Consider the following 57,671-nt stretch of genomic DNA (forward strand, 5'->3'; position numbering starts at 1 on the left):
TTCCAACGGGAAGAATGAGAAGCGGCTTCGTGCCGAGCGGGAAGTTGATGACGTAGTCGATCAGCCCTTGCGAGAATCCCGCTCCGAGCTTCACGCCCATCGCCGTCATGATAAATCCGCTGAGACCGGTCAGAAGGGCATGAATCACGAACAAAAACGGAGCGGCAAACATAAAGGCAAATTCAATGGGCTCCGTAATCCCCGTCAAAAAGGATACGACCGCCGCGCCTCCGAAGACGGAAGCGATGTCTTTCCTCCGCTCCGGCTTGGCCGTGTGAATGATCGCGAGCGCGGCACCCGGAAGCGCGAACATCATAATCGGGAAGAATCCGGTTATGAACATGCCCGCCGTCTTATCCCCTGCAAAGAAACGCGTCAGATCGCCATGAACGACATTGCCCGCCGCGTCCGTATACGAGCCGATTTGAAACCAGGCGATGGAGTTGAGGATATGGTGCAGGCCGAATGGAATGAGAAGACGGTTCGAAGCCATGTAGATCAAGGAGCCAATGCCGCCCAGATCGACCACCCACCTGCCGAAGACGTCCAACCCTTGCTGAATCGGCACCCAGATGACGCCCAAGACGAGACCGACGATAACCATGGCGAACGAAGTCACGATAGGCACGAATCGTTTGCCGCTAAAAAATCCGAGCCAATCGGGCAGCTTGATTTTGTGGTACTTGGCGTATAGGGAAGAGGCAACAAGCCCTGCGATAATGCCGCCGATCACCCCCATATTTATTTTGGCGTCCTCTCCTACGAACGCAAAGGCGACGGGCACGGCCTCCAGTACGTTCGCAAGCACTTGATAGGCAATGACGGCCGCAAGCGCGGCGACAGCGTCTCCCGCAAGCCCGATCGCAACGCCGATGGCGAAGATCAGCGGGAGGTTACCGAATATCGCCGAACCGCCGGCATTGAGGAAGGGCGCCAAGTAATGGTTCAACCATCCCCCGACATGACTGCCCAGACCAAGATCTTTTACGTAGTCGATATTTCCGAATCGCAGCAAGAGCGAAGCGGCAGGCAATGAAGCGATGGGAAGCATAAGGGCCTTTCCGATTTTCTGCAAAAAAACCAGCATATCTTTCATCCCCTTTACCGGTCGTCTTTCGTTTTCACTATCTCGTCTCTTTGTAATCGCCAACTCCATGACGGTGCCGTTATCGGCGTCCCCTCTCTCATCAAGCCCCCATGGCGGCCGTGCATCCGTTTGCAAGCAGGAAACAAAAAAAGCCAAAGATCCAAATTCCCCGAAGGGAGTTCGATCTTTGGCTCATGCCCGTAAACGGTAACACGCCGATGCATTTTTAATTGTTTTTAATATAGCCTAACTCATTAACGAAGTCAATAATTATTTGACTCTCATTTGTCAACACTCCACCTATTTTCCAAGGCTGAAATTCGTGACTTGCAGCGAATTTGTGCCCTGGTAAGCATTAAAGTTCCAGAACCTCACAACATTGCTCTTTACGGTGATGCCCGCAAAATAACCGTCGGACGCGGCAGGAGCCTTAAATGAAGTTTTTGAAAGCACTTTGAAATTTTCGTCTATGGCTTGGATGGAAAAAGGATCGCTGGATTCATAAGCATAAAATTTTCCGCTATCATAGAATGAAAGCCCCCGATAGATCCAATCGTACCCGCGCGCATCGTACTGCATGTCTTTCTTATAGATATTGAAGACGGTTGTAACGGCGCCCCTGAAAATAAGACGGTCTCGTTTCGAGGTCAAGACGATTTCCGAACCGATGTTGCCCTTTATCCTATTTTTCGGATCGTCGATTTTCAAAGGCTTCGAAAGCTCGCCCTCGAAAACAATCTCGTACTTCCCCTTTTCAGTTTCATAGATTACGCCTGAACGGTCATTCGTATCAATCGGGAAAAACTTCCTCGCCGTTGAATAGGCATCCGCCGGTTTGTCCCAGACATGCAGCGTTTTTTGACTTGCGAGCCGACCGTCTTCCAAATCGACCGTTGCGACTTGAAGGCTCTTTTTATCTCCGAAAAAAACATAGTTGTTCACGAAAACGATGGATTTCGATGAGCCGTCGCCGGTTTCATTAAAGGTAAGCACTTCTTTGCCGCGAAAGAGCCACTTATTCTTTTTCGCCACGCTCATATAAATGTGCTGACCATCGGGCGAGTATATAGGCGACCAGGTAACGATGGTATAGTCGCCTTTTTCCTGCACTTTTAAGTCACTGTTATACGCTACGAACGTCCGCTCTGGATCAAAAGGTGCCGCACCGAACTGACGACTGATCGATGATGACTTCACAGCCGTGGATTGAGCTGCGTGCACAGGGGAGCTGGCCGCATAGGAAAGTAAGAAACAGATTAATAGCAGTATCCTGGTTCCTTGGCGGATCAACATGAGTCTTTTCTCCTTCAGTCACTCTGTTTCTTTAGGGTTCGTTCCATAGTAGCCATGGGTAACAGATCAGCGTATCATGGGTATCAGCCGTTCATGGATACCCTCCTCGAGATTTTCTAAGGACCAGCGATACGATGATAATCAAAGAACCAACCGTTCCGAATGGATCGTACCCTAACGTTAACGCCGAACATACAAAAAGCCCGATCCATCCCCAGTTCTGCCGAAGCGCCAATCCTAACAGGCATGCCAGCCACGCGGTCCCCAGCACGATGAAGGCACGCTTTAATCGTGAAGCTGTCTTTTTTATCGTCGTACGTATAGGAGACGGGCGCGAAGGCGTTGTTGCTCGCGATCTTGCCCGGCGGCGCGGTCATCGCGCCTTGCGTCCCTTCGATTCGATTCGTTCAAATTAAGCTAATGGACTGCGTCCCGTCGCTCGACGATCCGCTTGACCAGCACGGCGGCTTGCGCGCGGGTGGCAATGCCGGACGCGTCGAACCGATTGGCGTTCGCACCGCGCAGCAGACCGGACTTGATGGCCGAAGCGGCCTCGGCGCGAGCCCAAGGACTGATCTCGTCTCTGTCCGCGAACGGCTGCAGCAGCGCCGCGATCTCTGTATCCGACGCCGCCGCCGCATCGGGCAAGAGCTTCGTATAAGCTCTCCAGGCCATCACGGACATTTGCTCGCGGGTAATCCGTTCGTTCGGCAGAAACTTGCCTGAACCGTCGCCGTTAATCAAGCCAAGGGCAGCTGCCTTCCGCACCGAGTCGTAATACCAGTCGCCCGGCTTCACGTCGTCAAACGCGATGCCCTCCGTATCCGGTGCCTTCTCGCCGAAGATGCGCGCGAGCAGCGCCGCGAATTCCGCGCGGGTCACGCTTCGATTCGGCTGGTAGGCATCTTCTGACACGCCTTTCACGTACAATCGAGCGGCTAGCCAGTCGATGTCCGCCTTTGCCCAATGCTTCTCCATATCCGCAAATGGACTCGTATATACCGCACCGCCGTAGTAAGCCGAGCCGTCCGCTTCGTTGCCAAGGGCAAGCGCCGCAGCTCCCTGCGCTTCGGAGACGAACCTCCAGCTCTGGCCGGCCGGATCGTAGCGGTACAGTCCGTTCGCGCCGGCGTTCGCGGTACCGGCCCATTGAACGACGAGCGCATCCGGCTGACTGGCGGCCAGCGGGATCGGATTCGAATCCTCTTCCGCCGTCAGAGCCAACCGGTACAGTCCGGTTCGCGCCTCCATTCCGTTCGAGCCGGCTAGCAGGCGTTCTAGCCAAGCCGATTCGTCGCTGACCGCAGCCCGGTTGACGATCAGGTGAACGAGCCTCGTCTTGTCGCCGACGCCCTGCCAGCCATCCGTGCGTACGGTGACGGTGAGCGATTCGGCCTTGAGCAGCACTTTCGCTTTGGCCCCGGCAAGCGCGCGATACGCTTCGGCTGGGATGACGATGTCATAGGAATCGTGCCCGGCAGGCGCCCTAAGGTACAGCGCCGTTCTGTCCTGCCCTGCTTTCAGCGCAGCCAGCACCCTGGCGGCCTTCAGCTTGACGACCGCTTGCTTGCGTCCGTCCGCCTCCTTGCCCGTCACTTCGGCATCTCGGCCGATGTCGGCGGGATCTCCGTCATTCGGCCCGCCGTTGCCGCTGCCCGTACCTGGATCGGGACCCGGTCCAGGTCCCGGCCCCGGTTCGGAGACGCGCACGATTTTTAGCGTGTAGACCTCATGAATGTCCGGGTAATTCGCGGCCTCGGTCTCGATCGGAATCAGACCGTCGCTCGGAATGCCGACCGTACGGAACTCGCCGTCCGCGAGCGGCACGTCCCGTACGGATAGCTTGCCACCCGTTTGCGCCAGAGTCGCTTTCACCTTAACCGTCGCGGCGTCCGCTCCGACTTGCACCGTGTATTCGGTATGGTCGGGGGAGAACGCTTCGGTCAGCTTGCCGCCCTCGAACTCCAGCCCGCTCAGCCTGGCGTTCGGGCCGGACAGCCGAAGCGTCGATTCGGCGCTCGGATTGCCGAGGGCATCGGCTGCCGCGCCGGCCGCAAGATGAATCTCGACGCCGTTCGATTCGGAGATCGGTCCGCTGAGCGTCAGAATCGCAGCCTGCGTCTGTCCGCCCTTGGCAGGCATTTGTACGACGGCGGATTGAACCGTGCGGTCCGTGCCGCTCAAGGTGAACGCTTCTGGCGCAAGGAGCGCCCCCTGCGACAATGGTTCATTGAACAGGATCCGGATCGCGGCGTTGCCTCCCGTCGCCTCCGCCGTTGTCGGCATCGGCCCCGTCGCGTCACGGACGACGGCCTTGACCGTCTGAGTCGTACCGACCGGCATCTTCACGTCCGCGTAGCTGACGAACGGCGCAGGCAGGATGTCGACGCCGTATTCGGCTCCCTCCGCCAATACGCCATCGTTCGGCGTGAACCGAACCTTGCGTGCCAGCTTCGCGCCGCCTGCATCTTGCGCCTCGATATATGCAGCGGTTCCTGCTACGGCTCCTTCCGGACCGGTCACGACGATCGTCCCTTCGGCGATCGCCGCGTCCGCCTTCAGATACTTGCTGAACGTCACATCGACATAGCCTTTGGCTTCGCCGCTGCCGGCGATCGCCTCGATCCCGACGACGGTCGGCGGCGCCTTCGAGACAAGCCCCGCATTGACGTCGAAGTGCGGAGGCGGCACCTTCAGTTCCACGCTGTACGTCGTCTCATAACCCGGCTTTTCCCAGGCAACCTTCCAGACGCCCTCCGGGACGTCCCAGCCGTATCGGCCTTGGGCGTCGGTGTATTGCGGATTGATCTGCCCGTAATCCGGCGCGTCGTTCCACACCTTCCACATGCCCGAGCCCGATTCCTTGAAGAGCACGGTCGCCTTCACCTGCTCCAGTCGGTTGGCGGGCACCGCTTCGTACACGTAGCCGCTCGGATCGTAGATCCATTTGATGCGGGCCTTCTTCTTCAGTTTTTTCTTGTAAATATTCTCTTCTTCCGGATCTTCGAGGTCTTCGTCGTCGTCGTGACAGCTCGAAGGATCCGTCGGCCCCGCCGATCCGACAAGTCCGATCTGCTCGTCGACATAGCTGTCAATCTTGTTGGTGACGTATTTGCTCGCGTAGCCGCCCAGGAACCCGATCGGTCCCTCGAGCATCATCGCGCCCGTCCAGGCGCCGAGCGCGGTTTTCGCGATCTCGCCGCCGACCGTCGCCAGCAGCGCCTTGCCCGCCTGTTCGCCGGTCGCCTCCATATTTTCCGGGCAGACCGTCGAGGATTCGATGTTCTCCATGATTTTCATCACTTTGCCGGCATAGCCCTTGTAGCCCTCGTATTGATCCTTAATCGAGAAGAGCGGATCGGAAGCTTCCGTGGAGATCATCTTGTAGTCGCTGGATACCTGGATCATTCCCTGTTGGTAGGGCGTCGTCTCGATGCCCATCTCCTCCAGAACCTCCAGCGGGTCCAATCCATCTCCGTCGAACGCGGCCAGCGCGCGCACGCCCGATCGCACCTTGTCCGCGGGGAACAGGTACCCCTTTGGCATATAACCCTTCATGCTCACCTCGATGCCGTTCTCCGTCTCCATTGTCTCGAAGGTGACGTTGTACATCGGGATGCCCTCCGCCTCCGCCTGAACGATCTCTTCCACGGTCGGGAAGTAAGAGGTCGGCGTCAGATCGATGCGCTCGCTCGCTTCGAGCCGTATATCCTCCTCCTCGGGGAATTCGAACACGGCGCGTCCGGCGTAAACGTCGTCTTTTAACGCAAACGGCGTTTTTTCGGCGATTTTGAAATTCCGGAATGCAGGAGGCAGTAGCGCGTTCGTCTCTGCCTCGGTCGGGATCTCCTTGGTGATCACGGCCTTCGGCTTCACGGTGTCGTAGGCGACGTACAAGCTGCCGAGCGAATTGGGCGTTGACGGCACCGTCGCCCAGAATTCGCCGTCGGCACGCTTCTCGGCCGTCACCGGCTGGCCGATTTGGCCGCCCAGGTACACCTTCACGTTTTTCACGCGGTCCGGCTTGTCGAACTTCAGGACGAAGGCGAACGGGTTGCCCGGCACGACCGTGTACGGCAGCTGCACCAACCCTTTTGCGACTTCCAGCCGTACCCACTTGCCATCCGGATACTGGACCATATCGATCGTTTGGAGCGTCGGCGCCGCCTCGTCGTAGCTCACCAACTTTTGCTGCGTGCGAATCGTTCGATCGCCCGTCACCGCCTCGGCCCATAGCAGGTGCACATCCGAGCTGCCCGACGGGCTCAGCTGGATATCGCTCTGCCAGGTTCCGGCCGATGTCGCATTTACCGTGGCGAGCAGCATGTGCTCGTCATAAATGTTGACCCGGCTCGACGCCGGCGCGAGCCCGCCGACCTTGACGACAGACGAGGAGACCGTCTCCGGCGCCTCGATCGTGACCGTCGGCGCTTCCAGCACGGCGGTGCCTATCGCTTCGTCCACTGCTTTACCCTCGGATGTGCCCGCGATCCGGGCCGGCAGCTTCGCGCGGCCTTGGCTATAGTCCGGAGCCAGCTTGGCCTGGAAAATAACCGTCCCCTTCTCGTACGCGGCAATGTCGCCAAGCTGGACTTCCAACGCTCCGTCCTTCACGACGGCCCTTCCGGCCTCGCCGTTCACGCGAACGAGAACCTCGCCGTTCTCGGACACAGGCGTTATGCCGTTCGGCAGCTCCACGCGAAGCACGGCGCCGCCGATCGCGTATTTCGCGCCGTTCTGATAGTACGCCCGCAAGTTCGCCACGGCTCCCGGCGACACCTCGCTCGGCTCCGCCATAAAGCCGTTGTATCTCGAGCTGGTGAAGTAGCTGGCCGGCGTTAACGTCAGCTTGCCGACGTTAACGGTTTCCCGCTCTCGAACGGTCACTTGGGCCGTTGCCGCGGACAGCGCGTTCGTATCCGGGTCTCTGCGCGTGACCTCCAGCTTGTAGGTTCCCGGCGTCGGTGCGTGTACGAGGAAGCTCCCCCCGCGGTAGCTTTGGGAATCGACATAAGCCTGGCCCTTGCCGGTGACTTCGTACAGCGACACATTCGTCCATACGTCGACATTGGCGTCGAAGCCGCCGCTAACGAACCCGCCCTTCTCTTCGACCCACAATTCCGCCGTCGCATTGGCGTTGGCATCCAGTACGACATGCGTGCACTGCATAAACGATCGCGTCATCGCGCCATTTACGCATACCTCGACGTTATCGCCGGGCAAGCCCTGAAGCATGACGATATTGTGGAAAAAGCTGACGCGGTTGCTCGTTTTTCCCTTCAGCGTGGCGCTGAACCGGAGCGCCTCCATATCGATCGGTCCCACCCAATCGCCGCCGATCGGCTTGAGGTGGACATTTAACGTGACCTGCCCCGTCGGGAAAGTCCACAGCGGAATATCCAGCGACTTCGTCTCGCCTTTGACGACGTCGGCCTTCAGGCCTTCTTCGGAAAAATAGTTAAACGAAGATTTCCCCGCCTGGATCGCGGCTTCTCCGGCGAACAGCGTTAATTCGTAGGCGCCGGACGGCCCCGTGTATGCTTTGCGGACGACCGGCTTGCCCTTATGCATCTGCGTGGCGGATACGAGCGCATTCGCGACCGGCTGGCCTTTGGGATCAAGCACCCTGCCCTTCAGCTTTCCCTCGGGCGTGCGCTCCAAGATCAGCTTGATCACCTGATCGCCGCCGACGACCTCGAACGTCATCGGCGTCATTTCGTCGTACGCCGTATTTTCCAGAACGGCCTTCACGGTATACTTGGGCGCAGCGTCCTCGAGCTCGATCGGGTCCGTGCGGCCATCTTCGTCCGTCACGGCCGACGTCACATAGTTCTCCTGCGCTTCGTCCCACAGCTCCGCGTATATGCCGGGCACCGGTTTGCCGTCCGTGTCGCGAACCTCGAACGTCAGCCGGACCGGCTGCTTGACGGTCAAGGTCAACGTGGAGGTCCATCCTGCCGACACCTCGACGTCGGATTGCACGCCGAGCGTTTTACCGTCCCGCGACATGAGCGAGACCGTATAATCCTCGGCGGGCTTTAATCCCTCGAGCTTGACAGACTCGGCGTCCGCGAGCCTCACCGACGCGCCCTCTCCGTCCGGATTGGATACCGTTACATAGGCGTCTTCCAGTTCGATTTGACTCGGATTGTCGAACGCAACCTGCAGATTGCCCGGAATGACAACCGGCAAGCCTGCTGCCGTCTTCTCCACAGGTCCGCCCGAAGCCCCCTGCATAACGGCCGTCACCGACATAATGCCGGAAATGCCCTCCTTCACCGGGAACGTCGCCTTGTATTCGCCCGATCCCGAGTTCGTCTCGACCAGATCGACCGACGACTCGGTCGTGCGAGGCGCAGGCAGACGGTCGTCCGACGCGTCCAGCCAGGTCTCGTAGGCGATCTTGGCGGCGATCGCGCGGCCGGCGATCGCTTTTGCCCGGATCGTCATCGTACTGCCCAGCTTCGGCAGCCGATCCGGCGTCGTCTTGTCGAACGCCAAGCTGAGCTCGAGCGTCCGGTCGTCGGCCGGCGTCTCTACGCGGACGGCGGGGCCGTCGGTCGTCGCGACGTCATTCCCGTTTACGGCCTCGACGCGGAAAATATAAACCGTAGCCGGCTTGAGCGCCTCGGCCGTATACGTCAATGTGCCGCCGTCAACGTCGGCAAGCTGCTCGTCGTTCGCGAATACGCGATACGCCTTGACTCCGCCTACAGCCGTTGCCGGCGTCCAGGTCAGCGTCGCCCGGTCGGGCCGGACGTCGCTCGCTTCCAGCTTGCTGCCTTCCGGCCACGCGGGCGCGCCGTCGTCGGGCTTCTCTATGGAAGCGACGAACAACCCCACTCGCATCGTCCCGTCGTCCGGGTCGCCTTCGCCATAACCTGCGCTGAATACGGCGACCTCCGCGCCGTCGCTGATCAAGAGGTCCGCAATCGGCAGCTTCAGTTTGGGGTCGTCGACGTTCACGGTCGCTTCCTTCGTGATGCCCAGATCCAGCATCGCGATCAACGACTGCGAGATATCCGACGAATCGAGCGTCGTATCGAAAACGACGTATTGACCGTCCGCGCTGATCCGCGGCTCAACGCTATCATAGGCCAGCTCCGAGCCGTCCGGCGCGACGGATACGCGCTCGATGGCATTCCCGCCGGCATTGCTGGACGTACGATAGACGTAGATGTCCTTGAGCCCGTTATCATTATCGTCGTGCGTCAGGACGCTTTCCGACTCGAATGCGACGACGTTGCCGTCCGCGCTGATCTTCGCGTTGCGGCTCTCTTCCCCGTCTAGTTCACTTGAGACCGGCATGCTGATCAGATGGTTCGTCCCCGTCGTGGTGTCGTGGATAAAGACATCTCTGTAAGAGTCGTCGTCCCTTGCGTCGAGAGACTGGGAATCGGATTCGAAAGCGACGTAGCGCCCGTCCGCGCTGATCGAAGGCCGTTCGCTGTCGTCCCCTTCGAGATCGGCGGCCGCGCTGATCATGGCGTTCGTGCCGCTGTCGCGGTCGTATACGAACACGTCGCGAGTGTCCGTATCGCCCGGGACGAGATCCGCGGCGCTGGAATCGTAAGCCACATAGCGGCCGTCCGCGCTGATCGAAGGGTTATCGGTCTTCCCTGTCGCAGGCGCGGTACCGCCCGTTTGCTTGGTGATCAGGGTCATTTCCTTCGTCGTGCGGTCGAACAGATAGAGGTTTTGCTGGGCAAAAACGCTCTCCCCGCCGATGATAGCGAACCAACGGGCGTCCGGCGTCATCTCGAACTTGGAGACCTCAAAGCCCGACATGTCTTGCAAGATCGGCTCCTGCGTACCGTTGTTGCGGTCGAACAGCCGGAGCGTCGAATGCTGCCCAAAGTCCGTGTATTGGAGGTACGCGACATAACGTCCGTCGGGCGTAATCCTCACATTTTCCACCGAATCGAATTCTGTATAGTCGAATAATTTTTGTAGATGATTCCATGCCGGCAACGCTGCCGCCGTAAGCAATTCGGTCCTCAGCATGTCGGACAGCTGCTCCGGCACGCCTTCCTCGGCCTGCGTCCGCGTCCATCCAGCGAACAAGCTGCCGCTCAGCATCGATACGATCATCAGGCAAGCGATCCATCGCATGCCGATCTTTTTAAAGCTAGGCGAATTCACACAATCTCTCTCCTTTCCATGTTTTAGGTACAGTATCGAGCAGCACGGAAAATCGCCGTTCGCCACCGCTTCCTTTTTATCGATCGCGAGCTCGGGCTTGTTGGCCCCCATGCCGCATTTCCATTTAATCGCAGATGCCAGGCAGAGTCGACGGACTATGAGTATCAAAGTAACTCTTTTATCCGAAATATGCCGCAAATTCCCCAAGCTTTCACAACCATACAAAGAAAGGCCATCCAACGTCGGATGGCCTTTTCTACGTCAAATTTTCATTGCGCGATCGGCAAGACTTTAATAATCGCATGCGCGCTCTCGCGCAACGCGGCGGATGAAGAACCCCGCGACCAAACTGATCAATGCGATGATCGTCGTCCCTGCGCGCGGAAACAATCATGGCCGAGTCACCCCTTTGCGTTCCTGCCTCTGTCTTCGAGGGAGGCGTGCTTTCAGTCAAGCCGGTAGCTTACAAGGCTGGGTTTGATCGCTCCTCACGCTTATAATAGAACGATAGGATTACGGATCGCGTATCGGAGAATACTAGGAAGTAAAGATAGATTCGAAAGGAAGGGAAATATGAACTTGGAACCCTCCGGGGCATCGCTGGCGAGAAGGCGAGCTTCCCCCGCCCGCCGGCGCAGTCGCCTGCTGCTGGCCGCATGCGCCGCAGCCGCTCTGATCGTCGCCGCGAACCTGCCTGCCGTTAAATTATTGCTGCCCGCCGAGCTGTGGAGCGAAGTGCCTCCGGTCGTCGCTCTGCACCCGATCGTCGCCGAGAAGATGAAGACGTTGAAGGCCGAGGCCGAAGCGCAGGGCATCCGGATCGCGATCACGGACGGTTTTCGCAGCGAGACGGAGCAGGACGCGCTCTATCGCAAGGGACGGAGCGCGCCGGGCGCCATCGTGACGAATGCCAAAGGCGGCCAGTCGTACCATAATTACGGCTTGGCCATCGACTTCGCGATTCGCGCGAAGAACGGCGACGCGCTCTGGGACATGGAATACGACGGCAACCGCAATGGGCAATCGGACTGGATGGAGGTCGTCGCGATCGCCAAGCGGCTGGGCTTCGCTTGGGGCGGCGACTGGGAGAGCTTCCCCGACTATCCGCATCTGCAGATGGACTTCGGGCTTTCCATCGCCGAGCTGCAGCGCGGGCATCGGCCGCCCGAGGATCTCCGGCTCGCGGAGGAATGGGTGCGGAACGCAAGCGGCAAGGCCCAAAAAGAAAAGCTGTCCGCGCCATGAATGGCCGGACAGCTTTTCTGCGGAACGGGCTTCAAATAGAGGCGCCCCGGCCGCGCTCGGCGCAAGCCCGGCAGACGCAGACGCGGCCTCGCAGCGGCGGAGGAACGCGCTCCAGCACGCGCTCGCCGATCGCCCTGCGCATGCACCAGCAGGACTCCGCCTGCTGCCCCGCCTCGATCGCGCAGCCGTTCGGTCCGCCGCAGAGCGGACAGGCGGCCGCTTCTTTTTTCTCCGATGCCATGCGCCCCCCGCCCTCCTCAGCCGTTAAAAATCCAGGACTTGAACCAACGAAGCGTATGGGCGACATAAGACTTATCCACCGTCATACCGGACAGGATCGGATAGAACAGGACGAACAGCAGCAGCGAAGCGCCGAGATAGCCGTAAACATGGCCGCGCGCGAGCAGTCCGCGATCCCTGCCTTCCTTCAATGCGTACACGATCAGAAGGATCACAAAAGGGACGCTCGCAAAGAAATGGTAGATAAACGTCAATCGCGTCACGCCGACCCACGGCAGGAACTGGGCGGCCAGGCCGATCAGCAGGAAGACGAGCCGCGGATCGCGCGCCCGGCCCTTGAAGAGCAGGAAGATCGCGGCCGCGACGGCGGCGATGCCGGTCCACCATACGGCGGGATTGCCCATCGCCACGATGCTCGACACTTGACCCGCCGCGACGGAGCCGCCGTAATACCAGATCGGCTTCACCATCAGCGGCCACTCCCACCAGCTCGAAGCGAACGGATGGGTCGCCACGAGATGCGCGTGGTAGTTGTACATGAACTTCTGAAAAGTCAGCATATCGTGGAACCCGTGGCCAGGACCCGGCACGAGGAAAAACGGGATATAACTCGCCGTGTAGATCAGCGCGGGCACGACCAGGAAAAACGGCACGCACCACAGCACCGTCCGCAGCAGGAACGAACGCTCCGACCGGCGCCGCCACAGCGTGATCGCGAACACGACCGCAAGTCCGCCTCCCGCATAAATATCGATCCACTTGCTCGCGGCGCCGAGACCGAAGAACAGACCCGCCAGCGCGAGCGGCACGGCGACCCGGCGGAAGCTTTCTCCCGCCAAAGCCCGCTCGTAATACTTGTACATGTACAGATACATCAGCAGGATAAAGAAAACGCCGTAAACGTCGACCGTCGCGATGCGCGTCTGCGTGAAGTGCATGAAGTCGAACGTCAGCAGGAACGCCGCCGCGAAGGCGAGCTCGGTGCGGCCGAACATGCGCTTGGCGAGCAGGTACATGAGCGGGATCATCGCGATGCCGAGCAGCGTGCCCATGATCCGCCAGCCGAACGGGTTCATGCCGAACAGGGAGACGCCGAGCGCCATTAGGCCCTTGCCGAGCGGCGGATGCGTCGTCTCGTACGGCTCGATATGGTGCAGGAACTCGTAGGCCGTGCGGCCGTGGTAGATCTCGTCGAAATACATGCTGTTGAGATAGGACGGCTTCTTGGGCACGTCGCCCTGCTCGTCCAGCAGCGCGTCGCCTCCCTCGCTCGTCTTGGCCGGCGTCAGTCGCCCGCCCTGCGCATCGCGGAAGGCCAGCTCGTACAGCGTCCAGCCCGCAGTCGACGACGAGACCCGCACGTACCGCTGGTTGATGGCGACCGGCTGCTCCTTCCATTGGAAGACGGAGCCGCCGTTCAGCTTAAACGAGAGCGCGCTGGTCCAGTTCGTGCCGTCCGCCGATTGCGACAGCTCGATCGTGCTGTCCTCCGCGCGCCCCTCGTCCCGCGTACCGCCGAACCAGATGACGGAGGCGACGGCCTGCGGCTCGCCGAAGTCGTACACGATGGCGCTGGCCGGCGCGGCGGGTGTCCAGCCGGACTCGGGCGCGCGCATGGAGCCGAGGTTCACGAGCGCGATGATGGCATAAGCCAGCGTCAGTCCGCCTACGAGCAACCGGTCGAGCCGGGAAAACCTGGCGTCGGACGCCGGTACGGCGGTCTCGAAGGCGGGCCGGGCCGGCGCGGACTTGGACGGGAAGCTGCCTTTGCCGCCTTTGCCGGTGCTATGGCCTCGGCCCCCGGCCGCCGCGGCGGGCGCAACCGGCGCTGCCGCGAGCGCCTTGCCCTTGTTCAGCGTCCAACCGACGTAAACGGCATAAGCCGCGATCGCCAGGTTACAGAGCGAAAGGAAGCGGAAGAAGCCGTCCGCGTTCTGCAGGTAATAGTTCTTATCCAATCCGAAATAGAGAACGTAAGCCGCGTCGGCAAAATGCGTGAACGTAAGGCCGAGGAACATCCACAGCATGCGCCGGTCCTTGAGCAGGATAAACGCGAGCAGCGCGAGCGCGACGGCCGGATAGCCGTAACGCTCGTGCATGCTGGTCTTGAGGATGAACACGAGCAGGAACGTCAAGTACGCGAGGTACGTCCATCGCGGCGCGGCCTCGAGCTTGCGATGGCGCCAGGCGAGCCAGACGACGAAGGCGACGATCAGCACGACGGACAGATTGCTCCAGAAGGCCATCGCGGCCGTCACCTTGACGCCGTTAAGTCCGAGCAGGCCGTACAGGTTGGCCGCGTTGAGCGTAGCGTACGGGTAGCTGTCGAACATCGCGCGGTAACGCTCCGCGATCCAGCCCGGATGCTGCTTCAGGGAGAACGGCAGCACGAGCAGGAGGAAGACGGCGGCGCCGTACAGCATGGATTCGCCCCACGCCCTGCGGCTGCGGCGAACGGCGAGCGCGAGCAGCAGCACCGGTATGGCGACGATCGCCTGCGGCTTGATCAGTACGGCGGCGACGACGGCGGCGGCGGCATAAGGAAGCTTGCCCGCGACGATCGCCCACACGGCGAGCAGGATGAACAGCGCCAGGAACGAATCGATCTGTCCCCACACGACCGAGTTGTGGAAAACCATCGGGTTGAACAAATATAAGGAAGCGGTCGCGGCCGCCGCCGCGGCCCCGAAGCGCGGACGCGCGATGCGCAGCAGAATGTACGACGACGCGAGATCGGCGGCGATCGAGGGCAGCTTGAGCAGCAGCGCCGAGCCGGCGGAGGGGTACCCGATATCCATCAGCTTCTGCAGCATGCCGACGACGTATAGGACGTAAATGTAACCAGGCGGATAGTCCACGAAGATATCGGCCGTGTAGAACCCGTGCAGCCCTGCCTCGAACGCATGATTCGCCCAAAAGTAAAAATCGAGCGCGTCGATGGGATGTCCCTGCATCATCGGCGCGCAGGCGACCCGGACGAGCAGCGCGCCCGCGAACAGCAGCAGCGCGGTCCCGGTCCCTGCGCCCTTGCCGCTCTCATGCAGGCTCGCGGCGACGGTGCCGGCGCGGCGCAGATACGCGACGATCGCCCAGGCGAGCCCGGCGTAAGCCGCGGCCAGGAGGAACATCATCGCGGTGTAAGTACCATGACCGCCCCCTGCCTGATCACCGCCGTTCGCGGCCCCGCCGTAGGCTTCGGGCCACAGCGGGATGACGACCGCTCCGGCCGGAGCTTCCGCCAGCTTTTCCATGGCGATGTCGTCGAAGTCCGCGCGGCCGCTGTTCAGGCTGCCGTAGCTGCCCAGCCGCGCCGCGATCGTGACGCTTGTCTGCGCCGGACCCGTCCGGCCGTACCACTCGACGGGACGCCATTCGCCGTGCGTATCGCCGATCGCCGGGAACGGGGCGGCGATGCCCAGTACGGACAGGTTGCCGCCGGCGCGATCCGCGAGTCCGCCCGCGACCCGGATCCAGCCGGACAGCTTGTAGACGGTGTCGGCCTCAGCCGCTACCGTCTGTATCCAGCGCGCGTCGTTCTCCGCGTTGCTCGAGACGCTTAGATAACCTTGGCCGCTATGACCGCCGTCCCGTCCGACCGTCAACGCGCTGACCGCAGCGCCGTTCGCATCCGACGCGTACACCTCCTGCGTCCAGCCTTCGGGCTGTCCGCTCCCATCCAAGGGACTCTCCGCGCCGCCGTTACGCACCAAGGCTGCAGCCTCTTCCGCATATACGGCGGAGGTGCCTCCTGCGTACAGCATGAAGATCAGCGCCGCCAACAAACATACCCCTATCGTTCTTCTCATGCTTCCCCCCGGCGATCCCTTAGATCTCGCGACAGCGGCGCGGCGCCCGGACGGCCATGGCGCCGCGAGGGCGCTAGCGGCCGTTAACCGGCAAGAAATGCGCATCCCCGCATCGGAGCGAAGACGCGCATTCCGTATTCGATCATTTTGATGATGAGTCAGCTGCGTTGGACAAACCGGCCGCCTGCAGCGTGCGGCTCAGCATCGCGGCGGCCTCCGCACGGGTGGCCGTCGCGCGAGGCGCGAAGCTGCCGTCCGGCATGCCCTTGACGATGCCGAGCGCGGATGCGGTCCGGACCGCTTCGGATGCCCAGGCATGAACGTCGGACGCATCCTTGAACGCGGCGGCCGCCTTGGATGCCGCGTCCGTCAAGGCGGGCGCGCCCGCCAGCTTCAGCGCCTGCGCCGCCATGAGCGCGATCTCCTCGCGGGTGACCGTCGCCTGCGGACGGAAGCTGCCGTCCTCGAAGCCGCGGACGAGCCCGTACCGGGCCGCCGTGCGCACCTCGGCCGCATACCAGGCGGTGTCGGCCACGTCCTCGAAATCGTTGCCGCCGTCGCCGCCGTCGGAATCCCGCAGGCCGAGGCCGCGGACGAGGAGCGCCGCGAATTCAGCCCGCGTGATGCTCCGCCCGGGTCCGAACGCTTCGCCGCCGATGCCTTTGACGATAAGTTTCGACGCCATCCGCTCGATCTCCTGCTTGGCCCAATGATTCGCTATATCCGTGAAATGGGCCGCGTGCGTTGCGACGGCGTATACGCTGTTGCCCGGGCTGCGGATCGTGACGACCGTCCCGCCGTCCTCGCTCGCCTGGAACAGCGCAGGCACGTACACGAACGATCCCGTGCCGTCCGGGGCGGTCCGGTAGACGACCGCGGTCACGGACGCCTCGTCGAGACGGCGCGCCGTCTTGATGGTGCGGTCGACGTAGACGCCGCCGAAGTCGGCGATCGTCTCGGTCTTGCCGCCGCCGCGTAATTCGACGGAAAATTCGACCGGATCCGCGACCAGCTCGAGTCCCTGACGGACCCCCGCCTCCCGGATCGGGGATACAGCTACGCCCTCAAGCGGCTTGACGTCGAAGATCCACAATGCCTGCGGATCCCGATCGTAACCGCGATCCTGGATAAGCTTGACGGCCAGCGACAGCGGGAACCGGTACGTCGCGTCGCCGTTCGCAATCGTCAGGACGGCGTCCGGCTCGCCCGCCGCAGCCGCGAGCAGCGCCTGCGCCGTGAACGGCGCGGTGCCGTCGGCAGCCGTATTCACCGCCACTCCGCCGCCGGTCGCCGACTTCAGCTTGGCGTCGTTGGCTGCCGCCGCAGCCCGTATCGCGCTATCGGCGGATGCTGCCGCGCCTTCGCCGCCCGATACCGGCGGGTTCACGAGCTGCGCCGCTTCTACTTTGACCGTATAGATCCGCTCCGTACCTCCGTAAGAGACGTGCAGGCGCGTCTCTCCCGCCGAGATGCCGGTCAATGCGCCCCCGGAATCTACTGCTGCAATGGACGCATGATCCGTCGCGAAGGTTGCTTGCGCCGTCACGTCGTTGCCCTGGGCGTCGGTCACCTTGATCGCCAGCGAAGCGCCGGCGGTCAGCGCGAAGCCGTTCGGCCCGCTTCCTGCGGACGCCGCCGCGAACGGCTTGGCGGCGGAAGCGAAGCCTTCGTTGACCTCCCGTAGGGCGAAGCCGGCGGAGGCGTTCGCGACGTCGGCGATTCTCGCGCCGCGCACGATGACATTGTCGATCTCGGCCGCGCCCGTCACGGTCGGCGCGATCTGCACGCCGGCGGTGCCTGCGCCGTCGAGCGCGAGATTTTGCAGCAGCAGCCTGCCCGATACCGCCTGGGTCCCGCTAACGACGACGCCTGCGTACGTGCTGTCCAGTGCCGTATTGTCCCTGATCACGATCTCGCCGGTCATATTCTTCGTATCCGCAAAGAGCCAGAACGCGCCCAGATTCGTCTGCAGGCCCGTATCGTAGCTGCCCGTGCGGATCAGCGTATTGCGCTCGACGACCGTCGTCCCCGCGAACGGCAGCGGGTTGAACCGCGTGGATACCGTGATGCCGGACCCGTTCACGATCGTGTCCTTGGCCACATTGTCCTGGATCCGGTTGTCCGTGCCGCCGAAGACGGCGATGTTGTTGGCGAGCCATGGCAGGCTCACCGTGTTGAAGCGCGCGGTGTTGTTCACGCTCGAGCGCCCGTCGGTGGACCACATGGCGATGCCGTCGTCGCCCGGGTACCGGACGTCGCTCTGCTCCAGCATGCTGTCCGTCGTGCCGACGCTGAAGTTGATGCCGTCCGCCATCAGGTTGCGCATGCGCAGGCCGACCATGTGCAGACCGTGCGTATACGCTTCGCCGTCCTTCACCTTGGTGAGCCACAGCCCAGCCTTCGTATGCTCGATCCAGACGTTCTGCAGTACGGAGCCCGGGCCGAAGCCGCCGTGGAACGCGTTGGTGATCGCCTCGTCGTCCCGCACGTTGATGTCGCCGTCGATGAGCAGGTCGTAGACGCCGACGTCATCGCCTTTGCCCACGAACTTGGCGCCCGTCAGCTGCGTGTGCCACATGCCCGCGCCGCGGAGCTGGATGCGGTCCAGATCGAGCAGACCGTCGCGAAGCTCGTATTCGCCGGCCGGGAACCATACGCCCTTGCCTTCGGCCCGCGCGTCCGCCATCGTCCGCTTAAACGCCGCGGTATCGTCGAGGCCGTCGTCGGGCGCCGCGCCGTAGTCGTCCACGGACAGGAAGCCCTCCGGCTTTTCCAGCGGGGCCGCCGCCTGCTCGAAGTCCGCCAGATCGATCGTGTAAAAAGGAGAGGCGCTGTCGGCGTCCTTCTTCAGCGCGATCTTGGCGCCGGCAGGCACGTCGCCGATCAGGGCGTGAATCTCGTCGAAGAAGCGGTGCCCGCTGCCCTGCGTAGGATCGTTGGACCAAGGGTAGCTGCCGTACTCCCAGGCATACTTGGACGTCAGCGTCAGCTTCTGCCTGAATTCGCCGTTCACGTACAATCCCAGCGTCTCCGTGCGGCCCGCGCCGTCTACGCTATCGGGGATCGAGTAGCGAAGCACGATCGAGTTGGCCGGACGCGCCAGCGTGAACGCGACGTAATCGCCGGTCTCGCTCAGCTTCACGGCCCGGCGGCCGGACGCTTCGGAGGCGGGATCATAGTACGCGCGGGAGGCGCGGAGCAGCTCGCCGTTCGTCTCGGCGTCCTCCGCCTCGTAGGTCGCGTACGGGGTCGTCGCGCCGCGGTACGCCGGCGCGACGCTGTCCTTCAGCGTCAGCGAATCGACGGAGAGCCCGGTCGCACGGCTGGTATCCGCGCCGGATGGCAGCAGCGCGATCGTGTTCAGGCCCTCGCGCAGCGTCAGGCGCAGCGTCGCCGTCGACCATGCGGCGCCGGTCGGCTGGAGGGCGAGGCCGGCGGCGGAGAGACCGTTGACGGCGATGGCGAGCGTCGTCGGGGCGGATGCGCCCGGGCTGGCGTAGCGGACGACCGCATCGTAGTCTCCCGCGGCTTGCGCGTTGACGGCGAAGGCGAGCTTGGCATGTGCGCTTTGTTCGCCGTCTGCGGCGCCGGCGGCCCAACCCGAAGCATAACCGTAGCCGGTATAGCCCGCCAGGGCATCAAGCGCCGACACGTCGCCGCCCATGAACGCCTTTTCCGCCTCGTACACGACGTCTCCCGGGATGCGCTCGTAGATCCAGCGCCCTTGCCCGGCATCCGCGGCGGCGCCGTAGCCGGCGCTGCCGTCCGCATGGAGCAATAGCCCCTCGCGATCCGCGGCATTGCGCAGCTCAAGCAGTCCCTGCGTCTCGAACGCCTCCCACTGCGCGCTCGCCCGGCCCCGCGTCTCTTCGGCCGCGGCGATCGGCCGTCCGGCTTGATCCAGCGCCAGCAGCCGCCCGCTCGCGCGATTCTTGAGCAGCTTGCGGCCGTTGAAGTCCTGCAGCAGCCACTGCGCGGCCGCGCCGCTCTCGTCCGCCAGCTCGATCGTCCCGCCGCGGTCCGCGAGCCACGCGCCGCCGCTGCCGATCCGCGTATAGGCGGTATCGTCCGATATCGGCGTCGCCGTGTCAGTATTGGTAGCGCCGCCGTCCTCCGGCGTCTCGAATTCTGCCGGCGCCCCTACGAAGCTCCATCTCGCCGTTCCGAACGAGACGGGCACGAGGCCGCGCTCCGCATAACCGGCGGCGTTGTCCGTATGGACGTACTCGTCGTCGTAGCCGGCAGCCAGGTTCCGGATCAGCCATTGGCCGGCGGAAGCAGCCGAAGCCTCGATCGACCAGTCGGCGTTACTACCCGCGTCGTCCGATGCCGGCAAGCTCACGATGTAGCGGTAGTCGGGGGTCAGCGTCATCCGGTGCCCGGTCGCCCGGTTCTCGATGCGGGTCGCGCCGTCCTGCCGTACGAGCCGCCAATGACCGTACCCGTTGTTCTCGGCAATGCTGCCGTATAGAACGACGCCGCCGCGATTTTCGTACAAATACTGGCCGTTCGCTTGGTTCTGTATCCGGGTGTAGCCTTCGGGCGCCGCCGGCTTCAGTTCGACCGGTTCCGCTTTGAACAGCGCGCTGTCGGCGAAGTCCCCGCCGCCGGACTTGACAGTCTTGCTCACCTTCGTGCCGCCAGCGCCGTCCGTATAAATGTAATGGCCCGCCCAGCCGCTGCGGATCGCGGTATATCCGGGCTCGGTAGCGTCCTCCAGGTACCACTTGGCGCTGCCCCACGCTTCATAGATCACGGCCTCGGTAGCGAGCGGTATGCTCGGCGCGTCCTCCGTCTCATGTCCCGCCATGTTTTCCATCGCGATGTAGCGGCCGGTCTCGACATTCTTGAGACGCTTGGCCCCGCCGCCCGCGTCCTCGATATACCACACGGCGCGCATGTCGGCTTCCGGAAGGTCCGCGTATCCGACTTTGCCGGCCGCACCGCCGTCCGTTTCCTCGTAGAGCGCTTGACCTTCTTTGTTCAGGAAACGCAGGTGCGACGGACCCGCGTCGTCCACCGGGATCAGCGTCCAGCGCGGGCTGCCCCAGTTGCGGTTGATCTCGGCATATTCCGCGTACTTATTCAGATTCTGCAGGTTGACCAGCTTCTGGACCTCTTGGTTTTTCACCCGGTCCGCCACGTTGTAGATCAGCTTGGAGCCGCCCGGGAGCGATTCGACGACCCAGATCGCGCTCGTCCAATCGTCCATGACGTTCGTGGCGCGGATATGGCCGTCCGTCATGTCCTGCAGATTGACAAAATGGCCGGTGGCGCGGTTCTGGATCCGCTTGCGGCCTTGATACTTTTCGATGAGCCATTGGTCCCGTCCGTCCGTGCGCGGATTGCCGTACTTCAAGTCGCCGCGTACGTCCTCGTACCAGACGAAGGGCTTCCATTCGTTCTGAATGCGCACGTACTGCGGCGATCCGCCCGTCCGCGCGTCCGGATCCTCGAACAGCCACTGCGCGGCGTCGGCGTCCGGATCGGATTCACCCGCGCGCAAGATGCCGTCCTGCAGCAGCAGAAGACCCGATCCGTCGGCGGCGGCGATATTCATGTAGTCGTCGTACATCTCCGATGGCGCGACCTGCCATTGATAGACGGCGGACGACACGGACGCGGCGGGTCGAACCGCGAGCGGATCGCTTGACGCCAGATAGCCGCCGGTCGCGGCATTGCGGATGCGCTTCTTGCCGTCCTGGTCTTCGACGATCCACTGGTAAGCCAGATCGCTCTCCTGTCCGGCCGCCAGCGAGCCGTGCTTCAGCAGTCCGCCTTCCGCTTCGTAGAGATAGTCCGTGCCGACGTCGGCCGTCGTGTAATTCACGATGCGGACCGGTTTGACGTCGTAGGCGGGCGCGATTTTCCAATGCGCGTTGCTCCGGCCCGCCACCGACCAATCGTTGGAGCGCGCGTACGTATCCTCGAATTGGGTGTTGAGCACGTAGAAGGGATTGGCAGCGCTCGAGATCGAGACGTAACCCGGCGCGGGATCGCCGTTCTCCGCCGCGGCCGGTGCGATCGTCCACTGCTGCGCCGCGGACGCGGCCGCAGGCGCCGTCTCGATTCTGCGCCAGTAGTTGTCCGCGTCGAACTGTTCGAGATAAGCGCCGGTCGCCCGGTTCCGGATGCGCACCGTCTGCGCCTCGCCGCTCGCGCCGGACTCGACCTCTACGTACCAATGCGCCTTCGGGTCCGTCGGATCGATCTTGCCGTAGGCGGCGACGTTCCTCGTACGCCCTTCCTCCGGGTTCGCCGCCTCGTACAAGAACTGATCCGCTCGGTATTCATTCACGATCAGCACCGGCTGCATAGACTCTGCCGGCTCGAACATCCACTGCGGACTCTCGAACGTAATATTGATATCGTTGCTGGCTTCCGCATACCCGAGCTGATCCTCCTCGTGGATGACGAGGTTGGCGCTGGCTTCGGCGGTCGCGCTCTTGATGACCTTGTAACCGGGACGGCTAGCGTCCTCGATGCGCCATTGGTCCGCAGCCGTGCTCACCGCGATCTCGCGGGCGACGAGCGCATCCCGGCGCTTCGCCGTCTCGGCGATCGTGATATAGTGGCCGGTAGCGCGGTTCTGGATGCGCGTCCCTCCGGCGGCAGGCTCGAGCAGCCACTGCGAAGCTGGGTCGTCCAGCGCCGTCAGCCCGTAGCGCACGGTGCCGTCCGAGCCTTCGTACAGGTAGTTGCCCTGCCATTTATTCTTGATGCGTATGTAGGCCGGCGCGGCGCTGGCCGCACCTCCCGCGTCCGCCTCCTGCAATCGCTGCGGCTCCTGCTGCGCGGTCTCCGCCGCGAACGCGGGCACCGACGTGAGCATCAGCAGCGCCGTCATAAACGCCGCGAGCCATTTTCTCCAACTGGACATGGTCTGGTGGCCTCCCCATAATATGGAATCTTAATCATCGTAAAATGAAAACGATTCCATGGCGATGTGCGTTTATGGGCGTTCTAGGCGCAAAATTACGAAGTTGGGGTGGCACGTTAAGGCTTGGATGCGCTTATCGGCGCGGCCATGAGTGTGTGGAGGCGGCGTTAGTGCCCAAATGTCACTATCGGCGTGACATCGGTGGCTGGGAAGTGGCGTTAGTGCCCAAATGTGACTACGGCGTGACCTCGAGAGGCTTGGCGTCGGAGTTAGTGCCCAAATGTGACTATCGGCGCGGCCGCGAGGGGCTTGACGTCGGAGTTAGTGCCCAAATGTCACTATCAGCGTGACATCGGGGGGCTGGAAGGTGGCGTTAGTGCCCAAATGTCACTATCGGCGTGACATCGGGGGGCTGGAAGGTAGCATTAGTGCCCAAATGTCACTATCGGCGCGGCCACGAGAGGCTTGGCATCGGCGCGGCCATCAACGCCAAAAAGCCGCCGGCATCGCCCGGCGGCTTCACCCTTCTGCTGCAAATCTACAGATTTTTGGCGCTGAACGTGTCCCCGCCCTCGATCGTGCCGCTATCGAAGCCCTTCTGGAACCATCGCATCCGCTGCGCGGACGTGCCGTGCGTGAAGCTCTCGGGCACGACATAGCCCCGCCCCTTCTTCTGCAGCGTGTCGTCGCCGACCGCGCTAGCGGCCGAGATCGCTTCTTCAAGATCGCCTTGCTCGAGCACGTTCATATCCTGCGCGTGATGCGCCCATACGCCGGCAAAGTAATCCGCCTGAAGCTCCGTGCGCACCGATTGGGCGTTGGATTGCTTCGCGCCCATATTGGTCGTGCCGAGCAGCGTTTGCACGTGATGCCCGACCTCGTGCGCGATCACGTAAGCCATGGCGAAGTCGCCGGGCGCCTGGAACTTGGTCTTCAGCTCGTCGTAAAAGCTGAGGTCGATGTACAGCTTATGGTCGCCCGGACAGTAGAACGGTCCTACGGACGAGCCCGCGGTGCCGCAGGCGGACTGCACGCTGCCCGAATACAGGACGAGCTTCGGGTCCTCGTACGTCAACCCTTTTTCCGCAAAAAGCTGTCCCCACACATCCTCCGTATCGGCCAGCACGACCGACACGAATTGAGCGAGCTCCTGTTCTTCCTGACTTCCCTGGTAAGGCGTATCGCTGACCGAGCTCGTCGTCGTGCCCGTCATATTGTTCAGGATGCTGCCCACGTCTCCGCCGCCGAACAGCAGCGCGATCACCAGCACGATGATCCCGCCGATGCCGCCGCCGACCAGCTTGCCGCCGCCGCTCATGCCCCGCCGGTCCTCCACGTTCGCGCTGCCTCTTCTTCCCTGCCATTGCATATCGGGTTCCTCCTGCCTGTTCTATCGTCCATTTCCAACCTATCGCGACTCTTAATAGCGAAGATATTGCCGACCGTATATAGGTCTATACCCGGCAATCCGTTCCGCGCAACTGAGAATCCGCACCATGTCCGAGGACCGAGAACCCGGTTCTCCGCCTGTTTCATTCTTCCTAATTTTGTATACATTCAGATAGGATTAAAGATTTATCATTTTAGAAGCAGGTCGCATCGACCAAATCAGACGGACAGGAGTGTTGTGAAGTTGAAAAAGATCGGAGCTCTCTTCTTATCCCTCATCCTTGCGGTAAGCGTCTTCTCCGGCGCGGCTTCGGCGGCCGCCAAGCCGGTCAGCGTCTGGATGGACGGGGCGGCCGTGCAGTTCAAGCAGGGCAATCCGTTGGTCGAAAACGGGACGACGCTCGTACCGATGCGCCCGCTGCTGGAAAAGCTCGGCGTCGGTCTGCAATGGGACGGCAAAAGCCAGACGGTCTTGGGCACGAAGAGCGGATTGTCCTTCACGCTGCAAGCGGGCAACCGCACTGCGGTCGTCAACGGCGCCGTAGAAACGCTCGACGTGCCGCCGCGCGTCATTCGCGGCACGACGTACGTACCGCTGCGCTTCGTCGCGGAAGCGATCGGCTACAAGGTCACGTGGGATGCGAAGAACAACGCGGTCTCCCTGACGCCGCTGGGCCAGCCCGGCGGGAGCACCGGCTTCCTGTGGAAGGCGGAGAAGAACGGCAACACCGTCTACCTCCTGGGCTCCATCCACGCCGCGCAGGCGCAGATGTACCCGCTGCGCGCCGAGATCGAAGCAGCATACAAGGCGTCCCAATACCTGGGCGTCGAGGTCGACATGACCAAGATCGACCAGGAAGCGATGGACAAGCTGATCGCGGACAAGGGCACCTACAAAGACAGCACGACGCTGAAGGACCACGTATCCGCGGAAACCTACCAGGCGCTCGTCGACATTCTGAAGGCGAACGGAATGGAAGAAGACGCGTTCGATAAGTACGAGCCTTGGGTCGTCGCCCAATCGATCCCGACCGCGGCGGAGGGATATCAGGCGAACCTTGGCATCGATGCCTACTTCATGGGCAAGGCCGCCAGCGACAACAAGCTGATCGTCCCCTTGGAATCGGCGGACAGCCAGCTGGATATGTTCGACCGCTTCTCCCCGGCCTTGCAAGAAGAGCAGCTGAGACAGACAATCGACGCTTATCGCTCCGGCAACGGCGGCGACCCTGCGATGGACGCCCTTACCCGCATGTGGATTACGGGAGACGAGGCAGCGCTCCTGTCGCTCGTCAAGGCTACGGCCGAAGACCAAGAGTACTACAAAGCCATGGTTCTGGATCGCAACCTGACCATGTCGAGCAAGATCGAGGGCTATCTGAACGAAGACGATCAAACGACCCGCATGATCATCGTCGGCGCGCTTCATATGCTCGGCGACGACGGCATCGTCACGCGGCTCAAAAACGACGGTTATTCGGTGACGAAACTCTAAAGCCGGACCGCGCAAACAGGGACCGGGCGAATGCCCGATCCCTGTTTTTTGTATGCATACGAGCTGCTTCGCCTGCTTTCGGCCTAATTACGATCTGCTTCCGAACTACTCCGGCCTGCTTCCGGACTACTTACGGCACGCTTACAAACTACTCCAGCCTGCTTCCGATCTGCCTCCGGTTGCTTCCTGCCTCGTTACGTTCGGCTCAAATTCAGCTCCGCGAGCTTGGCGTCCCAGCCGACGGTCACGCCCATCCGCTGAAGCAGGGCGGCCGGCACCATCACGGCGCCGAGACTCGTATAAGGCTTCAGCGGCAGCACGACCTGCTTGCCGTCCACCGCGGCCTCCGACGCATTTTGACGGATAACGGCGGTGGAACGGCCGATCGTCACTTTGTAGGAGGCGTCCTCGCCGATCGTCAAGGTGCCGCCCAGCGCCCGCACGGTATCCTTGAGCGGGATCAGGAGCCGCTCTTCCTGCATAACGGCCGGATACGCGGTGACGAGCGGCTTGCCGTCGACTCTCACGCCGATTGCGGGCAGCACGGGCGCGGGCCGGTACAGCATTCGCGCTTCGTTCACGTTAGCCGACCCCGCTTCATGCCACTGATTGCCGCCTATGCCCCACAGCCTGCCCTTCGCATCGATCGCGAGACCGTGATGATAGCCCGCCGCGATCTCGCGGATGCCGGACCATCCGCCGATCTTACCGGCCGTGCCGGTCAGCCATTTGTTCGTCGTCCATACCTCGCCGCCGGCCGTCCTGATCAGCACGGCGTCGAAGGATGCGATCTCCGCTTCCTCGGCCTTGAGCGGCGTCGCGATCCGCGTCGGCTTGCCCTGCAGCCTCACTGGTCCTGGCTTGGCCTGCTGATACAGCGCGCCGAAATCCACCTGCGCCTGCCATGCCCTGCCCGAGATGTCGACGCCGACGACCCGGTCCTGATAGGCGGACAGCTGCTTCATGGCCGGGAAGCCTGCGAGGCGCGCCGGCGTCAAGAGCGCCGGGCCGCTGCCGTCCGGCTTGCGGATCGCGCCGAAGCTCCACACGGCGCCCGCGCCGTCGATCGCGTAGACGAGATCGCCCTTGGCGATCATGCTCGCGAACCGATAAGTTCCGGCGATCTGCGCGACCGCGATCTTGGGCTTGTCCCCTTGCCGCGGCTCGTACGTCCACCTCCACAGCGTACCGTCCTTCTGGAGGGCGATTCCCGGTACGGCCGCCGCCACGTCCAGCAGGCCCGGGATCTGCGTAGGCAGCGCCGTGCCTCCCTGCACGGCGCCCCTCGCGCCCCATTCCCATACGGTCCCGTCGGCCGCGACGCCCGTCTGCGTGCCGACGCCGTTGGTCGAGATCGCGGCGATAGCCGGGAGTCCGGGGAGCCGGACCGGCCTGTCGATGGCGCTCGTGACGCGGGATTCCAGGACGCCGAGCTCGCCGAACAGCGTGCGTCCCCAGGCCCACACCGTGCCGTCGGCGCGCAGGGCGGTCGAGTAGTATTCGCCGGCTGCGACTTGGACAAAGGCCGTCGAGGCGACGGCACGGGCACCGGAAGCCGGGGACGTTGCCGCAGTAAATACCGGACGATCGGGCGCCGCAGCCGCCGCGACGGCGCCGGCGGGCAGGAGCAGCGCGGCGGACAGCAGCGCCGTCAGTCCTTTATTTAGAATAGGCACTAGAATTCATCCTCTCTTCTACGTAAGCTACGATCCATGATTTAGACGCGGAGGATGAGTCAAAAGTTTCCTATTCAACCAAAAGACGGCCCCTGCGCGAAGGCAGCGGGCCGTCTCTATCATTAAGCGAGCCGGAGCTCGAAGCCGTCCTCTTCGCTGACGTCCAATTCCGCGAAGAATCGTCCGGCTGCGGCATCGTAGGACCATTCGAGCAGCGCTGCGCCCGAGGCCGTAACTTGCGAAGGCGCCTTGGACGGCCTCTCCACAAAGATGCGTAGAATGCGGGAAGCTGCCGTCCCATGCGCCGTCCCCGTTACGCCGTCGTGCGCCCGCTCGCAGCGCAAGGAAGATCCTTGACCATCGGCGTCCTCCGTCCAGACGAACCTCCGCAGCCGGTAATGGCCCTGCTCGTAGGCATACGTCAATCCATCGTCCTCGTACAGCGCGAAGCGCCCTTCGCCGCCCGCATATACGGTTAGCGTGAGCGGACCCGCCTGCGCGGCCGCATCGCACGCATGCATCGTCAGCGGCTGCTCCGCGAGGATACCGCCCGCGCGGACGTACATCGGCATCGTCTCGAGCGGCGCGTTCGCCAGGATCCAGCGGCCCCCCTCGCGGCGCTCGCCCGTCCAGTAGTCGTACCAGGCGCCGGCAGGCAGATAGACCGCGCGCGAGAACGTGCCGGGCCGCAAGATCGGCGCGATCATCAGGTCCGGACCGAAGAGGAATTGGTCGCACAGGTTGTAGACGGACGCATCGTCCGGGTACTCCATGAGCAGGGGACGCACGATCGGCAGACCGGATACGGACGTATCGTAGAAGAACGAGTAGAGCGTCGGCATGAGTCGGTACCGCAGGGCGATATAGCTGCGGCAGATGTCTTCTACCTTTTCGCCGAAGAGCCAGGGCTCCTGCCGAATCGTATCGATGGCGCTGTGATTGCGGCAGAACGGGGTAAACGCGCCTGCCTGCGTCCAGCGCGCCAGCAGCTCGCCCGTCGTGTCGTGCGAGAAGCCGCCGATATCGGGACCCGCGAACGCGACGCCGGACAGGCCCAGATTGAGTACCATCGGGATGCTCATCGCCAGATGCTCCCAGTACGAACGGTTGTCGCCCGTCCATACGGTCGCATACCGCTGGATGCCGGCGTAGCCTGCGCGCGTGAGTACGAAGGGCCGCTCGCCGTTCAGGTGGCGCTTCATGCCTTCCTGCGTCGCCTTCGACATGAGCATGCCGTACAGATTGTGCAGCTCGCCGTGCGTCTTGGGATCGCCGTTGTTCGCATGGACGACATCAAGGTCCATCGTCTTGGACTCGTTAAAGACGGACGGCTCGTTCATGTCGTTCCAGATGCCCTTGATGCCGTTGCCCGTAAAATGAACATGGAGGTCGCCCCACCACTCGGCCGCCCGGTCGTCCGTGAAGTCCGGGAAAGCGCTGGGACCCGGCCACACCGGACCGATAAAGATCTCGCCCTCGAGCTTGCGGCAGAAATAACCGTTATGGACGCCTTCCCGGTAAACGGGATACGAAGGGTCCTTCTTCACGCCGGGATCGACGATCGGGACGAGATTGAAACCGAGCGACTCGAGCTCGCGCATCATCTCCTGCGGACGCGGGAACGCCACGGGGTCCCAGGTAAACACGCGGTACTCGTCCATATAATGAATGTCCAGATACAGCACGTCGCAGGGAATCCGCTTCTCCCTGAACGTCCGCGCCACCTTCAGCACTTCCTCCTGGTTCATGTAGCTGTAGCGGGACTGCTGGTAGCCGATCGCCCACTTCGGCGGCAGCGGCGTGCGGCCGGTCAGCTCGGCCAGGTTGCGGACGACGTCCTTCAGCGTAGGTCCCTGGACGATATAGAGATCCAGGGCGCCTCTCTCCGCCGAGATCTGATAGCGGTCCGCGCGGGTGCGCATATCGAACGCGGTGCGGCCCGGATTGTCGAGCAGCACGCCGTAGGCGGGACGGCCGTAGCGGAAATGAATGCTCCACGGGATCGACTGGTACAGCGCCTCGATGTCGGGCACGTGCGGCTCATATACGTCGCTGTTCCACATCTCGTAGCGCTCTCCTTTTTTATCGAGGAAGCCCGTCTTCTCGCCGAACCCGTAAAAATGGGATTCGCCGTCCATCGCCAGCAACGCCGTCTGCGCGCGCTTCTCGTTCCACTCGATACCGAGCAGGTCGGCCAGCAGCTCTCCGCTGTCGTCGTACACTTTGACGCCGAACGGCGACTTGGCGGCGACCGTCCGCAGTCCTGCCGATAGGATCGTGTACGACGCCTCATCCTCGGTCAGGACGATATCGCCAGTCTGGGTCAGCGGCAAAATGGCGGGCGTCGTGCCCAGATCCGGCTTGTCTCCGCCGAAAAAGACCTTGAGCCTCAGGATGCCCGCCGCAACGGGAATTATCGCCAGGTTGGCATGGTCGCCATGCAAGACGGCGCCTTGGCTCCCGAGCGGCGTAACGCCGGTCAATCGCTTGATCCGGATTAGCGAATGCTTGTCCGCATCGTTGCCCGAAACCTTGTCTGGATGAATTTCTTCGCTGTTCAACATGGCCAGATGACACCTCTGCCTTCTAAGATGGCTTCATCATAACAAAGGTCCTATAGAACTGAAATTACCCAGACTACGCAAAGTATGTGCAGGATTACGGAGAAAGGGTAGCGTCCTAGTGCAACTTATTCGTCTTGGACATGACATGGTAGCTCATGGACCGCCCGCTTGCGGAGCGCTCGGCCTGCAAAAATCCTTTCTCAGCCAAAGACCGCAATGTGTTCGCGGCTGTCCAATAGCCGATATGAAGGGCCGTTTGAACCTCGATTGGTTTGAACGACTCTCTTTGTTTGCCGCACCAGTGAAGAATCGCATGCTCGTACAGGTCAAGTGAAGCGGAAGCTGCAGAGTAGCCATAACCCCACGCGGACAATGCGGTTAACAATGTTTGTTGACAGCGCTTGGGCTTCTCCAGCATATCGTCTCTACTAAATCGGAGGATATGCCAGCCGTCGATGAGAAGATGATTCTGGCGCTCCAGGTTATCTCCATATCTGTACCGGCTAACATCACGCAGGTGCGTCCCGTATGCGTCTGCCTCCAGAAGCAATCCTCGATAGAACCCGGGTAAAATATACGCGAAATCGGCAAATCGCTGGCCGTCTTTGTAATCGTTCAACTCATATTCGGGATGCAAGTCATTTAGATTGCCCTTGGCCGGCCACCATACGCTTTTCAGTAACAGTTTCTCGTTGATAAAGCTGCCCTCTGTCAACCTGCGCCTTCTCTCTCCGCGGCTTGACTGCACGGCTCGCGACATCATCTCGTCATAGGCCGCCTCGAAAACTCGATCTACCACCATATTATCGCCCCTCGCTAAAGTAATAGAAAAAAGGCCGCCCGCCCGGAAATCCGGTACGAACGGCCTGTGCTTCAGGCTTTGCTATATGCATCCAAAAACAGAATAAAACAGTTCATGAAGAAGTTCAAGGTGTTTTTAAGAGGAGATATCTCCTGCAACTCAGTTCTCTTTTATTGAAATCGTCGAAGGCACGAAATTGTGGCGTTGTAGAGTGTTACCTAGGCGGAGAAGTCATCTGCTTGGCCGATATGGCGCTGTAGAGCGTTACTTGGGCGACTGATCCCAAGTGCGAGAGTTATGTAACGCTGTAGGGCGTTACTTGGGCGGCTGAACCGAGGTGCGAGGGCCATGTAACGCTGTAGAGAGTTACTTAGCGCCCGATCCCAAGTGCGAGGGCTATGTAACGCTGTAGAGAGTTACAGCGCCCGAACCGAGGTGCGAGGGCTATGTAACACTATATGGAGTTACTTGAACGAGAGAGTCCGCACGGCGAGGGTGAGGTGTGAACTAAACCCTCGGCCCGCGCAAAAAAACGCCGCGCGGACCCTGCCCGCGCGGCGCGTTACATCAGACTATTCAGGCTTGATGGCGTCGTAGAACTTGGCTTGCATCGTCTTGGCGGCGGCGTCGAGTTGAGCTTTGACGTCGGTGCCTTTCTTGGAGAAGACTTCTTGGATGACGTTGGTCATCGTCGCGTAGAAGTCCTGCGTGTTGTACTGCGCCTCCGGCTTGCCGTCCAGCAGCGCTTGGGATTCGGCGTTGTATTGGTAGACGTTGTCGTACTTGGCGTACACGTCCTTGACCTTCTGGCCATACTCGGAGTCGTCCTTGAAGTATTGGATGACCGGCGGGATGAAGTACTTGTTGTCCTTCTTGCGCGCCTGGATGTTCTCTTCGACGGAGGCGAGGCCCTTGTCGGAGAAGTAGTCGAACACGGCGTATTGGAACGCGATGGCTTGCTCGTCCTTGGTGGCGTTCGGGTTGATGACGAGAAAGTCGCCGCCGAGCACGCCGGTGTGCTTGCCGCCGGCTTCGGCCGCAGGCATCGGATACACGAGCACGTCCTCCGGCTTCATGCCACCTTGGTTCAGCGCCTGGTCGACGGGACCATCCGGACCTGCGATGACCATAGCGGTGCGGCCTTGCGCGAACGCGCCTACCGCGTCGCCCCAGCCGAGCGCCCAATCCTTCGGAATCGCCTTGGCTTCCCACGCCAGCTTGTTGTAGAATTCCATCGCCTTGACACCGGCGTCGGAGTTGAATGCGGAGGTCACTTTGCCGTCGGCTACGTTCTGAATCTCGCCGCCCGCTTCGAACAGGAAGTTGGTCCAGTTCCAGCCGGCTTCATTGCCCTTGCCCATCGGCGCGATGCCTGCGATGCCCTTGGCCGGATCGGCGACGGCCTGCGCGGTCTTCAGCATGTCTTCCCACGTCCAGTCATAGGACGGCACGGCGACGCCCTTGTCGTCGAGCAGCTTCTTGTTGACGACGGTGCCGGTCACGTAGCCCTGCTGCGCGATGCCGTATACCTTGTCGCCGAGAATGAACTGGTCCTGCAGGATCGGGTTCATCTGGTCCTTATACTGGTACGCGTTGAACAGGTCCGTGATGTCGGCCGCCCAGCCCTTCTCGGCGAGGAACTTGCCTTCGGTGGCGTACGTGTTGAACAGGGTCGGCGCTTCGCCGGCGCCCATCTTCATGCCGATCTCGTTAGGGTTGTACTGCCAGTCGCTCTTCACGATCGTGACGTTGGGATACACTTCATTGAAGCGCTTGATCTTGTCGTCTTCGAGCGCGCGCTTCTCCACAAGGTCCGGCGTCGGGTAGTAAATGCTGATCGTGACTTTCTTTTGCGTGAGATCGTCGGCGGGCGCGGCGCTCGCGCTGCCGCTGGCTTCGGCGGACGGCGCGGCCGAAGAAGATGCCGGCGCGGCGGAGGAAGAACTCGAAGCGTTGTTGTTATTGCCGCCGCACGCGGACAGCAGCAATGCTGAAGCGGTCAGCGTGGCCAGGGTTATTGAAGTCTTGCGCATGGTAACTCCCCTTTTCGATAGGTATGAATTGGTTACACGCTCATCATAATGGAGGCGTTTGCACTAGGGCGATGTGCATTCCTACTTCGATCGTGTGCAGGTTTACGATCCGGCGAGGTGCGTAATATCGCACATTCCCGGGCCGTAGAACCGCACACTTCCCATAAAACCGCACATTTCCCGTAGAACCGCACGCCCCCCTTAAGAACGCACACCGTCCTTGGGTCCGCAATCCGGCCGCACCCTTATCCCTTGACGCCGCCCAGATGCAGCCCTCGTACGATAAAGCGCTGGAAAACGAGGAAGATGACGATCGGCGGGATCATGATCATCGTCAGGATCGCGAACCGGATGTTGAGGTCAAGCCGCCTCGCGTCGATGACGAATTTCTTGATCGCGGTCGCGAGCGGGTAATGCTCTCCCCCCATGACCATGCTCGGCCAGAACCAGTCGTTCCAGGACGTGGCGAAGACGAAGATGGCCAGCGTCGCGAAGATCGGCATGGACAGCGGGAAGGCCAGCTGCCAGAATACGCGGGGCTCGGACGCCCCGTCGACGCGGAACGCTTCGAACAATTCCTGGTTGATGCCGTCGAAGAAGCTCTTAAGGAGGAGCAGGTAAAAAGCATTCGCGCCCGCCGGGAGCCAGAAGGCCCAGAACGTGTTCATCAGATGGAGATCGCGCAGATTGATGAAGTTCGGGATAATATACGTCGTCGGCGGGATGAACAGCGTAGCCAGGAAGAAGTAGTAGACGGCCTTGCGGTACGGCCAGTCGAGCCGGGACAGGCTGAACGCCGCGAACCCGATGACGATGACCGTGACGACCATATTGCCGGCGAAGATCAGCATCGTATTTCTCAAATAGAGCGGGAGATCGATGAAGCCCCAGCCCTTCTTATAGTTGTCGAAATGCCATTCCTGCGGCAGGAAGTGCGGCGGAAAGGAGTTGACCTCGACGTTGGCCTTGAGACCGTTGAACAGGGCCGTCGCGATCGGGTACAGCATGCTGATGCACATGACGGCCACGACGATGCACATCAGGATGTAGACCGCCTTGTTCAGCGGCTTTTTCATGTCGTAGCTGGAGACGATGCCGCGCTCTGCGTTTTTCATGCCGCATTCCCCCCTCTGCTGGACAGCCGGTGCTGGATGACGGCGAGCACGCCGAGGACGAGAAACATAAGGACGCCCAGCGCGGATGCGACGCCGTAATTAAAGCTGTTGAACGCGTACTTCACGATGTAGAGCGCGTAAGTGAGCGTCGCGTTGTTCGGACCGCCGTCCAGCATGGCGAGCTGGGACTGATAGCCCTGGGAGGTGCCGATCAGCTGCAGCAGGAACAGCAGCCCGATCTGATTGCGGATCGCCGGCAGCGTGATATGCCAGATGCGCCTCCAGACGCCCGCGCCGTCGATCTCGGCGGCCTCGTACCAGTCGCGGGGAATGCTGAGGACGGCGGCCAGGTAAATGAGCATCGCGGAGCCGAACTGCTGCCACGTCTCCATGATGACGATCGAGATCATCGACCAGCTCTTGTCGGTCATGAAGCTGATCGGCGTGATGCCAAGCTTCTCCAGCGCCGCGTTGAACGGGCCGACCGGATCGTACAGCCAGCGCCACAGGCCGTAGAGCACGACGACCGGCACGACGAAGGGCAGGTACGCCGCGATGCGCGCGAAGCCCTGGAACCGCTTGAGCTCGGAGATCGAGATGGCGAACAGGATCGGCACCCAGAACCCGATGACGATGCACAAAAACATATAATACAAGGTGTTCTTCACCGCGATCCCGACGTCCGGGTCCTTGAAGATCAGCTTGTAATTGTCGAGTCCGACGTAAGAATTGCCCTTCACGAAGTCGATGTGGTAGAAGCTGAACACGATCCCCTTGACGATCGGCAGCCATAAGAACAGCAGGAATATCGCGACGGCCGGCAGCACGAAGGCATAGCCCCAGAAGTGCTTCCTCCATCGGCCCCGCGGCTTGGTCGTATCCGCGCTCAGCGGGCTGGCTACGGCGGTTGTCTGATTCATACGGTCTCCCTCTTTCTTTGTGTGCCTCCTCCCTATTGTAGAAAAAGGGCCTGCCGCTGAATATGTGCGTATCTATTCGGATCGTGAGTGATCTTACTTCTTCAGCTCGCTAGGGGTGATTCCATAGTATTTCTTGAATATTTTGCTAAAATGTTCCGGCGATTCGTAGCCGACCCGCTCGGCGATCTCGTAGCGCCGCAGGTCGGTCTGCTGCAGCAGGCGCTTGCTCTCCTCCATCCGGAGCTTGATGACGTATTCCCACAGGTTGAAGCCCGTGTTTTTCTTGAAAAGGTAGCTTAAATAGTTCGGACTGACATGATTCCGCTGGGCCACCTCGTGAAGCGTCAACCCTTTTTGCGCGTAATTCTGCTGAATGTAGGCCATCGCCTTCTCGACGATCTGGTTGTTCTGCTCCGTCCACTCTTCCTCGGTCGGCTCCTTGCCGAACAGGCTCCACTTGAAGTCGCCGTAATAGAAGACGTGGTGATCCTTGTGCTCCCGGTTCCACAGGATCGCCTTGCGGGCCTGCTCGCCGAGCGCCGGCAAGAAGGCCGCTCCCTTGAGCGTCTGGCTGATGCCGACGACGCAGGACAGGTTCAGGTACTTCGTAATGTTGTGATGGAGGCTGCGGCCGATCAGCTCGAGCTGGTTCAGCTTGTCGACGCTCGAGTCGCCGAAGCTCGCGTCGTCCCATTGGAGCAGGACGGTGATCTCCATGCGCGGCGTATAAAAGGCGTCGTAGCTCCAGTCCTTGCCGAGCAGCTCGCTGACGATGTTGAGCGCGGCGTACTGGAGCAGCGTCTCGTCCGCGTCGCCGTACCGGGGGCCGGACTGCTCGCGGTCGGGATCGAGCTTCACCTTGATGACGGCGAAGTAGGGTCCCGTTAATCCGAGCGCGGCGAGCTCGGACTCGACGGGCACCTCGGCGGCGCCCGACAGAACGGCGTTCAAGCGCTCCGTACGCTGCGCCCCCGGCTCCTCCATGCGAAAGTGCTCGCGCAGCTGGGACAGCAGATCGTCCGCCGCCGGCACCGGCTTATCCATATGGAGCAGCACGCCACGCACCGAATCCAGGAACTGCTCGCTCTTGATCGGCTTGATGATGTAGTCCTTGGCGCCGAGCTTGATGGCCAGCTGCGCGTACTGGAACGTCTCGTGCGCGGAGATGACGATCGCCTGCACCCAGGGCTTGATGATCTTGGCCTGGTGCATGAGTTCGATGCCGTTCATCGCGCCCATCTGGATGTCCGTGATCAGGAGGTCGATGTCCTCCATCCGGAGATAGTCGAGCGCCTCGTGGCCGCCGTTCGCCGTGTAGATCTCCTTAATATTCAGACCCGACGACTGCAGCAGGTTGCCGAGCCCCTTGCAAATGAGCGGCTCGTCGTCGACGATGAGTATGTTGTACATCCCTGGCTCCCCCTTTATTGTTCGCGCTGAACCGGCAGCAGGATCGACGCGACCGTACCGCCGCCCGCGCGCGGCCGGTAGGTTAATCCGTAGTCCGGACCGAATTGCAGGCGGATGCGCTGCTGGACGTTGCGGATGCCGTAGCCGGCGCCTTCCCCGTCCCCGTCGATCAGCCGTGCGATCGCTTCATAATCGGTCTCCTTGTAGCCGTTGTCTTCGACCCGGATCTCGACGCCGTCTTCCGCGAGCCTCGCGACGACCGCGATCTCTCCGTCCTCGCCCATATGACGCACGCCGTGCAGAATCGCGTTCTCGATCAGCGGCTGGATCACGATCTTGGGGATGAGATGGGCCAGCGTCTCCTCCTCGATGTCCCAGGTCACGGCGAAGCCGTACTCGTAGCGTTTCTGCTGCAGGCTCGTATAAGCCTTCGCGTGCGCCAGCTCCTCCTGCAGCGTGATGAGGTCGCGGCCGCGGCTGAGTCCGATCCGCATGAGCTGGGCCAGCTCCTTGATCATCTCGCCGGATTCGGACTGCCCCTCCAGCGTGCTTTTCCAATAAATGCTCTCGAGCGTATTGTACAGCAGATGCGGATTGATCTGCTGATAGAGCAGCTGGAGCTGCGCTTCCTTCTGCTTGATCTCGAGCAGGTACCGGTCCTCGATCAGCGAGTTCAGCCTTCCCGCCATGCCGTAGACCGAGTGCATCAGCACGCCGACCTCGTCGTTGCGGTCGATCGCCGCCTGCTCCGGCACTTTTTTGCCCGGCACGTACGACCTGGTGAACACGGCGAGCCGCTGCAGCGGCGTGAGGAGCGAGCGCCAGAAGTAAGCCATGACGACGATGCAGAAGACGAAGTACACGATGGAGATCAGCTGGATGACGAACTTCAATTCATTCTGCTGCTGGAGCAGGGAACGGGTCGGAATCTTGTAAATGAGCTTCTGCTGGGCGAGGTACTGATAGCTCTGGACGTAGATATAGCCGTCGGTGATGACATTGGACAGCCCCTCTACCTCGTCGCCCGTACGCAGCTGCTCCGGCAGATCGAGCCGGCCGCCGATCGGGCCGACCGAGGACGCCAGCACGCGATCCGCATAGTCGGTCAGGTAGATCTCTCCCTTGTCGGGCAGCGACACCGTCCGCATGGACTCCGCGAGCTTGCGGTTGATGTTCGTGGCGACCAGGACGCCGACGACCTGATTGCCCTGCGACGTGCTGTAGACCGCCCGCACGTAAGCGAGCGTGTCGGGACGGGAGGACGAGCCCAGATCCTTCATGATGCGGAGATAGCCTTTGCCGCGCTTGCTCAGCGTCTCGTCGATCCATTCGGGCTTCTGCTCGTCGTCGTAAAAGTAAACGCCGCCCACCGCCTTGAACTTGGAGGAGGGCGTCGGCGCGAAGTCATACCGGTTGTTGGGATCGTAGGCGTACAAATAGTAATAAACCGCCTCTCCGCCGTTCATGCCCATCGAGTAGGAGGAGAGCAGCTTGTCGGCGTCTGCGTACTGGCGGACGCGATCCGCCGTATCGCCGCTCATCGGATTCAGCGACTGGATGAGCGCGTGCTGGATCAGCGTCGTCATGACGCGGCTGACCGTATCCATGTCGCGGTTCATGAGCGACAGGTTTTGCTTGTTGAGCTCCGCGTACGCGCTCGTCACCTGCTGCTTCAATATGTCCTCGGCCTTGGCGTTGGCGTACCAGTTCAGCGCGAACACGGGGCTCACGAGCAGCAGGAACAGCAGGATCAGCTGCTGCTTGACCTTCATTCTCGTGAGCGGATTCGTCAAGTGAAGCTTCAAGCCCGGCACCCCCGTCTTCGTCTATCGGCTTCTATAGTATGGAGGATCGGTCTCGTCCCCGTGTATGCGTTTGCGACAATTCCGTGGGAGGACGCCTGATCTCCGTAACAATGCACACGGTACGAATTGCAGCCGCACGTCGTTCGTTGGATCACAGTCCCTCCTGTCGCTTGCGGACCTCAGATCCGCTATGGGCTCCGGCTGGCGCGCGCAGCCAAGCCGGACACTTCGGGCTCGCCGGCTCCTTAACGAAGAACAGGCCGCCTCGGCAGCCTGTCGCGGGACCCTATGCGAACGCAAGTCCTTCTCTTCCTTCAGTATCATCGCGCTATAAGCCTGTCTGTGCCTAATACCCGTCCCCCGTGCCGCCGGACACGATGGCGACGCTGGCGCTCGCGCCGATGCGGGTGGCGCCGGCCGCGATCATCGCCCGCGCCGTCTGCGCGTCGCGCACGCCGCCCGACGCCTTGACGCCGAGGCGGGGACCGACGGTCCGCCGCATCAACGCGATATCCGCCGCCGTCGCGCCGCCCGGTCCGAAGCCCGTAGACGTCTTGACGAAGTCCGCGCCGGCCGCGACGCACAGCTCGCAAGCCTTCACCTTCTCTTCGTCCGTCAGGAGGCCGGTCTCGAGGATAACCTTAAGCACGGCCGCCCCCTTGCAGGCCTCGGCCACGCGCGCGACGTCCTGCCGGACCTCGTCGTACAGCCGCGACTTCAGGGCGCCCACGTTGAGCACCATGTCGATCTCCGTCGCGCCCGCCGCGATCGCGTCCCGCGCCTCCGCCGTCTTGGCGAACGTGCTGGTCGCGCCGAGCGGGAAGCCGATCACGGTCGTGATGCCTACGCCGGACCCGGACAGAAGCTCCGCCGCCGTCCGGACCCAATAAGGGTTGACGCAGACGGTCGCGAAGCGATGCTGCCTGGCCTCCTCGCACAGTCGGACGATGTCGTCCCGTGCGGTGTCGGGCTTAAGGGCGGTGTGGTCGATGTAGGAGGCGAGCGTCTCCGGGGACGGGGTCGTCGGGTTCATGGTCATCGCTGATTCATCTCCTTCTATATGAAGTCGTCTGTCGTCGGTTATCTCTCCAATAAGTATTGCGCCGTATATTGGTCCGTAATCAGTACGTTCGCGTATTCGCCGCGCAGCGCGCCGAAGATGCCTTCCGCCTTCTTGCGGCCGCCCGCGACGAGGATGGATCGCTCCTTGTGCCTCAGGTCCTCGAGCTCGATGCCGATCGTCCGCTGGTTCAGCTCCTCCGAGCAGAGTCTGCCCTCGCGGTCGATATAGCGGGAGCACAGATCTCCGGCCCCCCGCTCGCGGATAACGGAGAGATCGTCTTCGGAAAAATAGTTCGCCTTGATCAGCACGGAATCCTCGGTCGGCGACCCGACGGTAATCATGGCGACGTTCGCCTGCCGGCCCAGCTCCAGAATCCTGCCGATATGGCGGTCGGCCTCGATCGTGTGCCGTACGATCGCATGATCGACGATCGCGGGCAGATGAATGTAGTAAGGCACCGTATGGAAGGCTTTTCCGAACAGCTGGACGATCTCGTAGGCGTACGTGTTGGTCTCCGAATGGCTGACGCCGCCGTTGAGCTGCACGACGCGCACGTCCTTGAGCTGCCTGTCCCGCAGATGGCAGGCGACCTCGTACAGCGTGGTGCCCCAGGTGACGCCGATCGTATCTCCGTCCTCCAGCGTGTCGTACAGGTACGCGGCAGCCGCTTCGCCGAGGTATTTTTTTACGACGTTGTCTTCATATTGAGGCACGGGCACGACGACGGCCTTGCGAAGCTTGAACTTGCGTTCCAGCCCGACGGCGAGCGATTCGTTGCTCTCGCGCGGGTCCACGATCTGGATGCGGACATAGCCCTCGTCCTTGGCCTGCTGCAGGAAACGGGACACGGTCGGCCGCGAGATCCCGAGCCGCTCGGCGATCTCCTGCTGGCTGTAATTAAGCTCGTAGTACATCTTGGCGGTGTCGATCATCCGGGCCAGACGATCTCCGCCGGTATCTGCGTTCATGCGCCTCACTCCGTCCGGGATTTGGAACCATCATAATCGATGAACGGCATGAAGTTCAACCGTCAATCACTGGCTGAACATCGTAAGGGCAGGGTCGGAGGCATGATCGTAGACCTGGCGTAAACGACATCTCTTGACGCGTGATCGTCCGATCCCGTCTGAACATGCCGTTGTGAATATAAAGGTTATTTAATCGAACATGACAAAAAGTCCCTCCTCGACGCAAGCTCGCCGAGAAAGGACCCGATGCCGATCCTGATTATTAAATCGCGCCGCCGTGTCCGACGGCCCGCTCGAACCATTCCCAATCCGCCCCGACCTCGCCCGGCTTGTGCGTATCCGAACCGTAGATGAGCTCGATGCCTTCGGCCAGGCAGCGATCGACGAGCCACTGCGGAACGTACGACTCGCCGCAGGTCGGCTTGCGGAATCCGGCCACGTTCACGTCGAGACCGAGATCGGCCGCCTTGAGCCGGGGCAGGAGCGCTTCCAGCCTGGCGCGAATCTGATCCTCATCCATCGGAGGCAGCGCCCGGTGGAACTTGCGGATCAGATTAACGTGGCCGATGCGCCTGCGGATCGAACGCGGCAGCCCGGCAGCCCAGTCGATCGCGCCTTCGACAGCGTCGTAATAGGCGTCCACCACCCCGCCGATCGAACCGTAGTGCGCCAGAAACGCATCCGCGAAGTCCTCCGGCGTGAAGTCGATGCAGCGCATGCCGCCCTTGCCCGGCAGGTAGTGCACGGACACGACGATATCCTCCAGCTCGCCGAGCCAAGGGGCCAGCAGCCGGTCCGAATACTCCGTCATGCCTGGCAGATAGTCCATCTCCAGGCCGACGGCCACCTCGATCCGGCCCGCGTACCGCGCTTTGACATCGGCGGCGTACGCCATGTAGTCCGGAAGCTCGCGCTCGGGCATAGCCAGCTCGGCCATCAGCCTCGGATCGTCGACGTACCGGTCCGGCAACGGCGGATGCTCGCTCAGCGTGTAGCGCTCGAAGCCCAGCGAGATCGCCCGCTCCACGTATTCGTCCGATTCGGCGGGGCTGCCGTGGTAGCAGAATTTCGTATGCGTATGGCCATCCCATTTGAGCAGCATGCCGGACCTCCTACAGGCTCATCTCCAGAATTCGCTTCACGTCTTCCTTCTCGAGCTTCTTGAAGGAACCGATCGGCCCGAACGTCACGGCCTCGGCAGCCATGCGGTCCAGCTGGTCGGCGCCGATGCCGAGCTCGCCGAGGGTGGCCGGCGCGCCGATGCGCGTAAAGTAAGCGCGGGTCGCCTCGATGCCGGCGAGCGCGATCTCCTCGTCGGATTTGCCTGCCGGATCGACGCCCCATACGCGTACCGCGTATTGCGCGAAGCGCTCCGTCTTTTCGCCGTATACGTACTTCATCCAGTTCGGGAAAATGATCGCCAGACCGGCGCCGTGCGCGATGTCGTAGATGGCGCTGACTTCATGCTCGATGCCGTGGGTCGCCCAGTCGGTGACGACGCCGTTCGGCAGCGTGCCGTTCAGCGCGTACGTGCCCGCCAGCAGCAGATTCGCGCGCGCTTCGTAATCCTCGCCGTTCGCGAGCGCCTTCTCCCCGTTCTCGATGACCGTGAGCAGCACGGACTCGGCGAAACGGGACTGCAGCGGCACGTTGTCCGTCAGGGTGAAGTACTGCTCGAAGACGTGCGACATGATGTCGACGATGCCGTTCACCGTCTGGTCCCGCGGCACGGTATACGTCAGCTCCGGATCCAGGATGGAAAAGCGAGGGTAGACCAGCTTACTGCCGAGCCCGCGCTTCTGCTTGGTCTCCCAGTTCGAGATGACGGCGTTGCCGTTCATCTCCGACCCGGTAGCCGCCAGCGTCAGGATCGTGCCGAGCGGCAGCGCGTCCTCGATCTTGGCCTTGCCGATCGTGAAGTCCCACGGATCGCCCGCGTACTTCGCGCCCGCAGCCACCGCCTTGGCCGCGTCGATGACGCTGCCCCCGCCGACGGCCAGGATGAACTCGATTCCCTCGGCGCGGACGATGTCGACGCCTTTATGTACCGTGGACAGACGCGGATTGGGCTCGACGCCGGGCAGCTCGTGCACCGTCGCGCCGATCGCGCCGAGCTCGGAGAGCACGCGGTCGTACAGCCCCGTCCGCTTGATGCTGCCTCCGCCGTAGACGAGCAGGATCTTCGTGCCGTATGGCTTGACCAGCGAACCAAGCTTGGAGACCGTGTCCTTGCCGAACACCAGCTTGGTGGGATTGTACAGTTCGAAGTTATTCATGGAGCGCCATACCTCCGTATCGATAAGTTTCGGTACGCGGCCCCTATCCGGCCGCGGCCAACCTCTTTATTATACCGCGCGCAGACGCTTCGAAGCCAACCGGTGACGGCGGTTGCGGACGACCGCTGCGATCGCCGCCAGTAATGAACGCTCCTTTCGGTCCGCGTCGATATTCAAGCTTTCTTAAGCAATCCTTAAACTTTCGTTTCATTCTTTTTAAATGTTGGCGGTTATCTTGTAAACATCGACGCTAAATACCCGAACGGGAGGTTGCTTTTATGAAAACAAAATTATTCGTCGTGTACGGCGGCAGGTCCGTCGAACACGAGATCTCGCTCAAAACGGCCCGCACCGTCCTAAGCGCCGTAGATGAATCCAAGTTTGAGCTGTACCCGATCTATATCGCGCGGGATGGCCGCTGGTGCGCGCCCGATGCACAGGACATCTCAGGGACCGATGCGCGGCGGCTGATCGCGGAGCCCCGGCACGAGGATGCCGCCGCCTCGATCGGCGACGTCCTGCTCCATCAGCTGTCGCTGCCCGGCAAAAAAGTCGTCCTGCCTCTCATCCACGGCTCCTACGGCGAGGACGGCACGCTCCAGGGGCTGCTGGAGATGCTGAACGTGCCGTACGTCGGCAACGGCGTGCTGTCCGCCGCCCTTGCGCTGGACAAGGCCATGTCCAAGGAGGTGCTGGCGCAGGCCGGCATCCGGCAGGTGGAGCATCGGGTCGTCCGGCGCGAGCAATGGCTGGCGGACGAGCCCGGCTGTCTCGGCACGCTGGAGGACGAGATCGGATATCCCTGCTACGTCAAGCCCGCATCGCTGGGCTCGAGCATCGGCATCAGCCGCTGCGAGGACCGGAGCGGGCTGCTCTCCGGCATCGCGGACGCGCTGCAGTACGACGCCAAGCTTGTCGTAGAGCGGGAGCTTCCCGGCAGGGAGATTCAGGTGGCGGTGATGGGCAACGAGGCGCCGGTCGCCTCGCTGCCGGGCGAGTTCATCCACGACAACCGCTTTTTCGACTTCGCTTCTAAATATTCGGATCCGCGTCTGCGCATGTCGATTCCGGCCGAGATCGGCGAAGACCTGACCGTAAAGATCCGCGCGCTTGCGCTGCGGGCTTACCGGGCGCTCGGCTGCGAAGGACTCGCCCGCGTCGACTTTTTCCTGGACCGCGACGGGCTGCTGTATCTGAACGAGATCAACGCGCTGCCCGGCTTCACGTCCGCCAGCATGTACCCGGTCATGTGGGAGCGGACGGACGGCACGACGTACGCGGCGCTGATCGAGAAGCTGATCGGTTACGCCTTCGACCGCCACGCCGCCAAGCAGTCGATTCGCTACGAGAGGCAAGCCACATGCTGAGGGAGACGTGGGCGGAGATCGATCCGGGCCGCATCGTAGACAACTTGCGCGCCATCCGCGGCACGCTGCCTGCGGGGGTCAAACTGATGGCCGTCGTCAAGGCGAACGGCTACGGCCACGGCGACCTGGAGGCCGCCGAAGCCGCAAGGCAGGCGGGGGCGGATTACTTGGCCGTTGCCTTTCTGGAGGAGGCGCTGCGGCTGCGGGCGGGTGGCGTGACGCTCCCGATCCTGATCCTGACGCCGATCCGTCCGGATCAGGCCGAACTGGCGGCGTCGCAAGAGCTGACGCTGACGGTGACGGACGCGGCTTGGTTCAGGGAGCTGCGCAAAGGCCGGCCTGCGCCGGCCCCGGGCGGCCGCAAGCTCCGCGTCCACGTCAAGGCCGATACGGGACTCGGACGGATCGGCTTCCGGACCGAGGCGGAGTGGGACGCGCTCGTCCCGTGGCTCGCCGCCCCGGATATCGACGTCGACGGCTTCTATACGCACTTCGCGACGGCAGGACAGGCGGATACGGCCTATCTGGAGCGCCAGGCCTGCCGGTTCGCGGAGCTGATGGAGCGATGCAAAGCAAGCGGGATCGCCGTCCGGCACTATCACTGCGCCGGCAGCGCGGCGGCGCTCAGGTTCCCCGGCCTGGCGCTGGATATGGTGCGGATCGGGGCGGCCATGTACGGCTATTATCCTCCGCAGCTGACGCCGCCCGTACAGCTGAAGCCGGCCCTGAGCCTGCACAGCACGCTCATGCAGGTCAAGCGCGTGCGGCGGGGCGAGTATCTCGGGTACGACAATGCCTACCGGTCCGACGCGGACGAATGGATCGGCACCGTCCCGATCGGCTACGCGGACGGATGGTCGCAGCGGATGCGCGGCGCAGACGTCCTCGTCCGCGGGAGACGCGCCCAGGTCGTCGGCAAGATCTCCATGGACCAGCTCATGATCCGTCTGCCGGGACCTTGCGCGCCGGGAGACCGCGTCACGCTGATCGGCCGCCAGGGCGGCGAGCGCATCACGTTCGCGGAGCTGGCCGTTCACATCGATGGCGCGGCGCAGGAGATCTCGACTGCGCTGACGGACCGCGTCCACAGAATCTGCGCAAACGAAAAGGAGGTTCAATGTCCATGGAGCAGCCCCTATTTTCAACCGCATCGGCGGGAGGCGACCGTGATCTGACGGATCGGATCATACGGATCGACGGCTCCGCCGTCTACGAAGGGCATCTGGTTCTCGTCAACCGGAATCATCCGGTCCGCGAGCCCGTGTCCGGGGATCGGCTGTCCGATCTGGACGCTTATCCGTCGCTGCGCGCGCTAGCGCCGGGCATGCGCCTGGAAAAGACGGCGCTCGCCCGTCTGGACGGCCTGATCGCGGCCTGCCGCGGCTCGGCGGACATCGTGGCGGTCAGCGGGTATCGGACGGTTGCCGAGCAGACCGGGATCTACGAGTCGTCTCTCCGGGACAACGGCCCGCAGTACACGGCCGCGTATGTAGCCTGGCCCGGCTGCAGCGAGCATCAGACCGGACTTGCCATCGACGTCGGACTGGCAGGCGGCGGAGAGCTCGACTTCATCGCGCCGGACTTCCCGGACAGCGGCGTCTGCCTGGCCTTCAAGCGGCTCGCGGCCCGGTTCGGCTTCGTCCAGCGGTACCAAGCGGGCCAAGAAGCCGTCACAGGCATCGCCTGCGAGCCCTGGCATTTCCGCTACGTCGGCCATCCGCATGCCGAGATCATGGAGCGGGAGGACCTGTGTCTTGAGCAATACATCGAACGGCTGCGCCGCTATTCGTTCGGCGGGGAGCGGCTCGCGTGGGAGGACGAACGCCAGCGAGTCGAGATTTATTACGTGCCCGCAGGCGAGGACGACTATACGGACGTACCCATTCCGGCGTGCGATTATTATCGGCTGTCCGGAGACAATGCGGGCGGCCTGATCGTGACGGCTTCGAGCGGCAAAAGGCGGCGATCCCTTGTCCGCTAAAACCGATTACAGCGGCCTATCCTGGCTGAAGTTCGCCGCCGCCCTGCTCGTCGTCGCCAATCATACGGGGCCGCTCGCTTCCTTCAGCCCGCTGGCCGACTTCCTGGTCGGCGGCGCGCTGACCCGGATCGCCGTGCCGATCTTCTTCATGACCTCCGGTTTCTTTTACTTCCGCAAGCTTACGGGCGATCCGGCCTCCGACCGGCTCCGCCTGCGCCGCTACCTCGGCAGCATCGCCAAGCTGTACGCGATCGCCATCCTGCTGTACCTCCCGCTCAATCTGTACAACGGCTATTTCTCCGCTTCGTTCGGCTGGCCTTCCCTGCTGCGGGACCTCGCGTTCGACGGCACCTTCTACCACCTCTGGTACCTGCCCGCGCTCATGATCGGCATCGCGATGCTTCACGTCATGTACCGGACGATGAAGCCCGCGGCGGTCATGGCCGTCGCCTGCGGGCTCTACCTCGTCGGATTGTTCGGCGACAGCTACTATGGCTTCATCGCGGGCAGCGACGTCCTAACCGGCGGGTACGACGTCCTGTTCCATGCGTTCGACTACACGCGCAACGGGTTGTTCTTCGCGCCGGTCTATCTGGCGCTCGGCGCCTCCGTCGCCAGAAAGCCGCAGGCGGCGAGCCGCCCGTACGCGCATGCGGCCTTATTCCTCGCGTCGCTCGCCGCGATGCTCGCGGAGGCGCTCTGGCTGCGCGCGGGCGAGATGCCGCGCCACGACAGCATGTACGTCTTGGCGGTGCCTGCCGCCTATTTCTTGTTCCTCTGGGCGCTCCCGTACAAGGGCCCGGCGAACCGGGGACTCCGGGAGGGCCGCGCGTGGATCTACATCCTGCATCCGCTCGCGATCGTGCTCGTGCGGGGCGCGGCCAAGGCGACGGGCCTGCAGCCGTGGCTGATCGGCAACAGCCTCATTCATTTTGCCGCCGTCTGCGGCCTGTCCGTCGCATTGGCGGCTATCGCTGTCCGTCTCCCTTCCCTTGGGACAATCTTGTCCGCCTTGCGTCCGAACGCCAAAAGCGCCGGATCGGCATCGACCCGGCGTTCTTAATCATGCACCGATCTCCTCAGCGGCAGCCGCACCTCGAACGAAGTGCCCGTCTCGCCGCTGGATGCGGAGATCGCGCCGCCGTGCAGCTCGACGATATTCTTGGCGATGGCCAGGCCGAGGCCGGATCCGCCAGTATGCCGCGAGCGCGACTGCTCCACCCGATAGAAGCGCTCGAAGAGCAGCGGGATCGACGCGGCCGGCAGCGGCTCTCCATAGTTCACGATCTCGGCTACGGCCTCCGCGCCTTCGCGCCGCGCCCTGATCTCGACCCGGCCGCCGTCTTTCCCATAGCGGATCGCGTTGTCGATGAGATTTTCGAATACCCGCACCAGCTTGTCCCCGTCCGCCGCTACGGCCAGCTCCCTCTCCGCGAACATCGTCACGCCCTCGATGCCCGCCTGCTCGAACTGCAGCCTGAATTGAACGGCCAGCTGTCCCAGCATCTCGACCAGGTTAAGCGGAGAGAGCCGCAGCTGCAGCCCGCCGCTCGTACGGGTATATTCGAACAGGTCGTTGATTAGCACCTGCAGCCGAAGCGCCTTGTCGTAGGCGATGCCGGTATAATGGCGCAGCTCGACCTCGTCGCGATAGCGGTCCTGCTCGATCAGGCCGAGATAGCCGACGATCGAGGTCAGCGGGGTGCGGAGGTCGTGGGAGACATTCGTGACGAGCTCCGTCTTGGCCCGCTCCGTCCGCCTTTCTTCCTCGATGGAGCGCTTTAACTGCTCGCTCATGCGATTGATCCGGTCCGCCAGCACGCCGAGCTCGTCTCCCGTCCGGACGGGGATGCGGCTGTCGAATTTTCCTTCGGCGATCTCGCCCACCCCTTGCGTAATCCGCAGCAGATAACGGATGGTGCCATGGCTGAAGACGAACAAATAGACGATAAATAGCGCGAGAATCGCCAACGCGAGCGTGATCGACCTGCCAAAGCGTTCGTAAAACCACCATACCAGCGCATTCAAGATCGTAATATCGAATTGGACGGCAAGGACGTACAGCAGCGCTGCAGTACATCCCGCGAACCCGAGACTGAGCGCGATGAGGATCAGCAGCTTGAAGCGCAGGCCGAACAGCGGATTAGGGTTCAATTTTATAACCTACTCCCCACACCGTCTGAATCGGCTTGGCGCCGTCCAGCGCGTGCTCGAGCTTGTCGCGCAGGTTGCTGATATGCACCATGACGGTATTGTTGGATTCCAGGAACTTGTCCTTCCAGACCGCCTCGAAGATCGCCTCGGCGCTGAATACTTGCCCCGGGCGGCTCGCCAGCAGATGCAGAATATCGAATTCCGTCGAGGTCAGGTTGATATGCTTATCCTCGGCCATGACGGTGTGCGTCTTCTTGTTGATCCGGAGCGACTGAATCTGAATCTCGTCCTCCTCGCGGCCCGTCCGCAGCCGGGCGTTCAGCCCGTAGGAGCGGCGGAGCAGCGACTTGACGCGGGCGACGAGCTCCAGCGGATTGAACGGCTTGACCATATAATCGTCCGCCCCGGTCATCAGCCCCATGATCTTGTCCATGTCCTCGGCCTTAGCGCTGAGCATCAGGATCGGCACCGCGTCGTCGGCGCGCACCGCGCGGCACACCTCGAGCCCGTCCATCTCGGGCATCATCACGTCGAGGATGACGAGCTGGACCGATTCCGCCCGGATCAGCGACAGGGCCTCGCGGCCGTCCGCCGCCTTCAGCACGCGATAGCCCTCGTTCAGCAGATAGATGGCGATCAGGTCCGCGATCTCCCGGTCGTCGTCCGCGATCAGGATTTGAGCGGCGTTCATCTAGGGTTCCCCTTTCTGCCGTGGTTTTCTTTTTAGTATAAAAAGGCGTCGTCGCTCAAGCTTGTGATAAAGATGAAGGATTTATAAAGTTTCTCTAAATAAAAGAACCGTTAAGGCAGCTGAAGATCTGCTTAACGGTCCCTTGCTGGCCGGAAGGCGGATCACGCCTGGCCGAACAAGCTCTTGTACCGCCCGTAACCCTCGCGCTCCAGGTCCTCGACGGGGATGAAGCGCAACGCGGCGGAGTTGATGCAGTACCGCAGGCCGCCGAGCTCGCGAGGCCCGTCGTTGAAGATGTGGCCAAGATGCGAGTCCGCCTCGCGGCTGCGCACTTCCGTGCGGATCATGCCGTGCGTGAGATCCTCTTCCTCGCGGACGCCGCCCGGCTCGAGCGGCTTCGCGAAGCTCGGCCAGCCGCAGCCCGAGTCGAACTTATCCTTGGAGCTGAACAGCGGCGCGCCGGACACGATGTCCACGTACAGCCCTTCCTGGTGATTGTCCCAGAATTCGTTACGGAACGGATGCTCCGTCGCGTTGTTCTGCGTCACCTCGAATTGCAGCGGCGTCAGGCGCGCCCGCAGCGCTTCCTTGTCCTTGTCGGTATTCCAGTGCCGCTTAATGTAGGCATCCCGGCCGGAGCCCTTGCGGTACATTTTATACCGGAGCGGATTTTTCTTGTGATAGTCTTGATGGTAGTCCTCGGCCGGGTAAAATTCGGAAGCCGCCTCGATCGTCACGGCGATCGGCTTGTCGAAGCGTCCGCTGGCGTCCAGCTCGGCCCTGGTCTCCTCGGCCGCCTGCCGCTGCTCCTCGTCATGGTAGAAGATGACCGGCCGGTACGATTCGCCCCGGTCGAAGAATTGCCCGCCGCCGTCCGTCGGATCGACCGACTGCCAGTAGATGCCGAGCAGCTTGCGGTACGGGAAGAGCTCCGGATCGTACGTGATCTGCACGGCCTCCTGATGCCCCGTCGTCTCCGAGCACACCTGCTCGTAGGTCGGGTTGGGCACATGTCCGCCCGTGTAGCCCGATACGATCCCGTGGATGCCGGGCAGTTCGTCGAACGGCGTCACCATGCACCAGAAGCAGCCTCCGGCAAACGTCGCTTTCTTGAAGTTGTCGCTCATATCGATATCCGCTCCTTCGGCGTGAGATTCGCGTTTTCTTTATACCCGATTGTTTACTTTTTGTGCATTTTGAATTCCAGGAACAGCTCGTTGTAGTGGGCGAGCATCCGCTTCCCCAGATTATCGTATACTTCGAGCTTGTCCGTCAACGCGGACGCCGGATAGAACCGCTCGTCTTCGGCGATCTCGGCCGGCAGGACCGGGATCGCCTTGGCGTTCGGCGTCGCGTACCCGACGTACTCGGCGTTCTGCGCGGCGTTGTCCGGATCGAGCATGAAGTTCATGAACTGCAGCGCGCCGTCCAGGTTGCGGGCCGTCTTGGGGATGACCATGTTGTCGAACCACAGGTTCGAGCCATCCTTCGGAATGACGTAATCGAGCTTGTCGTTCTCGTCCATGATCTCCGAGGCGTCGCCGGACCAGACGAGCCCGACCGCCGCCTCTTCGCCCGCCAGCAGCATCTTGATCTCGTCCCCGACGAGCGCCTTTACGTTGGGAGTCAGCTTCTTGAGCTTGGCGAGCGCCTCCTGCAGATGCGTCCCGTCGGTGTCGTTGAGCGAATAGCCGAGGCTGTTGAGTCCCATCCCGATGACCTCGCGCGCGCTGTCGACGAGCAGGATGTTGTTGCGCAGCGACGGATCCCACAGATCGTCCCAGCTGTCGAACGTCAGGTCCCCGACCAGCTCGGGATTGTAGACGATGCCTACGGTTCCCCAGAAGTAGGGGATCGAGTATACGTTGCCCGGATCGAACGACTGATCGAGGAAACGGGCATCGATATTGGCCAGATTCGGCAGCTTGGCATGGTCGATCGGCAGCAGCAGGTTGTCCTCGCGCATTTTGCCGATGGCGTAGTCGGACGGGACGGCGATATCGAACGTCGTGCCGCCCTGCTCGATCTTGGTCATCATCGCCTCGTTTGAGTCGAACGTCTGGTAGATGACCTTGATGCCCGTCTCCTCCTTGAACTTGTCCAGCAGCTCGGGATCGATATAGTCGCCCCAGTTGTAGACCGTGAGCGTATCCGCGCCCGAGTAGCCCTGCGAGGAATTGAGCCGGTTGATGGCGACCAGCAGGCCGCCGGCGATGACGAGTACGGCGATGAAGGTCCGGATCAGGCTGTTCATCTCGGCACCCCCGTCCCGATGCGCTTCGCGCCGCGCCGGTTCAGCGCGTAATAGCCGAGCACGATGAGCAGCGTGAACAGGAAGATCAGCGCCGACAGCGCGTTGATGGACAGGGAGACGCCCTGCCGCGCGCGCGAGTAGATCTCGACGGACAGCGTGGTGAAGCCGTTGCCGGTGACGAAAAAGGTGACCGCGAAGTCGTCGAGCGAGTACGTCAGCGCCATGAAAAATCCGGCGAATATGCCCGGCTTGATGAACGGCACGACGACCCGCGACAGCACCTGCCAGCCGCTCGCGCCCAGGTCGCGCGCGGCGTCCAGGAGCGACGGACTCATCTCCTGCAGCTTGGGCAGCACCATGAGCACCACGATCGGCACGCTGAACGCGATATGCGACAGCAGCACGGACGTGAAGCCGAGGCGGATGCCGGCCATCGTGAACATGACGAGCAGCGACGCGCCGATGATGACGTCCGGGCTGACGATGAGTACGTTGTTCATCGACAGCAGCGCGTTGCGGGAGCGCCTGCTCCGCGCGCGCATGATGGCGAGCGCCCCGATCACGCCGAGGATCGTCGAGATCGTCGACGACAGCAGCGCGATGACCACGGTGTTCAGCACGATGATCAGCAGGCGCGCGTCCTGGAACACTTCTCCGTAGTACGCCAGCGTGAAGCCCTCGAAGCCGTGCATCGTGCCGCCGCTGTTGAACGAATAGAACATCATGTAGGCGATCGGCGCGTACAGGACCGCGAACACGACGATCAGGTAGACCGATTGCCAACGCCTTCCCGCGCTCATCGTCTCACCCTCCCCGACTGTCCGGTCCCTGTCAGCAGCATGATGACGACCATCGCGAGGATCAGGAACACCGCGATCGACGCGCCCATACCCCAGTCCTGGGTGACGAGAAAATGCTGCTCGATCGCGGTGCCGAGCGTGATGACCCGATTGCCCGCGACGAGCCGCGTGATCATGAACAGCGACAGCGCCGGGATGAAGACGGCCTGGCAGCCTGCCTTGACGCCGTCCAGCGTGAGCGGGAAGACGACCTTGCGGAACGTCGTCCAGCCGGACGCCCCGAGATCCCGGGCCGCGAACACGAGCGACGGATTCAGGTCCTCGAGCGCGTTGTAGACCGGCAGGATCATGAACGGGATGAAGATGTACACCGACACGAACACGAAGCTGAAGTCGGTGAACAGAATCTGCTGACGGCCGAGTCCGAGCGCCTCGAGCGCGCCGTTGACGAAGCCGTACGTGCCGAAGATGCCGAGGAAGGCGTACACCTTGAGCAGCAGATTGACCCAGCTCGGCAGGATGAGCAGCAGCAGCCATAGCTGCTTGTGCTTCATCTTGGTCAGCGCATAGGCCGCCGGATACGCGATCAGCAGCGAGAACAGCGTGATCAGGAAGGCGTACCAGATCGAGCTGACCGTCATCCTGAGGTAGATCGGCGTCAGAAACTTCTCGTAGTTGCCGAACGTGAAGCCGCCGTCGATGTCGAAGAAGGAGTCGTATACGATAAGTGCGATCGGAATGACGATGAACAACGCCATCCACGCCAGATAGGGCGCCAGGTAGACGTTGCGCTTAGCGTTCATGGACGGTCTCCTCGTACGCGAGGAGCCGACGGTCGAACTCTTCCTCGGTCTCGCCGAAGCGCATCACGTGGATCGCCTCGGGGTCGAAGCCGAGGCCGATCCGCTCGCCGACCGTCGCGCGACGCGTGGAGTGGACCATCCACTCGTTGCCCGCGTCGTCGTAGCCGATGATCTCGTAGTGGACGCCCCGGAACAGCTGCGAGTCGACCTTCACGACCATCTTGCCGGCTTCGGGCGGCGTGATCTCGAGATCCTCCGGGCGGATGACGATCTCCACCGGCTCGTCCGGCCGGAAGCCGCCGTCCACGCATTCGAACGTGCGGCCCGCGAAGCGGACCTCGTAGTCGCGGACCATCTGCCCCGACACGATGTTGGACTCCCCGATGAAGTCCGCCACGAAGCGGTTGATCGGCTCGTCGTATATATCCGTCGGCGTGCCGCTCTGCTGGATCGTCCCTTCCTTCATGACGAAGATCTCGTCCGACATCGCCAGCGCTTCCTCCTGGTCGTGCGTAACGAATATAAACGTAATGCCCAGACGCCGCTGCAGCTCGCGCAGCTCGTACTGCATCTCCGTGCGCAGCTTGAGATCGAGCGCGGACAGCGGCTCGTCGAGCAGCAGCACCTGCGGCTCGTTCACGATCGCGCGCGCGATCGCCACGCGCTGCCGCTGGCCGCCGGACAGTTCGGTGATCTGGCGCTTCTCGTAGCCCTTGAGGTTAACGAAGCGCAGCGCCTCGAGCACCTTGGCCTCGACGTCCGCCTGCTTCGAGCGCTTGATGCGCAGGCCGAAGGCGACGTTCTCGAACACGTTGAGATGCGGGAACAGGGCGTAGTCCTGGAATACCGTGTTCACCTGCCGCTCGTTGGCCGGCACGCGATTGATCAGCTTGCCGTCAAAATAAATCTCGCCCGAGGACGGTTCCTGGAATCCCGCGATCAGCCGCAGGATCGTCGTCTTGCCGCAGCCCGACGGCCCGAGCAGCGTATAGAACTGCCCGCGGCGGATCTCGAAGCTCACTTCCTTCAGGACGGTCTCCCCGTCCTCGTATCGTTTGGTCACCCGCTCGAAGCGGATGATCGGCTGCTCTGCGCTCATCCCGACTCTCCTATCTCTGCAAACCTTGTCGTTTACTATTATCCCCTTTTCCTTCGCGATCGCAAGTCCCCCGGCGCCATCATCCGGCAGTCGGCGAACCGCGGGGCAGCGGGCGTTTTAAATAAGAGAATGTGGAGATATTAGTAAAAACATCTAACGGGCGGTGCGCATGGTCTCCTTCTTATACCCGTTCAAAAAGCTGCTAAAAAAGGGGCTCGGTCCCCGTGGCTCCCGCGGGCCCGAAAGCGACGGCGCCAATCGGCCCGGCCCCTTGCCGCGCAGTCTCGACGATACCCTCCGCATCGTAAAAGAAGCGCTCGGCGGCAGCCCGGACCTTGTGATCCGGAGAATCTCGATGATGATCAACCGCCGGCCGCACCAGACTGCGATCGTATATATAGACGGACTCGCGGATCCTAAGGAGCTCCTGGAGTCCTTGCTCGCGGACAGCGGCGACATGCAGGCGAATCTGAAGTCCGCCGGGGACGTCGAGCCTTTGCGGCTCATTCGCCAGTACTTGCTGAAGGTCGGCCAGGTCAACGGCGTCTCCGATCTCGGCACGCTCTATCATGCGATTCTATCCGGAGATACCTGCATCCTGTTGGACGGCGCCTCCGAAGCGATCGCCGCCGGCACCGGCAGCGCCAAGGACAGAAACATAACGGAGCCCGCTTCGCAAGCCGTGCTGAGAGGACCCCGCGAAGGATTCGCGGAGACGCTGCGGACGAACACCGCGCTAATCCGGCGAAAAATCAAAAATCCCAACCTGTGGATGGAGACCAGGCGGATCGGCGACGTCACCAAGACCGATGTCGCGATCATGTATATCAAGGGCATCGTAAACGATAAAACCGTGAACGAAGTCAGGCAGCGGCTCGACCGGATCCGGATCGATTCGATTCTGGAGAGCGGTTATATCGAAGAACTGATCCAAGACGAGACCTATACGCCGTTCCCTACGATCTTCAATACGGAGCGGCCGGATGCTGTGGCCGGCGGTCTGCTTGAAGGCCGCATTGCCATTTTGGTGGACGGGACCCCTTTCGTCCTCGTCGTTCCGGCTTTGTTTACGCACTTCCTCCAGACGCCGGAGGATTATTATCAGCGCGCGGATATCAGCAGTTTTCTTCGCATTCTGCGTTACGTGTGCTTATTTATCGCCTTGTTCGGACCGGCCGCATACATCGCAGTAACGACTTTTCATCAGGAGATGATCCCGACCCCGCTGCTCCTCAGCGTCATCGCGGCGCGGGAAGGCATCCCGTTTCCGGCGTTCGTCGAAGCGTTCCTCATGGAGATTACGTTCGAGATCCTGCGGGAAGCCGGAGTTCGGATGCCGAGGACGGTCGGACAAGCCGTTTCCATCGTCGGAGCGCTCGTCATCGGGCAATCCGCGGTGGAAGCCGGGCTGGTGGGACCCGCAATGGTCATCGTCGTGTCCATTACCGCGATTTCGAACTTTGTCATTCCTTCGTACAACATGGGGATTTCGATTCGGATGATCCGGTTCCCGTTCATGATTCTCGCTGCGACCTTCGGCCTTTACGGCATCCTCATAGGCTCGATCGTCATGGTGCTGCATTTATGCAGCCTGCGTTCCTTCGGCGTTCCCTACATGGCCCCGTTCGCGCCGTTTATCGTCGAAGATCAGAAGGACAATATTTTTCGATTGCCGCGGTGGGCGATGGTGACTCGCCCGCGCTATTCCAGCGACGGCAATCCCGTGCGGGAAAAGGAGCGGCCGCCCGGGAAACCCGGGCGGTAACGCAGCCTGACGATGGGAGGTGCGATGCTGACATGAAGAGGCTGAATAAAGGGCGGAACCTGAGGCTGAACAAGGCGCTGAAGCCATTGCTTCTGGCGGCGGCGCTCCTGGCTCTGCCCGGATGCTGGAACCGAAAAGAGTTGAATGAAATCTCGATCGCCACGGCCTTCGGTTTCGACGCGCGCGAAGACCGGTACCTCGTGTCCGTGCAACTGGTTAACGCCAGCGAGATCGCCGACAAGCAAGGCGGCGGAGGCCGGGTGCCCGTCGTGACGGTACAACAGTCGACCGGCAGGACGATCTTCGAGTCGATCCGCGCGATGACGACCACCACGCCCAGAAAGATTTATTCGTCCCATCTTCGCATTCTCGTCATCGGAGAGGACATGGCACGGGCAGGGATCGCGAAGCTATTGGACGGTCTGTCCAGGGACCATGAACTGAGAACGGATTTTTATATTATCGTCGCCCGGGGTACGAAGGCGAGCGACATCCTCCAGGTGCTGACGCCGCTCGAGAAGCTTCCTACGGACAAAATGTTTTCTTCGCTCGAAGCCTCCCAGCGCAACTGGGGCATCACCGCCCGCGTCGATCTGCATGAATTGATCAATGACCTGGTCGACAAAGGCGTAGACCCCGTATTGGCGGGCATCGTCATTGAAGGAAGCAACGAGATCGGACGAACGGACGCGAATCTGGATTCCGTCCGCCCGCCCGCCACGCTGAAGTATCAAGGTCTTGCCGTGTTCCGCAAAGACAAGCTCGTAGGCTGGCTGAACGACGAACAGAGCAAAGGCTACAACTACATTCGGGGCACCCTCAAGAGCACCATTGTCCGGCTTCCTTGTCGGAAAGGCGGCGAGCTCGCGGTAGAGCTCATCCATACGAGCCACGGCATCAAAGGAAAAATCAGAGACGGAAAACCCGAGATCGAGGTGCGGTTGAGCGCGGAGGGGAACATCGGCGAGGTAGAGTGCGCGATAAACTTGAATACGCCCCGCGCGATTCCGCTGCTGGAGGCAGAATTAAGCGAGGCTATCAAGGAGAACATGGAGGCGACGATCGCGCAGGCCAAAGCCTACAGGTCGGATATTTTCGGATTCGGATCGGCCATTCATCGCGCGGATTACAGGGCTTGGAACCGGATGAAGGACCGCTGGGACGATGAATTCGTCCATCTTCCCGTCCACGTTACCGTGAAAGCGAAGATCCGCCGTACCGGCTCCGTAGTCGAATCGTTCCTTGAACGAATGGAGGATTCCTGAGTTGATCTGGATCGCGCTTATCGCGGCCGCATGCGTCGTGCGCTTCGAATACGTCAAGCTCTATCGCAGAAAACAGTTCAAAGACCTGAGCATTTCCGCTTGCTTGCTCGGCTTTGCCATGACGTTGTTTATCCTCCGGAGCGCGGGCGTGCCGATTCCGGATCCTTTGGATTGGATCAGCGCCGTCTATAAGCCCGCGAGCAAGATCATCTTGTCCGCATTATCGTAGGACAAAGAAAGGCAGGTCCGCGAATGATCGAAAAAGGAAATATCAACACGCGTCAATATTCGATTTTATCCTTGCTGTTCAGCCTGGGGAGCGCGATTCTGATCGTACCTTCCGCGCTGACCTCCGCCGCGAAGCAGGACGGATGGATTGCCGCGATCGTCGGCGTAGCCGCCGGCATCCCGCTCATTGCGTTCTATAATGCGCTGGGGGCTCGGCATCCCGATAAGACCCTGATCGAATACACTGAACTCCTGCTTGGAAAATGGGTCGGAAAAATCGTGGGGCTGCTGTTCTTTTCCTACTTTTTCCTATTGTCCGCTCTCGTTCTTCGCAACGTGGGCGACTTTATTACGACGATCGTCATGCCGGAGACCCCGATTCAAGCCGTGCACCTCATCCTGCTGATCGCGATCGCGATGGGCGTCGGCTTGGGATTGGAGGTGATCGCCCGCTCCGCGGAAATATTTCTGCCTTGGGTGCTGCTGCTTCTCTTCTTTTTAATCGTCTTCCTTTTCCCGAAAATCGAAATGGACCGCATCCAGCCCGTGTTCGAATCGGGCATAAAAGCGATCTTGCGCGGAAGTCTGTCCGTGATCAGCATTCCTTATTTGGAGCTGGTCGTCTTTCTGATGATCTTCCCTTACGCAGGCAAGCCGGAACGAAGAGGGGCCGCCATCATCAAAGGGGGATTGATCGGCGGCACCGTTCTCGTTGTGATTACCTTGCTGTGCGTTCTCGTCCTTGGCTGGGATTTCGCGTCCCGGCATACCTTTCCGAGCTACACCCTGGCCAAGAAAATTCAAATCGGGGAATTTCTGCAGCGGATCGAAGTATTGGTCGCGATCATCTGGTTTTTGACGATATTTTTCAAGCTCGTTTTATGTTTCTATGCCTCGCTGTTAGGACTGGCGCAGCTGCTCAAAATGAATTCGTACCGCCCGTTGATCGTACCATGCGCCATGATCGTGCTCATCGTGTCGATCGTAGTCTATCCGAATATCGTCTATTTCAGAATCTTCGCTTCCGAGATATGGCCCTTTTATGCGCTGACCAT

Annotated in this window: 36 protein-coding genes (1 of these 36 running past the window's edge); 10 read left to right on the forward strand and 26 right to left on the reverse strand. The window is 61.7% G+C overall.

The features are described from left to right. The 3 genes from PQG80_RS19975 to PQG80_RS19985 all read right to left on the reverse strand — a co-directional run. On the reverse strand, nt 1-1,087 hold a 1,087-nt coding region (locus tag PQG80_RS19975; protein WP_271753270.1), incomplete at its 3' end, for a PTS transporter subunit EIIC. Nucleotides 1,088-1,387: 300 nt separating this feature from the next. Beyond that, complete coding sequence (locus PQG80_RS19980; RefSeq protein ID WP_271753271.1) at nt 1,388-2,380, reverse strand: hypothetical protein; 993 nt, start codon at nt 2,378-2,380, stop codon at nt 1,388-1,390. Between the two features lie 417 nt (nt 2,381-2,797). Beyond that, nucleotides 2,798-10,522 (reverse strand): S-layer homology domain-containing protein, encoded by a 7,725-nt coding sequence (locus PQG80_RS19985; protein WP_271753272.1) that lies wholly within the window; start codon nt 10,520-10,522, stop codon nt 2,798-2,800. A 573-nt stretch (nt 10,523-11,095) separates the two neighbouring features. Here PQG80_RS19985 and PQG80_RS19990 point away from each other — a divergent pair. Beyond that, a complete protein-coding gene (locus PQG80_RS19990) occupies nt 11,096-11,767 on the forward strand; it encodes a M15 family metallopeptidase (protein ID WP_271753273.1) in 672 nt (223 codons plus the stop codon). 31 nt (nt 11,768-11,798) lie between these two features. Here PQG80_RS19990 and PQG80_RS19995 read toward each other — a convergent pair whose 3' ends face one another. From PQG80_RS19995 to ypfJ, 4 genes are all read right to left on the reverse strand, one after another. Continuing rightward, nucleotides 11,799-12,008, reverse strand: coding sequence for a cysteine-rich CWC family protein (locus tag PQG80_RS19995; RefSeq protein ID WP_271753274.1), 210 nt, complete (start codon nt 12,006-12,008; stop codon nt 11,799-11,801). Between the two features lie 16 nt (nt 12,009-12,024). Then, nucleotides 12,025-15,813 carry a glycosyltransferase family 39 protein gene (locus tag PQG80_RS20000; RefSeq protein ID WP_271753276.1) on the reverse strand — a complete coding sequence of 1,263 codons (3,789 nt, stop codon included), beginning with the start codon at nt 15,811-15,813 and terminating at the stop codon, nt 12,025-12,027. A 142-nt stretch (nt 15,814-15,955) separates the two neighbouring features. Beyond that, on the reverse strand, nt 15,956-22,693 hold the full coding sequence (locus PQG80_RS20005; protein ID WP_271753277.1) for an S-layer homology domain-containing protein: 6,738 nt from the start codon (nt 22,691-22,693) through the stop codon (nt 15,956-15,958). A 538-nt stretch (nt 22,694-23,231) separates the two neighbouring features. After that, the gene (ypfJ, locus tag PQG80_RS20010; RefSeq protein WP_271753278.1) at nt 23,232-24,062 is read right to left on the reverse strand and encodes a KPN_02809 family neutral zinc metallopeptidase; all 831 of its coding nucleotides are present in this window, start codon (nt 24,060-24,062) and stop codon (nt 23,232-23,234) included. A 264-nt stretch (nt 24,063-24,326) separates the two neighbouring features. Here ypfJ and PQG80_RS20015 point away from each other — a divergent pair, with 264 nt between their 5' ends. Further along, nucleotides 24,327-25,577 carry a TraB/GumN family protein gene (locus PQG80_RS20015; RefSeq protein WP_271753279.1) on the forward strand — a complete coding sequence of 417 codons (1,251 nt, stop codon included), beginning with the start codon at nt 24,327-24,329 and terminating at the stop codon, nt 25,575-25,577. Between the two features lie 194 nt (nt 25,578-25,771). On the opposite strand, the gene PQG80_RS20020 is transcribed toward PQG80_RS20015, so the two are convergent. The 12 genes from PQG80_RS20020 to PQG80_RS20075 form a co-directional block, all read right to left on the reverse strand. After that, on the reverse strand, nt 25,772-27,253 hold the full coding sequence (locus tag PQG80_RS20020) for a stalk domain-containing protein (protein ID WP_271753280.1): 1,482 nt from the start codon (nt 27,251-27,253) through the stop codon (nt 25,772-25,774). A 122-nt stretch (nt 27,254-27,375) separates the two neighbouring features. Continuing rightward, on the reverse strand, nt 27,376-29,817 hold the full coding sequence (locus PQG80_RS20025; protein WP_271753281.1) for a glycoside hydrolase family 31 protein: 2,442 nt from the start codon (nt 29,815-29,817) through the stop codon (nt 27,376-27,378). Between the two features lie 115 nt (nt 29,818-29,932). Beyond that, a complete protein-coding gene (locus tag PQG80_RS20030) occupies nt 29,933-30,619 on the reverse strand; it encodes a DNA-binding response regulator (protein WP_271753282.1) in 687 nt (228 codons plus the stop codon). Nucleotides 30,620-31,191: 572 nt separating this feature from the next. After that, nucleotides 31,192-32,652 carry an ABC transporter substrate-binding protein gene (locus PQG80_RS20035; protein WP_271753283.1) on the reverse strand — a complete coding sequence of 487 codons (1,461 nt, stop codon included), beginning with the start codon at nt 32,650-32,652 and terminating at the stop codon, nt 31,192-31,194. 245 nt (nt 32,653-32,897) lie between these two features. Continuing rightward, nucleotides 32,898-33,767, reverse strand: a complete 870-nt coding sequence (locus PQG80_RS20040; RefSeq protein WP_271753284.1) for a carbohydrate ABC transporter permease — start codon at nt 33,765-33,767, stop codon at nt 32,898-32,900. Then, the gene (locus tag PQG80_RS20045; RefSeq protein WP_271753285.1) at nt 33,764-34,687 is read right to left on the reverse strand and encodes a carbohydrate ABC transporter permease; all 924 of its coding nucleotides are present in this window, start codon (nt 34,685-34,687) and stop codon (nt 33,764-33,766) included. Before PQG80_RS20045 ends, PQG80_RS20040 begins: the two co-directional genes overlap by 4 nt. 93 nt (nt 34,688-34,780) lie before the next feature. Further along, nucleotides 34,781-36,097 carry a response regulator gene (locus PQG80_RS20050; protein ID WP_271753286.1) on the reverse strand — a complete coding sequence of 439 codons (1,317 nt, stop codon included), beginning with the start codon at nt 36,095-36,097 and terminating at the stop codon, nt 34,781-34,783. A gap of 14 nt (nt 36,098-36,111) precedes the next feature. Further along, nucleotides 36,112-37,911, reverse strand: coding sequence for a cache domain-containing sensor histidine kinase (locus PQG80_RS20055; protein WP_432432782.1), 1,800 nt, complete (start codon nt 37,909-37,911; stop codon nt 36,112-36,114). A gap of 337 nt (nt 37,912-38,248) precedes the next feature. Then, nucleotides 38,249-38,935, reverse strand: a complete 687-nt coding sequence (gene deoC, locus PQG80_RS20060) for a deoxyribose-phosphate aldolase (RefSeq protein WP_271753380.1) — start codon at nt 38,933-38,935, stop codon at nt 38,249-38,251. 47 nt (nt 38,936-38,982) lie between these two features. Further along, nucleotides 38,983-39,933 (reverse strand): DNA-binding transcriptional repressor DeoR, encoded by a 951-nt coding sequence (gene deoR, locus PQG80_RS20065; protein WP_271753288.1) that lies wholly within the window; start codon nt 39,931-39,933, stop codon nt 38,983-38,985. A gap of 262 nt (nt 39,934-40,195) precedes the next feature. Then, entirely contained in the window at nt 40,196-41,035 is an 840-nt protein-coding gene (hisJ, locus tag PQG80_RS20070) for a histidinol-phosphatase HisJ (RefSeq protein WP_271753289.1), read from the reverse strand. A 10-nt stretch (nt 41,036-41,045) separates the two neighbouring features. Next, on the reverse strand, nt 41,046-42,209 hold the full coding sequence (locus PQG80_RS20075) for an iron-containing alcohol dehydrogenase (RefSeq protein WP_271753290.1): 1,164 nt from the start codon (nt 42,207-42,209) through the stop codon (nt 41,046-41,048). Between the two features lie 278 nt (nt 42,210-42,487). Between PQG80_RS20075 and PQG80_RS20080 the strand changes: the two genes are divergently transcribed. Genes PQG80_RS20080 through PQG80_RS20095 form a run of 4 tightly spaced genes read left to right on the forward strand, consistent with a single transcriptional unit; the run spans nt 42,488 to nt 46,620 of the window. After that, nucleotides 42,488-43,576, forward strand: coding sequence for a D-alanine--D-alanine ligase family protein (locus PQG80_RS20080; protein ID WP_271753291.1), 1,089 nt, complete (start codon nt 42,488-42,490; stop codon nt 43,574-43,576). Beyond that, nucleotides 43,570-44,751 carry an alanine racemase gene (gene alr, locus PQG80_RS20085; RefSeq protein WP_271753292.1) on the forward strand — a complete coding sequence of 394 codons (1,182 nt, stop codon included), beginning with the start codon at nt 43,570-43,572 and terminating at the stop codon, nt 44,749-44,751. Before PQG80_RS20080 ends, alr begins: the two co-directional genes overlap by 7 nt. After that, the gene (locus tag PQG80_RS20090) at nt 44,700-45,557 is read left to right on the forward strand and encodes a D-alanyl-D-alanine carboxypeptidase family protein (RefSeq protein ID WP_271753293.1); all 858 of its coding nucleotides are present in this window, start codon (nt 44,700-44,702) and stop codon (nt 45,555-45,557) included. Before alr ends, PQG80_RS20090 begins: the two co-directional genes overlap by 52 nt. After that, nucleotides 45,547-46,620 (forward strand): acyltransferase family protein, encoded by a 1,074-nt coding sequence (locus PQG80_RS20095; RefSeq protein ID WP_271753294.1) that lies wholly within the window; start codon nt 45,547-45,549, stop codon nt 46,618-46,620. Before PQG80_RS20090 ends, PQG80_RS20095 begins: the two co-directional genes overlap by 11 nt. Here the strand turns inward: PQG80_RS20095 and PQG80_RS20100 are convergent. From PQG80_RS20100 to PQG80_RS20130, 7 genes are all read right to left on the reverse strand, one after another. Continuing rightward, nucleotides 46,617-47,711, reverse strand: coding sequence for a sensor histidine kinase (locus tag PQG80_RS20100; protein WP_271753295.1), 1,095 nt, complete (start codon nt 47,709-47,711; stop codon nt 46,617-46,619). The two genes, PQG80_RS20095 and PQG80_RS20100, sit on opposite strands and share 4 nt — an antisense overlap. Then, on the reverse strand, nt 47,701-48,402 hold the full coding sequence (locus PQG80_RS20105) for a response regulator transcription factor (protein WP_271753297.1): 702 nt from the start codon (nt 48,400-48,402) through the stop codon (nt 47,701-47,703). Before PQG80_RS20105 ends, PQG80_RS20100 begins: the two co-directional genes overlap by 11 nt. Before the next feature lie 161 nt (nt 48,403-48,563). Next, nucleotides 48,564-49,529, reverse strand: coding sequence for a peptide-methionine (R)-S-oxide reductase MsrB (gene msrB / locus PQG80_RS20110; RefSeq protein WP_271753298.1), 966 nt, complete (start codon nt 49,527-49,529; stop codon nt 48,564-48,566). A 53-nt stretch (nt 49,530-49,582) separates the two neighbouring features. Then, nucleotides 49,583-50,656, reverse strand: coding sequence for an ABC transporter substrate-binding protein (locus PQG80_RS20115; RefSeq protein WP_271753299.1), 1,074 nt, complete (start codon nt 50,654-50,656; stop codon nt 49,583-49,585). Next, on the reverse strand, nt 50,653-51,456 hold the full coding sequence (locus PQG80_RS20120; protein ID WP_271753300.1) for an ABC transporter permease: 804 nt from the start codon (nt 51,454-51,456) through the stop codon (nt 50,653-50,655). The genes PQG80_RS20115 and PQG80_RS20120 overlap by 4 nt, the downstream gene beginning before the upstream one ends. Continuing rightward, on the reverse strand, nt 51,453-52,259 hold the full coding sequence (locus PQG80_RS20125; RefSeq protein ID WP_271753301.1) for an ABC transporter permease: 807 nt from the start codon (nt 52,257-52,259) through the stop codon (nt 51,453-51,455). Before PQG80_RS20125 ends, PQG80_RS20120 begins: the two co-directional genes overlap by 4 nt. Further along, entirely contained in the window at nt 52,249-53,358 is a 1,110-nt protein-coding gene (locus PQG80_RS20130; RefSeq protein ID WP_271753303.1) for an ABC transporter ATP-binding protein, read from the reverse strand. The genes PQG80_RS20125 and PQG80_RS20130 overlap by 11 nt, the downstream gene beginning before the upstream one ends. A gap of 169 nt (nt 53,359-53,527) precedes the next feature. On the opposite strand from PQG80_RS20130, the gene PQG80_RS20135 reads away from it, so the two are divergent. The 4 genes in view from PQG80_RS20135 to PQG80_RS20150 are tightly spaced (at most 32 nt apart) and all read left to right on the forward strand, a layout consistent with a single transcriptional unit that may run on beyond the window. Continuing rightward, nucleotides 53,528-55,123 (forward strand): spore germination protein, encoded by a 1,596-nt coding sequence (locus PQG80_RS20135; protein ID WP_432432783.1) that lies wholly within the window; start codon nt 53,528-53,530, stop codon nt 55,121-55,123. A 32-nt stretch (nt 55,124-55,155) separates the two neighbouring features. Next, the gene (locus PQG80_RS20140) at nt 55,156-56,388 is read left to right on the forward strand and encodes a Ger(x)C family spore germination protein (protein ID WP_271753305.1); all 1,233 of its coding nucleotides are present in this window, start codon (nt 55,156-55,158) and stop codon (nt 56,386-56,388) included. 1 nt (nt 56,389) lies between these two features. Beyond that, nucleotides 56,390-56,617 (forward strand): hypothetical protein, encoded by a 228-nt coding sequence (locus tag PQG80_RS20145; RefSeq protein ID WP_271753306.1) that lies wholly within the window; start codon nt 56,390-56,392, stop codon nt 56,615-56,617. A gap of 23 nt (nt 56,618-56,640) precedes the next feature. After that, on the forward strand, nt 56,641-57,671 hold the 5' portion of the coding sequence (locus PQG80_RS20150; RefSeq protein ID WP_271753307.1) for a GerAB/ArcD/ProY family transporter. 88 nt of this gene lie beyond the right edge of the window; the window shows 1,031 of its 1,119 coding nt (coding positions 1-1,031); the start codon lies at nt 56,641-56,643; its stop codon lies beyond the right edge, outside the window.

This window comes from Cohnella rhizoplanae (genome assembly GCF_948329515.1).
Taxonomy (GTDB): domain Bacteria; phylum Bacillota; class Bacilli; order Paenibacillales; family Paenibacillaceae; genus Cohnella; species Cohnella rhizoplanae.

Coding starts and splice junctions, on each gene's coding strand:
- PQG80_RS20035 (WP_271753283.1), bottom strand. CDS start 32,652: ATGCGCAAGACTTCAATAACCCTGGCCACGCTGACCGCTTCAGCATTG.
- PQG80_RS20040 (WP_271753284.1), bottom strand. CDS start 33,767: ATGAAAAACGCAGAGCGCGGCATCGTCTCCAGCTACGACATGAAAAAG.
- msrB (WP_271753298.1), bottom strand. CDS start 49,529: ATGAGCGACAACTTCAAGAAAGCGACGTTTGCCGGAGGCTGCTTCTGG.
- hisJ (WP_271753289.1), bottom strand. CDS start 41,035: ATGCTGCTCAAATGGGATGGCCATACGCATACGAAATTCTGCTACCAC.
- PQG80_RS20130 (WP_271753303.1), bottom strand. CDS start 53,358: ATGAGCGCAGAGCAGCCGATCATCCGCTTCGAGCGGGTGACCAAACGA.
- PQG80_RS19995 (WP_271753274.1), bottom strand. CDS start 12,008: ATGGCATCGGAGAAAAAAGAAGCGGCCGCCTGTCCGCTCTGCGGCGGA.
- PQG80_RS20080 (WP_271753291.1), top strand. CDS start 42,488: ATGAAAACAAAATTATTCGTCGTGTACGGCGGCAGGTCCGTCGAACAC.
- deoC (WP_271753380.1), bottom strand. CDS start 38,935: ATGAACCCGACGACCCCGTCCCCGGAGACGCTCGCCTCCTACATCGAC.
- PQG80_RS20105 (WP_271753297.1), bottom strand. CDS start 48,402: ATGAACGCCGCTCAAATCCTGATCGCGGACGACGACCGGGAGATCGCG.
- PQG80_RS20120 (WP_271753300.1), bottom strand. CDS start 51,456: ATGAGCGCGGGAAGGCGTTGGCAATCGGTCTACCTGATCGTCGTGTTC.
- PQG80_RS20025 (WP_271753281.1), bottom strand. CDS start 29,817: ATGTTGAACAGCGAAGAAATTCATCCAGACAAGGTTTCGGGCAACGAT.
- PQG80_RS20135 (WP_432432783.1), top strand. CDS start 53,528: ATGGTCTCCTTCTTATACCCGTTCAAAAAGCTGCTAAAAAAGGGGCTC.
- PQG80_RS19980 (WP_271753271.1), bottom strand. CDS start 2,380: ATGTTGATCCGCCAAGGAACCAGGATACTGCTATTAATCTGTTTCTTA.
- PQG80_RS20140 (WP_271753305.1), top strand. CDS start 55,156: ATGAAGAGGCTGAATAAAGGGCGGAACCTGAGGCTGAACAAGGCGCTG.
- PQG80_RS20115 (WP_271753299.1), bottom strand. CDS start 50,656: ATGAACAGCCTGATCCGGACCTTCATCGCCGTACTCGTCATCGCCGGC.
- PQG80_RS19990 (WP_271753273.1), top strand. CDS start 11,096: ATGAACTTGGAACCCTCCGGGGCATCGCTGGCGAGAAGGCGAGCTTCC.
- PQG80_RS20030 (WP_271753282.1), bottom strand. CDS start 30,619: ATGGTGGTAGATCGAGTTTTCGAGGCGGCCTATGACGAGATGATGTCG.
- ypfJ (WP_271753278.1), bottom strand. CDS start 24,062: ATGCAATGGCAGGGAAGAAGAGGCAGCGCGAACGTGGAGGACCGGCGG.
- PQG80_RS20000 (WP_271753276.1), bottom strand. CDS start 15,813: ATGAGAAGAACGATAGGGGTATGTTTGTTGGCGGCGCTGATCTTCATG.
- PQG80_RS20075 (WP_271753290.1), bottom strand. CDS start 42,209: ATGAATAACTTCGAACTGTACAATCCCACCAAGCTGGTGTTCGGCAAG.
- PQG80_RS20125 (WP_271753301.1), bottom strand. CDS start 52,259: ATGAACGCTAAGCGCAACGTCTACCTGGCGCCCTATCTGGCGTGGATG.
- PQG80_RS20090 (WP_271753293.1), top strand. CDS start 44,700: ATGGAGCAGCCCCTATTTTCAACCGCATCGGCGGGAGGCGACCGTGAT.
- PQG80_RS20005 (WP_271753277.1), bottom strand. CDS start 22,693: ATGTCCAGTTGGAGAAAATGGCTCGCGGCGTTTATGACGGCGCTGCTG.
- PQG80_RS20050 (WP_271753286.1), bottom strand. CDS start 36,097: ATGTACAACATACTCATCGTCGACGACGAGCCGCTCATTTGCAAGGGG.
- PQG80_RS20045 (WP_271753285.1), bottom strand. CDS start 34,687: ATGAATCAGACAACCGCCGTAGCCAGCCCGCTGAGCGCGGATACGACC.
- deoR (WP_271753288.1), bottom strand. CDS start 39,933: ATGAACGCAGATACCGGCGGAGATCGTCTGGCCCGGATGATCGACACC.
- alr (WP_271753292.1), top strand. CDS start 43,570: ATGCTGAGGGAGACGTGGGCGGAGATCGATCCGGGCCGCATCGTAGAC.